Below are 56,901 nucleotides of genomic sequence, written 5' to 3' on the forward strand. Positions count from 1 at the left end.
TGAGCAATTTCGCTCCTGTAGCCTCACATTTTGCGCTTATTTCCGCGACCCGAGCAATTTCGCCCCTGTAGACTCGCATTTTGCGCTTATTTCCGCCACCCGAGCAATTTCGCCTCTGTAGACTCGCATTTTGCGCTTATTTCCGCCACCCGAGCAATTTCGCCCCTGTAGCCTCACATTTTGCGCTTATTTCCGCTACCCGAGCAATTTCGCCTCTGTAGACTCGCATTTTGCGCTTATTTCCGCTACCTGAGCAATTTCGCCTCTGTAGCCTCACATTTTGCGCTTATTTCCGCTACCCGAGCAATTTCGCCCCTGTAGCCTCACATTTTGCGCTTATTTCCGCTACCCGCCGCCCTGGCTTGCGGGGCACTCTACTCCGCGGATCCTGCCGTTGCTGCGGCTCCGGCTCCCCTGCCGTAGCTCTCGCATCCTTGCTCCCACGGCTCCGGCTCCCCTGCCGCGGCTCCCATATCCCTGCTCCCGCAGCTCCACCTTCGACGCCTCTGCTTCGCCCTATCACCTAGGTCGCGGACAGGATCAGCACGCTGCGTGCCGGCACCTTCGCCGTGCCTTGCAGCTGGCCGCCGCCGAGCAGCTCGTCGTAGACGACGTCGCCGAGCTCGACCGGTGCGGCCTCGGCGTTGTGATTGAGCACGAACAGCAGCTCCCGGCCGTCCTTGACGCGCCGCGACACCTCGACGCCCTCCGGCGTCGACAGCAACGGCCGCACACCCTTGTCGGCGCACAGCTGCCCGAGCAAGCCCTGCAGGAAGGCCGGTTCCGGGCTGGTAGCCACGTAGTACGCCCGGCCCTCGCCGTAGCGATTGGCCGTGAGCGCCGGCATGCCCTGATAGAAGTCGCTGCCGTACGTCGCCAGCACCTCGGCGCCTTCGCTGTGGATCAGGTCGCACAGAATGCCGCATTCGTAGCTGCCGTCCAGCGCGCCCAGCTCCTGCTTCATGACCATCTGATTGGTGTGTCCCGGCAGCAGCGCGTCGATCTCCTCCGCCCAGATGCCGAGCAGCTCGCGCAGCTCGCCCGGATACCCGCCGGTCTGCACCAGATCATGCTCGTCGACGATGCCGCTGAAGAAGGTCGTCAGGAACGTCCCGCCCGCGCTTACGAATGCCTTGAGCTTGTCCGCGTAGCCCGTCTTCACCATATACAGCACCGGCGCAATGACGATGTCGTAGCCGCTCAGATCGGCCTCGACGCTCACCATGTCGGTCTGTACGCCGAGCTGGAACAACGCGTCGTAATACTTGTGCACCTCATCGACATACTTGAGCGCGACGGTCGGTCCGCTCGACAGCTCCAGCCCCCAGCGATTCTCCCAGTCGTAGACAATCGCCACCTTGGCTTCGACGCGCGCGTCCAGCAGCGCATCGCCGAGCTGCTGCAGCTCACCGCCCAGCGCGGCGCATTCGCGGAAGACGCGCGTGTGCTCGTGGCCGACGTGTTCGATTACCGCACCGTGGTACTTCTCGCAGGCGCCGATCGAGCGCCGCAGCTGGAAGAACAGCACCGTGTCGGCGCCGCGCGCTACCGCCTGGTAGCTCCAGAGCCGCATGACGCCCGGACGCTTGAGCGAGTTGTACGGCTGCCAGTTCTGCTGGCTCGGCGTCTGCTCCATCAGCATGAACGGCTGGCCGTCCTTGAGTCCGCGCATCAGGTCATGCGTCATCGCGGTCATAGAGATCGGCGTGTCCATCGATGGATAATTGTCCCAGGAGACCACATCCAGATGCTTCGCCCACTTGAAGTAGTCCAGCTTGGGATACGTGCCCATCAGGTTCGTCGTCACCGGCAGATCCGGCGTATGTTTTTTAATCGCATCGTATTCCAGCTTGTAGCAGTCGAGCAGACTGTCCGACATGAAGCGCCGGTAATCGAGCGAGATACCCTGGAAGTTCGTGCGGTTGCCGTTCCATTCTTCGCTGATCGCGTTGGGCGGTACGATCTCCTCCCAATCGTAAAAGGTATGGCCCCAAAAGCGCGTATTCCACACCTGATTGACCCGCTCCAGCGTCCCGTAGCGCCCCTTCAGCCATCTGCGGAAGCCGTCCGCGCAACGCTCGCAGTAGCAATAGCCGCCGTATTCGTTGGAGACGTGCCAGATCAGCAGCGCCGGATGCTGCGCGTAGCGCTCCGCCAGCTTGTCCGCGATTCGTCCGGCATGCAGCCGGTAGGTGGGCGAGCTCGGGCACGAATTGTGACGACCGCCATAGGCGCGCTTGCGCCCTTCGTAATCGACGCGCAGCACGTCCGGATGACGCTTGGCCATCCAGGCCGGATGCGCCCCGGTCCCGGTCGCCAGACAGACATAGACACCGCTTGCATGGAGCCGGTCCATCATCGCGTCAAGCGCGCTGAAATCGTACGTATCCTCGTCGGGCTGAATAAGCGACCAGGCAAATACATTGATTGTCGCCACGTCGATGCCGGCCAGCTTGAACATCCGCATGTCCTCGTCCCAGATTGGCGCTTCCCATTGCTCCGGGTTGTAATCGCCGCCATACCAGATCTTCGGAAGTTTGTCGTTGATCATTGTCCACACATCCTTTAATATAACGATATGCCCATTATATCGCGAAGGAATTCCAGGGTATATATAATATTTACCGACCTATATATAATAATCTGGCACTCAGGAGGAGGAGGGGTCCGCATGGGGGACATCGGCGCCGGGCACCGGCGCATCACACCGCTGCCGCCCGGGACACAGCCGCTCCCGCTCTACGTGGACAGCATTGGCAACCACCCCGAGCAGGAGGCGATTCGGCGTCCGGAGGGTTTCCCCGGCTACCACTGGCTTGAGACATCGGGCGGCGAAGGCCGCATCGTGCTCGGAGGCGATATTCTGGCGCTGCCGCCACGCAGCGGCGTGCTCATCCTGCCGGGCGTGCCGCACCGCTACGAAGCCGCACTCGGTACCTGGGGGACCATGTATCTGACCTTTGGCGGACCGCTGGCTGCAGAGCTGCTGCGTTTACTGCGCATTGAGCGCTCGATGCGCTTCACCTGGCGAACGGCGCCGCCTTTCTCGCTGCTCGCCATGCTGGACGAGGTGGCTCGCAGCCGCGACCTGCTCGGTCAGGAGGCGTCGTCGCTAGCCTATCGCTTCCTGCTGCAGCTCGGCAGCTACGCCGCCGCGGATGCGCCCGGGCAGGGAGGCGGCGGGGGCGGAGATCCCGAGCGCTTGCGCCCGCTCATCGCCTGGATGGAGGAGCGGCTGGCCGACCCTGCCATCCGGCTGGAGGACTTGTGCGCGGCTGCGGGCCTGTCGGCGCGTCGGCTCGGCGATCTCTTCCGCGTCTCGCTGGGCCTCTCGCCATACTCGTATCTGCTGCACCTGCGCATCCGCCGGGCCAAGGCGCTGCTCGTCCGCGATTCGAACGCCACTGTGGCGGACATCGCCGCAGCCTGCGGCTTCCGCGACGCCAGCCATTTCATCGCCGTCTTTCGGCGGCATACGTCGATGACGCCGCTGCAATATCGCCGTCTGCAGCTTTAGGAGCGATCAGCGTGAGGCGGATCACGATCGTTGCGTTGCCGAGGCGAGTTCGGGCGCCTCGATGACGCCGAATGCGGTGCAGGGGAGCGCGCCCCCTTCTCGATGCCGTCTGCCATCTGCGGACATCGAGCAGGCGAGATGATTTTTTCATAGCTGGTGGTGTCCGTTAGACGGCGCTGCGATACTGCGGTGTCCGCTAGGCGGCCGCTGCGCTGCTATTCCTTGCTCCACTGGCGCGCCTGTTCCGCCGCCGGCTCCCCTTGAACCGGTCTGGTCCGCCGCCTCTAATTGTTACGTCTTTGGTCCCGAGGCACTCGTTTCGCCGCCGGCTTTTCTCGACCCGTAGCGTGCGTTACACCGCCTCTGTCCGGTTGCTTCCAGCATTCGAATGTCGCACGTCTACCCCTACTATGTGTCAGGAGCGTGAACCGTTATGAAATTAACCTACACCCAAGCCGCAGCCGAGTGGAACGAAGCCCTGCCGGTCGGCAACGGCAGTCTCGGCGCCATGATCATGGGCGGTATCGAGCGGGAAGTGCTCGCCCTCAACGAAGATACGCTATGGTCGGGACCGCCGGCCGACTGGAACAATCCCCAGGCCCGCGAGGTGCTCCCCCGCGTGCGGGCCTTGCTGCAGGAGCGGCGCTATGCCGAGGCCGATGCGCTGGCCAAGCAAATGCTCGGCGCCTACACCCAATCCTATCAGCCGCTCGGCGACCTCGTCGTCGATCTGCACATGGGCAGCGTCGCCACGGACTACGTCCGCTCCCTCGATCTGCTGAATGGCATGGGCGAGGTCTCATACCGGATCGGCACCAGCCGCATCACGCGCGAAGTGCTCTGCTCCTATCCCGATCAGGTACTCGCCCTGCGGCTCGTCTCCAGCACGCCCGGCCTGCTGCATCTGACAGCCAGGCTGCAGAGCTCGCATCCCTACGAGACGCGCCTCCGAGACGGCGTCTACACGATGGAAGCGCGCTGTCCCGACCGCGCCGCCCCGAGCTACTACCAGACCGACCGTCCGATGGCCTACAAGCCCGAATCGGACAGCGCCGCCATCCGCTTCGCGGCCGGCCTGCTGGCTGTCGCAGACGGTGAGGTCCGCAGCGACGCAGGCGGCGTGCGCGTGGCGGGCGCGACCGAGGTGACGCTGCTGCTCGGCGCAGCCAGCAGCTTCGACGCGGCGCGTCGACTCGCCCGCGCGCCTGGCCGCGAGCCGGCCGGGATCGTGCAGGAGCGGCTCGAGGCGGCGGCACGGCTGCCTTACACGCAGCTGCGCGCGCGGCATGTCGCCGATCATCGGCCGCTGATGGAGCGCGTCCGCTTCCGGCTGGACAGCGACGAGCTGCAGCGGGCTGCGGACGAAGCGCTGCCGACCGATCGGCGCATCGCGGAGCGCGGCGCGGCCGACGCCGGGCTGGTCGAGCTGCTCTTCCATTATGGCCGCTATCTGCTCATCGCCAGCTCGCGGCCCGGCACGCAGCCCGCCAATCTGCAGGGCATCTGGAACAAGGAGACGCGCGCGCCGTGGAGCAGCAACTATACGCTCAACATCAACGCGCAGATGAATTATTGGCACGCCGAGACCTGCGCGCTGGCGGAGTGCCACACTCCGCTCTTCGATCTGACCGAGGCGCTGACCCGCACCGGCGCCGTCACGGCCGAGCGGCATTACGGATGCGGCGGCTGGGTCGCGCATCAGAACACCGACATCTGGGGCCACTCCGCGCCGGTCGGCGATTTCGGGCACGGCGATCCGGTGTGGGCGCTCTGGCCGATGGGCGGCGTGTGGCTGTGCCGCCATCTGTGGGAGCACTACGCCTTTGGCGGCGATGCGGACTTCCTGCGCGAGCGGGCCTACCCGATCATGAAGGAGGCGGCGCGGTTTTGCCTTGACTACCTCACGGAGGACGCGGACGGATGGCTCATCACTTCGCCGTCGACCTCGCCCGAGCACAAGTTCCGCCACGGCGCGGACGGACTGTACGGCGTCGCCGAGGCGAGCGCCATGGACCTGCAGCTCATTCGCGAGCTGCTTGAGCATTGCGATCAGGCCTCCCGTGTCCTCGGCGCCGACGAGACGCTCCGCGTGCAATGGCAGATTACGCTGCGCCGGCTGCGGCCGCTGCGGATCGGCGACCGAGGACGCCTGCAGGAGTGGGGCGAGGATTATGCGGACGAGGATCCGCATCATCGCCACGTCTCCCATCTGTACGGCCTCTATCCCGGCAGCGAGCTGCTGCGGGATGAGACGCTCCGCGCCGCTGCGCGGCGTGCGCTCGAGATCCGGGGCGACGAGGGCACCGGCTGGAGCCTCGCCTGGAAGATCAGCCTCTGGGCCCGGCTCGGCGACGGGGGACGGGCTCATGCGCTGATCGAGCGGCTGCTGCGGCTCGTCGACGAGCGGCGCGGCGATCGGCACGGCGGCGTGTACGCCAATCTGTTCGACGCCCATCCGCCGTTCCAGATCGACGGCAACTTCGGAGCGACTGCCGGCATGGCCGAGATGCTGCTGCAATCGCATGACGGCGTGCTCACGCTGCTCCCCGCGCTGCCCCCGGCCTGGCCGGGCGGCGAGATCACCGGGCTCCGGGCCCGCGGCGGCTACGAGCTGCGCATCGTCTGGCGCGACGGCGCGCTGGCCGAGGCGGAGCTGTACGCTCCGCGCGGCGGCACGTGCCTGCTGCAGATGCCTGCCGGCGCGCTGGGCGCCTGGCAGGGCGCGCGCAGCATCGCCGTCGGCACGGCAGACGAGCCGCTCGCCTTGACCTGCGAGCCCGGCGCACGCTACCAGCTCCGTCCCGTCTAGCGCGAAGCGCTGTTGCGCCGGCCGGTGCGGAGCGACGCTTCCCTTCGGTGTGGTTCGGCACTTCTCTTCGGTGTGGTGCACGGCTTCCTTCGTTGTAACGCACTGCTTCCGTCGGTAAGGTGCACTGCTTCCCTTCGGCGTGGTACGCCGCTTCCTTCGGTGCAGCAGCGCAGCGCCGGTACGGTTCGGTACTGCGCTCCCCGACCGGCGCTCTCCCGGTGCGCCGCTAGCCGGCGCTTCCGGCATCACCGGGCTCGCGGAGCTTGGCTGCCGCGTTGCGCAGCAAGGACACTGCGAGCAATAAGAGCGGGAGCACGACCATGAAGAGGGTAGCGAAGGGCGTCCATACTTTGGTGATGAAGCTTTGGATATAGATGGTGTTGGGATAGCACATCAGGGACAGCACCACGAGGCCGACCGCCATCGGCACGACCAGCGGCTTCTCGTTGTGCAAGCCGAACAGGAAGGCAAAGCCGCGCGACGCCCCATGAAAGCAGATGACAATTTTAAAAAAAATGGTCAGCACCCAGATGAAGATCATGATCCCCTCCACCCGCTCCAGGAAGTGGCCGATGTTGATGTTCTTAGCTAATGTATAGGCCGGAAACAACTGGTTGGCCGTAATATCCGGCCCGACCACCGCCAGCGCGCCCAAGGTCGTCAGGATCAAAAAAAGGCCGCCGATAAACGTCCCCCACACAAACCCGCTGCGTCTGCCATGGCGTGGCACAAAGGCGTAAATCATCAACAGCACTACCATTTCCTGAAGACCGTAAAAATGCCAGCCGCCCTGCAAAATCGGAAGTATGCCTTTCTCAAAAACCGGCTCGAAATTGGTGAGCGTCATGCGTGAAAAAACCGGGAAGATCATAACGAGAAACAACCCTACAATCCACGGCAAAAAAATCTCGGCTGTATTGGTATAGGCCCGCAGCCCCAGCTTCACCGCGTAGCAGACGAAGCAAATAAACAACAGCTGCAGCACCTCGATCGGAGTCTGCGTCAGCGTCTGCGTCGTCAGGAAATATCCAAGGTCGCCGATCATAAGAGCGGACAGCAAATAAAAAAAGCCGACGAACGCAAGCCCGACCGCCCATCCCGCCCAGCGTCCGAGCACCGCGGCGCAATACGCCACCAGATGCCGCTCGCCCATCCGCTCGCCGATCGCGATATAGAGGCCGACCATCGCCAGATTCAGTGCCAGGCCCAGCAAGGCGGCAAGCCATGCGTCCTGCGCCGCATCCATCGCAAGCCCGGCCGGCGCAATCAGAATGGACGTTCCAATTGTAAACATTATCGTCAGTACGGTGAATCCGCGTACCGTAAGGCCGGTGTGCATGCTCTCATCCCTTTCCAAGGCGAACCGGCTGCCGCCGTCCTTTAACGGCGGCGCAAGTTTCGTTCCGAGAATATAGAGACCGTTTATAAGCGTGAAACTTATAAATTCTATATATTCAAGCGTTAGCCGATTCCGATCAGTCTGAATCCGTGCGTAATCCAATTCAGCGGATTAAACGTATGTTCGAACATGCATTGATACACGCCCAGAACGGCTACCGTTAACGTCAGGACGATCGTCAAGCCAAACGTCCTCCAGTGCCGTCTACGAAGTAGCGGAGGCAATTCGATCACGCCTACCCAGCCGATCATGCCGAGCAATCCCGCAATCAGCCACATGACACATCACTCCCGTGTTCGATAATCGATCGGCTGCAGCGTCGTGCCGATCCGGCGCAGTATTGCCGTGCCCCGCACGTCGATCCGGACGTTGCGAAAGGTCTCGTTCCAATCGTCGATGGACGCCCATTCACGCGGAAATTTGGAGTGCAGTTTTTTGCCGAGACCGTAGATGTCGCTGCCGAATCGCCTTTGAACGCCCGCAATCGAGCTTTTCAGCAGCGCGTCCAGCCGTTCGTTGCTGACTTTTTCCACCTGATACAAGGTATCCAGCTTGCTCAGATCCATCGCACATTCCATATCGGCAATGTCTTGCTCCAACCGGACGTCGATCAGAAAGACCGGTTCACCGTCGGTCAGCTTGACATCGATATTGGCATGCGAACGTTCGACGCGCAGCGTCACCGTCCCCTCCTCCGGGTTCGGACAGGGCTGAATGGCCGTCGTTTTTTTGACCCGATTGCGGACGTAATTCATAATTTTGGTATCCATCTCGGTCAGCCAGCCGACCATGCGGTCCCCGTGAAATACCGCCATTCCGTCATAGACCAGCTCGACCGGCGGATCGATGTACTGCCGGTTCGACATGCTGTCGCCGGCGGACTTATTTCCGACGACGCGAATGCCCGTCAATGTCGGGTTGCGTCCTTCGGTCGCCAGATCCTGCGTCAGTTCTAGCAGCGTGATCTTGCCGGTCGCCGCCCACACCTGATCCGAGGTTTCCAGCTTGGTATACAAGCTGTTGGCCGGGATGGATTCGATCGGACTCGTGATCTTGAGCACCTCGGCTGCCGTGCTGTTGCGCGCCACTGCAAAATAAAAATCGTTGCGCATCTCATTGTTGCGCGACAAGTAATCCAGCGGCTTGGCGATGCCCGCCCTGGCCACCTCTTCGCTCAAGATCACCATACGCAAATGCGCAAAATACAGCGGATACGGTGTCCGGGTTGTCATGCGTCCGAGCGCTTCCGGCAACGTCTTGCCCTCCTCCTCGAACAGCACCACCGTACTGCTAACCCCGGCTCCCTTCTGCGCGACCACCTGACCCGGGTTCACGACCTGCACCGCGATGCGATAGCCGTCCTCCGCCTTGTCGATCGCCATGCCGACCACCAGACTCAGCTCGCTCAGCTCATGGCGATTCCAGCATCCGCAGAGCAGCAGCGCGAGGAGCAGCGCGCCCAAGGCGCCAACCTTTCTCCAGCCTTGCATCGCCTACACCTTCTTTTCTCGTATGACATCCTGCGGCTTGAGGCTTTTGGGACGGCGGAACATGCGCGGGATCGGCACACGGTACAGCGTATCCTTCTGATCGGGACGGACAAACGGCGCCATCGGCGCCATATACGGAACGCCGAACGACTGCAGACTGGCCAGATGAAGCATGATGCCGATGAACCCGAGGAAGACGCCGTACAAGCCGAAGGAAGCGGCCAGCAGCATCAATGCGAAGCGAATCATTCGCACCGCAATGCCGATATTAAAGGCCGGCAACACGAAGTTCGAGATGGCGGTGATGGAGACGACAATGACCATCGCTGCGCTGACGAGACCCGCCTCGACCGCCGCCTGTCCGATGACCAGCGTGCCGACAATTGACATCGACTGCCCGATCGTCCGCGGCATCCGGACGCTCGCCTCGCGCAGGATCTCGAACGTCACCTCCATGATCGCCGCCTCGACAAAGGCGGGAAACGGCACGCCCTGGCGCTGGCTGGCCAAGCTGTAAAGCAGCGTCGTGGGCAGCATCTCCTGATGGAAGGTCGTGATCGCGATATAAAAGGACGGCGTGAGCAGCGCCAACAAAAAAGCGCCAAACCGGAGCATCCGGATCAGCGATGAAAAATCCGAGCGCTGGTAATAATCCTCGCTGGACTGAAAAAATTGCGTAAACAACGCCGGTACAATAAGCGCAAACGGCGTGCCATCCACCAGAATCGCAACCCTGCCCTCCAGCAAGTTCGCCACAATCGTATCCGGACGCTCCGTATTGTAAATCGTCGGGAAGGGCGTGATCTGTTCGTCCTGGATAAATTCCTCGATATAATTGCTCTCGAGTACGCCGTCGATGTCAATCGTACGCATGCGCCGCCGCACCTCGGACACGACCTGCTCGTCCGCGATCCCGGTCATATACACCACTGCAGTGTCCGTACGCGTGCGCTTGCCGAGCTTCAGCTTCTCCACTCTCATCTCCGGGCTGGCCAGCTTGCGCCGCAGCATGGAGAGGTTCCAGCTCAGCACCTCCGTGAATCCCTCTCTTGGTCCGCGAACGACCGACTGCACATTCGGCTCCTCCACGTTGCGGGCTTTGATGTCCTGCGTACCGACAGCTATCGCGAACGGGCAGTGATCCAGCAGCACGATGCTATGGCCGCTGAGCAACGCATCGAGCAGTTCCTCCCACGTATGGAGCCACATGACCTCTCCCTCGGAGACGACACGCTCGGCATAGTAAGCCAACAGTTCGCGGGGCGCTGCGAATCGACGCTCGCTCTGACCGAGCCGCAGCAGCGTATGAATCATCGGCTCCGGCTTGGTGAAGCCCTCGACGAACACGACTGCCCCCTCGTAGAGCATCTCCCCTTCGGACTGATCCAGCGTGACACGGCGAATCGCAATGTCGCTGCTCTCACCAGTCGCAGCCGTGAGCTGCTGCAGGACAGGCTTGAGCCGATCTCCCAGAGGACCGTTCGCCGCTTCGCCGTTATTCTCAAGCGTCATATTATTCTCACCACCTGCATGCTGTCATCGATCCTATGCCAGTAGCTTCCGTGCTTTCGGCCATTTTTATGCAGCATGCGGCTTTTTTTCTAAAGCATGTATCCATTCCCTCGAGGAGCATCTTGCACCCGCTCAGCGCACCAGTTCCTCGGCGCCCTCCTCATGGCCGACGATGATGCGCGAGGCCATGCCGACGAACAGCCCGTTGTCGACGACGCCGGGGATGGCGTTGAGCCGCAGCTCGAGCTCGGCGGGCTGCGCGATACCGTCCGCGAAGCGGCAATCGGCGATATAATGGCCGTTGTCGGTCCGGTAAAGCTGCCCCTCCTGCTCGCGCAGCGCCGCGTCGCAGCCGAGCGCGCCCAGTCGGCGTAGCGTCTGCACGTGTCCGAAGGGCGTCACCTCGACCGGCAGCGGGAAGGCGCCGAGGCGTGTCACAAGCTTGCTCGCGTCAACAATGACAATGAATTGCGCACTCGCCGAGGCGACGATTTTTTCGCGCAGCAGCGCACCGCCGCCGCCCTTGATCAAGCACCACTGCGGATCGACCTCATCCGCTCCGTCGATGGTCAGATCGAGCCGCTCCAGCTCCTCCAGCGACACCAACGGGATGCCCCATTGCATCGCCATCTGCGCCGATCGCTCCGAGGTCGCTGTCGCCCGGATCCGCAGCCCGCCTGCCACCCGGTCGGCCAGGGCCCGGATCGCCAGCGTCGCCGTCGAGCCCGTCCCGAGGCCGACCGCCATCCCGTCCTTTACGAGCTGAGCCGCGCGTTCGGCAGCCATTCGTTTTGCTTGCATGTACGTCCTCTCCTTCTTCTTGAATAATAACAGGCATAATAAATAAATCCCCGCCCCGCCTTGCGGCGGAGACGGGGAAGACCATACGATCAAGCTTGGATCGCTTCCATCCAGGCCCGGGCAATCAGAGCGTGGCCGGCCGGAGACGGATGGACGCCGTCCGGCGCCCAGTAGGCCGATTCGGCCCGCATCGACGCCTGGGCGAACAAGCCGTCAAGCGGCACCAGCAGCGCGCCGAATTCGCGGGCCAGCTCGCGCACGACGTTGATCTTGGGGTCGAGATCCTCGCGCCATTGCTTGCGATCCGCAGGATGCGGCAGCACGAACGGCTCCAACAGGATCAGCTTGGCGTCCAGGCCTTGGGTCGTGCGCGTCAGCAGCTCGCGGTAGCCCTGCTCGAATTGCTCGGTCGAGGTCGGATCGTCGCGATCGTAACGGCGCCACGTATCGTTGATGCCGATGTAGATCGAGACCCAGGTCGGCTTCAGATCGAGGCAGTCCTCCTGCCACCGGCCCAGCAGATCGGGCACGCGGTGGCCGCTGATGCCGCGATTGACAAATTGCAGATTCAGCTCCGGATACGCCGCACCCAGTTGGGCCGCGACGAGATGCGCGTAGCCGTGTCCCAGATCGCGCAGGTTGTCCCGGCTGCGGCCGGCGTCGGTAATGCTGTCTCCCTGGAACAGGACGACCTCGTTTTTTTGCATGCGCATGATTAATCGTTCCTCCCGATTAGAATGGCTAATATCGCTTGTTAGAATGGCTTACAGCTTGTCTGCGCCGGTGCTCTGGAACAGCTCGATGATCTCGCCGTCCGGCCCCTTGAAGAAGGAGATCCGCACGGGGATGCCGCCCAGCACGGCATCCTTGGGCTCGACCGTCACTTCCATGCCGGCGGCGCGGGCGCGCTCGGTGGCCGCATCGACATCGTCGGAGCGCAGCGCCAGATGCAGGAATGCGCCCTCGGGCTTCTGGCCTTGCGCCCCGCCTGCGAATACCTCCAGATAGTTGCCGTCGCCGGTGTCGAGCATGATCGCCCGCTTGTCGCCCTCGCCCCAGCGCACGCGCTCGGTGAAGCCCAGCACCTCGGTATAGAACGTGATCGTCGCCTCAAAATCATAAACGCGAATCGCCACATGATGGAAGCCGCCGCCTCCGATTGTCTGATTGCTGCCCATTGCTCCTCACTCGCTTTCAAATACTGATTTTTGCATTCCATGTGCGGCCCGTCGCTACGGACCGGTGTGCAAGGCAGTGTCCGCTCGCCGTCGCCAAGGTCGGATCGACGAATGGCGCACGCGGTCTCAGACCTGCTCGTACGGCACGTCCAGCTCCCGGCCGGCGAGTGCCGACTTCTCCGTCGTCTCGATGATCGCAATCGTGCGCCGCGCCTGCTCCGGCTTGACGATCAGGTCGGCGCCGCGCATCAGATGATCGGCGATATTGGCGTAGTAGCGCTCCTGCTGGCTGGGCTGGCACGGCACCTTGGTCTCGATCTTGACGCCCTCCAACTCGGTGTACAGCGTCAGTTCGCCGTCGCCGAGCGTCTGATCGACGATTGCGCCCTTGGAGCCAAGCAGCCGAAAAGCCGGCCGTCCCGCATGGGCAATCGTCGAAATCTGCACATTGGCGACCGCCCCGCTGGCGAAGGAGATGATGCTGTCCATCTGATCCTCGTTGCTGATCTTGTCCCAGACGCGATTGTGAATATACCCGCGAACGCCGGTGACCGGACCGGGCATGATGCCGAGCAGGTAATCGACGTAATGCGCGCCCCAATCGTAGAACACCCCGCCCGACACTTCCTTGATCGAGCGCCACCAGGCCTTGGGCTCGCTGTAACCGCCGCTGAACATCTCGACGTGGAACACGTCGCCGATGATGCCCTTGGCGATCAGGTCCTTGACCGTCAAGTACCAGCCGTCCCAGCGACGATTGTGATAGACCGAGAGCATAAGGCCGCGCGCGCGTGCCAGCTGCACGAGACGCTCCGCATCGTCGGCGTGAATGCACATCGGCTTCTCCAGGATGCAATGCTTGCCGGCTTCGAGAATCTGCTCCGCCAGCTGGGCATGCGTATGGTGCGGCGTGATGACCGTGACCAGGTTGATCTCGTCATTGGCGAGCAGTTCCTCGACGCTGGTGTAGGTATCGATATTCGGAAAATCCTGCTTCGCCTGCTCCACGCGTTCCGGGTCGAGGTCGCACGCGGCGGCAAAGGCGATGCCGTGCTGCAGCATGTACTGCGCGTGACGGAGGCCCATATTGAATGCGCCTCCATATCCGATAACCGCGCCCTTGATCGGCTTGTCCATGTTCAGCTCCTCCTAAAAATTTGCTCGTTCTTGAAGGATAACACTTACCGATTTTAAACGTAAAGCGCGGCCTTGGCAACCGCCAAAACCGCGCTTTTTTTCATGAATAGCCGCAATAGCAGCCGTATTGCCGTGTGGACGCCTTGGCTAGGCCAGCTTGGGGAAGGAGCCGCCGCCCAAGGGCTCGCCCGCCTTGAAATCCTGGCCGTCGGTGCACACATGTTTTTTGCCGCTGTACGTCGTGCCGTCCGGCATATAGATGATCGCCAGCGCCCGTCGCGGCCGATCGGTGTGGTTGGCATGCGCGTAGTGGAACGTCATCCCGTCGTGGAAGGTGCAGCTGCCCGCCTTGAGCGGCACGACAACGGCGGTGTTGCGATCGACGTCCTTCGCGCCCTCGTCTGCGAAAATATCATGCGGCTTGGCCAGGTCGACATTGCGCAGATTTTTGATACGCTGCGATTTCGGCACGAACATCATGCAGCCGTTGTTCTCGTCGACGTCGTCGAGGGCGATCCAGATCGACATGCCGCCGGATTCGTTCATCGGCCAGTACGGCGCATCCTGGTGCCATGGCGTCGGCTTGGAGTCGCCCGGCATTTTGAACAGCGCATGGTCGTGAAACAGCCGCATGCCGCTGCTGCCGGTCAGTTGACGGGCTGCGTCGGCGAAGCGCCGGCTGAGCACGAAGCGCGCCATGCCGCCGTGATCGCGCCATACGTTGACACGCTGGTTAAGCACGTTGAAATACACGCCGCCGCTTTTGTCAGTCTGGACGGAATTGCGGCCGCTGGCTCCCATCGCTTCGTCCAGCGCCTCGCGCAGCTCGGCGAGTTCGTCCGGCTTCACCATATTGTCTACTTGCACGAATCCATTCTCACGGTAGTACGCAATTTGCTCGTCCGTAACGGCAATCGTTTGATCCAACATTTGCATTCACGCTCCCGATTCAGGTTAATGGTTTAGGGTTGCTGGTTGATCTTGCTCTTTATACTAAACCGTTTTCAGCGTATAATCTTGGAGGATCCGATAAAAAACACGGACGATCTGCCAAGGAGGGGACGCAAATGCTAAAAGGCCACGATTTTTTCAACGATCCGCAATTTCCGTTTGCCATCCAGCGCTATGTCATCGCCCGCGGCGAGCACATCCCCGCCCATGCGCACGACTTCGTCGAGCTCGCCTTCATTGAAAGCGGCGACGCCGTTCACGAAATGGCGGGCAACACGTACACCCTTGCACCGGGCGACGTCTTCGTCATCGAGCAGCAGACCGAGCACAGCTATACCAGTACCTCCGAGCGGGAGACTGTCGTCTACAACGTGCTGTTTGACGCCGAGTTCCTCAAAGAGGAGCTGCTGGCGCTCCAAAAAATGCCGTCCTTCGTCGCGTTCTTTTACCTCACGCCGTTCCTGCGCAAAAGCGCGGCCTTTGTCCCCTACAGCAAGCTGACCGAAGAACAGCATGTGCTGCTCCTCGGTCACTTGGAGACGATCCGTCACGAGCTGCAGGCCCGCCCGGAGGGGTATCAGCTGATTGTCAAAATGCGCTGGATCGAATGCCTTGTCCTGCTGGGACGCTATCACCAAGCGAACCGCAATCCGGGAGCGGCGGGCTTGACGGACCGGCAGCGAATCGAATCGATGCTGCATTACATCGGCCTCCATTTTCGCCAGCCGCTCTCGCTGGAGCAGCTGAGCCGCATCTGCGGGATGAGCGTCTCCTCCTTCACAGCCAAGTTCAAGGATGTCGCCGGCGCCAGCTTCCTCGATTACAAGCAGCGGCTGCAGATCGACTACGCCAAGCGCAGGCTGTCCGCAAGCGACGACAAAATTTTGGAGATCGCGCTCGAATCCGGCTTTAACGACACGAGCTTCTTCAACAAGGTGTTCCGCAAGCACACCGGCATGTCGCCGCGCGATTATCGCCGCAAAACGATGCAGCCTCCGACCGCCGGACCTCAGTAGCGTGACTTTCTCTCACTATGCTCGGCGATTGACCGGCGTCGGCGCCAACGTGCATCCAATAGCGTTACTTTCTACCTCTACTACTTGGTGCCAACGCCCCACAGGCCGCCGAGCATCGCAATGATGCCCGGCGGCCTGTGTCCGTCAGCTTGAGCGCGTTTCCAGACGTCCGACCGGTCTCCTTCGACTTGTCGCCGAGCGTCTGCTTAGACGCCTCTTCTTGCCCCTTAGCCAGCCCTCGGCGCCAGGTTCGCCGCTCAGCCTTGCTTCGTCAGCTTGGTCACCCGGCCGTTGACCGTCCACTCGGCGACGTAGATGTTGCCGCCAGGGTCCACGCACAGGCCGTGCGGCGAGCTGAAGCGGTTCGCACGGAAGGCGTCGGCGGGCAGATTGGGCCAACCCTCGCGCTTGTACAGCTGCTGATCCTCGCCCAGATGCGTGATCAGACGGTCGTTCGAATCAAAGATCGTCACGCGGCTGTGCAGATCGGGCACGTACATGTCTCCCTCGTGGAAGAAAAAGCTGCACGGCCAGTCCATATTCTCGTCGATGAAGCGCTTGTGCTCGCCCTCCAGCGTGAACACTTGAATGCGGTTGTTGCTGCGGTCGGCCACGTATACCTCAGGCTCGCCGCGCCGCGTGTCGATCGACACGCCATGCGGACAGCTCAGCTCGCCGACACCAGAGCCCTTGCCGCCAAAGCTGGATACATACGTCCCGTCCGCCTTGTAGCGATGCACGTAATTCTGCCCGTAGCCGTCGGCGACGTAGAAGTCTCCGCCCGGCGCCACTGCGACATCCGTGGGACGGTACTTGCGCTCGGCGTCATACAGATCAGGGCGATCCGGAACGCCCAGCTCGAGCAGCACCTCCCCGTCCAGCGTCGTCTTGACGACGAGTCCGCGATTGATGTCCGTCAGATAGAGCACCTCGCGCCCATCCTCGACGTGCAGCAGCATGCCGTGCGCGCCGCCGCCGCCGAATTCGTCCCCCCAGGCCGCAAGATAGTTGCCGTGCGCGTCGAACTTGACCACGCTTGGCCCGGTCATGCCTTCGCTCGGTCCCTTGGTGTGGAAGAGATACACGTTGTCCGCCGCATCCGTCACGATGCCGTGGCAATACCCCAGCTTGATATGCGCCGGCACCTTCGCCCATTCGGTATCCATCGTGTACGTGTATGGGCCATAGCCTACAGTTGTCGTCATATTCCCATGCGCTCCTTTGGTGTGCAGCGGCCCTGTCGCTGGGCCGAGGGCGGGGTGTCCCTGCCCGGCTGCTGTCTGAATTCGCCCGGTGTCAGACCGGTCGTGGCTTTGAAGTTGCGACTGAAGTGATGAATGCTCGAATATCCCATGCGCTCGGCGATCCGCTCCATCGACTCGCCGCCGAGCAACGCCTGCTTGGCCGACCGAATCCGCTCGCGGTTCAGATACGGCTTGGGCTTGATGCCGAAAGCCGCCGCGAATAGACGCGAAAAATGTCCCGGGTGATACCCGCATCGCTGCGCCAGCTCGGCCACGGACCAGGCCTTGTCCGGCTCGCCGGCCAGCGCTTGCAGCGCCGGGCGCAGCCGCTCGTCCGCGCTTGCGGGCGACGGCTTTTGTACGGTATGCACAAAGCGCACAAGGCGAACGATCAGATCCATCGTCAGCGCGCGCAGCAAGTAAGCGCTGCCAGCCTCGTCGGACAATCCGCTATATTCGTGGGCGATGCGCTGCAGCAAGCCTTCCACCGCAGGAATGGCGATGCAGAGCGGCAGCTCAAGCGCGTTGTCGCCGAGCCGCACCGCCTGCGGCTGCAGCCGATCCTCCAGCAAGCTTGCAGGCACGTCCCGCAAGCCGTACGCAGGATGGACCGGCTCCGGCGATTCCGCATGCCATGCGAAGTGAACGCTGTAGTATTCGGTCTGCTCGCACGCATAGAGCCGGTGCGGACATGCCGGACCGAGCAACGCCGACTGCCCGCGGCGCAGCGTCCATGCGCGCCCGCCGGCGCGCAGCTCGGCCGTGCCGTCGCGGACATAGAAGAGCTGGTTGTCCGGAATCGTGCGCGGCCCCCAGCTCTGCCCCGCGTACGCCGTCGCCTGCGACGCAAAATTCAAGGCCGGCGTCTGCCGCTCCAGGCCATGCTGCATGCCGTCGCTCCTCCCGTTGCTTGACTCGCTTCGTCGTCAGCCAGAACGCGCCTTTCGCTTAAAAATCAAAAACGTGTAAAAAAAAGGGCCGTTTTTTGCAAATACGACGCGCGTCGGATTCGGTAAGCTAAAAACGTTAATCCCGATTTTAACCCTTTTGATTGCGAGGTGCAATGAAAATGTTAACGAATGAACAAATCCGGCAGTTCGACCGGGACGGTTACCTCAAGGGGTCCGTCGTGCTGAGCGACGAAGAAGTAGAGGCGCTGCGCGAGGAGCTGCAGCTCGTCATGACGGGCCAGTCCGTGCGGCGCCCGGTGCTGAGCCGCAACCTGCTCGAGGCCAACGACGGCTTGTATGACGACATGAAGATGTCGGTCAACGAACGCGTCGTGCAGATCGTGAATATCTGGATGGCAAGCGAGAAATTCTACCGCCATGCCGCCCATCCCGTCATCTGCGAGGAGATCGCGCAGCTTGCACGCACGAGCGGTGTGCGTATCTGGCACGATCAGATCCAGTACAAGCCGCCCGTCTCCGGCGGGCCGACCGGCTGGCATCAGGACCATCCGCTCTGGCCGGTCGTGCAGCCGGCCGAGCTGGTCAGCGCCTGGGTCGCGCTCGACGATGCCATCATCGACAATGGCTGCATGTGGATGGTGCCCGGCAGTCATAAGTGGGGCGATCAGCAGCGGCACCTGGCAGCCGACGAGCACTTCCGCCCCGTGCACAAGCGCCCCGAGCTGCTGCCGCCGGAGGCGCGCGTCGAGGCCGTCCCGTTCGAAATCAAAAAAGGCCAGGTCGGGTATCATCATTGCCTGACCTGGCATGGCAGCCCGCACAATCGCTCTTCGCTCGATCGCCGGGCGATCGCCGTGCATTACATGCCGGACGGCTCGCGGTACGTCCCGACCGGCAGCCACCCGATGCAGGACTACATCGGCGTCTCGGCAGGAGAGCCGCTCACCGGCGACCACTTCCCGCTCGTCTATACCCGCTAGCTCGCTAAGCGAACGACCGTCTAGCAGATCTTCTCCTTCTGCCAGCGGATCGTTTCATCGTAGGGGACAATCTCGGGGTGGCGGTCCTGCCAGTAATACTGCAGCTCGCGCCGGGTCCAGCCCGCATAGATCTGCGGCCAGTCGCCGCCCATATGCGGCAGCAGCGATCCGGCGTCGATCGCTTCGTCCATGCGCTGGAAGCGCAGGTCTGCGGAGAGCCGTACGCGGTCCTTGACCCGGCCCGGCAGCGCCTTGTGCACCGTCAGGCTGTGAAAGGCGACAAAATCGCCCAGCTCGTAATCGCCGGCGGCCCATTCGTAGCCGAGTCCGCACAGGATCGATTCCAGCCCCCCGGCGCCGACCGCCTCCGTCACGCCGAGCAGTCCGGCCCGGTGGCTGCCCTCGAGAATGGTGAGCGAACCGAGCTCGCGCGGCGCATCGCCCAGCGGAATCCAGCACGTCCAGGTCGGCGCTGCGCCCTGAACGTGCAGGAAATCCTGATGCGACGGCGTCGCGACCAGCTCGCGATGCGGCAGCATGAGCCGCGCGATATTGCGCGGATGCGCGAAGATCTCGCCTTGCAGCAGACATTCGAACAGCTCGCGCAGACGCGGCTCGTGCGCCAGCGCGTGGAACGCCTCCAGCCGCTGCACTTGCTCGTACAGCTCCAGCGGCACGCCGACGCCGCTTTTGTGCAGCTGTTCCCCCTTCACCAGACGGTGAATTGCCTCGACGTCGGCTGCCCCTTCCATCAATGGACGATCCGCAGCCAGGTAACCCGCTTGCTGCAGCAGCTCCAGCATCCGGCGTCTGACCTCCAGTAGCCGATCCTTGGGCAGCAAGCCCTTGAAGAACAAATACCCGTCCCGCTCCGCCTGCGCTCTCAGCTGTGTCGGATTTTTCAGCAACGGCGTCGCGTCTTCAAACGTTTTGCTCGGTTGCTTCGCATCGGCTTCCTCCATTGCATGCCCCTGTCGTTCGGCCATACGTGATCCCTCCATTTACTTGTTCAGGATTTTAATTTATCTTTTATATAGCTACTATAATCCATATACATCAAGACGTATTTGGAATGAATGCGAGATATTTGTCATTTGTGAGCAAGAATTCATCAATATTCTAGTCGGATGCAAGGGCGAGGATCATTTCGTGAATAGGCCATTCAAGGGAGGGGAAGGACATGCAACTGGAGTGGACGGCGCTCGACCCGTGCGTCATCTTTGCGAATCGGCTCGCCTGCGCGCCGGGCTTTGCATTCGGCCCCCGTGTCATCCGCGAGCATCAACTGCTCTATGTCGCCGCCGGGCGAGGCACGGGCCGCATACAGTCGCGCAGCTATACGGTAGCTGCAGGCGACCTGTTCTACTACGGGCCCGATATCGTGCATGCCTTCGAGGCGGACCAGGCCGAGCCGTTCGTGCTCTATGGCCTGCACTTCGCGCTGCAGCGCGCGCCCGGACTGGAGGCGCCCCATGCCCCGCCTCCTGTGCGCGAGGCGGGGCCGCACGAGCAGGAGTCGCGGCCGAACCGGTTGCTGCTGGGCGGGGACGGCGGCCCGCTCTTCGAGCTGGCGGAGCATAGCCGGCCTGGCGCTGCCGCCGCGCTGCAGGCCCGCTTCGACCGGCTGGTCGACGGGTACGAGCGCCGCGAGGAGGGCCTGGCGCTGCTGAGCAGCCGCGCCCAGTTGGTCGCGCTGCTCGTCGTGCTGGCCGAGCAGGATCAGCAGCAGCGACACCGCGCCGCCGACGCCGGCCATGGCTATGCCGTGCGGCGGCTGCAGCGGCTGCTGGAGGAACGGGCCGCGCTGCCCTACGACCGCGAGTGGCTATCCGAGGCGACCGGCTATCATGCCGCGCATGCCGCCCGGCTGCTGCGCGCGCACACCGGACGCGCCCCGCATGATTACCACAACGCGCAAAAGCTGGCGCGGGCGCGCCAGCTTTTGCGGGAGAGCGAGCTGCCGATTACGGCGATTGCCGAGCAGCTCCACTATTCGTCGATTCATTATTTTTCCAAAGCGTTCAAGCTGGCCGTAGGCGTCTCGCCGCTCCGCTATCGCGAGCTGCGCCTCATGCTGTGAAGCGATGTCCCCGGGCGGGGCTCGATTCCGCCGGCTCTGCCGCATAGCTCGAGCTCGGCAAGCATGAGTGCCTGCGCCTGATCCGGACCGCCATTCGGCCCAAGGTCAACTCTCGGCACTGGCACTATAGGCCCGCTCAGAGATCGATCCAGCGCCGCTCCCGGTGGCTGCGTAGGATGGCATCCACCAGCTCCACGATCCGGTGCCCGTCGGCGAAGGTAGCGTGCGTCGTGCGGCGGCGCCGATCGGTCATATAGCCGTAGAAATCGGCGCACAGATTTTTGAGCCCGTCGGGCCAGCCTTCCTCATGCCCGCCCGGATAATGGGCCAACGCCGCCGGTCGCGGCGCGAGAATTTCGGGGTCCTTGACCCAGATCTCGCTCGCTTCGCCGCGCTTGCCGACCCAGAGCCGGTTCGGGAGTTCCTGATCCCAGGCAATCGCCGATTGCCGGGCCGCCACCTCGAAGAACAGACGGTTTTTGCGACCTGCAGACACCTGAGACACCGTGAATACGCCCTGTACGTCGTCCTCGAAATGCACCAGCACGCTGCCGTAATCCTCGCTCTCGATATCGACCTTCTCCGTCTTGCCGCCCTGCAGCGGATTGAAGGTCGCCGCCGAGACGAGGGGCTTGCGACGCACGGGATGCGCCGTCTTGAGATCGGCGCACACCGCGACGATCTTCTTGTCCAGCACATATTGCACCGTATCGCACCAGTGCGAGCCGATGTCCGCGATCGCACGCGAGACGCCGTTGACCTCCGGATCGAGCCGCCAGCTGTAATCCGAATCGAGCAGCAGCCAGTCCTGCAGATAGCCGCCGTGCACGTGGATCGGCTTGCCGCCCTGCCCCTTGCGCAGCAGCTCCTTGGCCTGGGCGACCATCGGATAATGCCGATAATTGAAGCAGACCGCACTCTGGACCTGTGCCCGCTCCGCCAGCCGGACCAGCTCGCCCGATTGCTCGGGATCCATCGCCAGCGGCTTTTCCGAGAGGAGATGCTTGCCCTGCTCCAAAGCCAGCTTGTTGATCTCGAAGTGCAAGGCATTGGGCGTACAGTTGTGTACCGCCTGAATCTTGGGGTCCGTTACTAGCGCCCGATAGTCGGGATAGGCGCTCGGGATGCCCAGCTCTTTGGCAAACGCCTCGCTCTTCTCCTTCGAACTGCCGGCCACGCCCGCTACAACGACGCCGGGCAGCCGGCGCAACGCTTCGACATGCGACGAAGCCGAAAACCCGGTTCCGACGACTCCTACCTGGATCATGCGCACCCGCTCCTTCTCGCTTCATAAGATGAGAAACAACCGATGCTATTCTATCACCAGAATCGCCGCTCCGGAATCAGCAAAAACGCCCGTCAAGGCGAAACGGCTGTCTCCGTCTTTTGGCGGCGATGCAAGTTACGTTCCGAGAATATAGAGACCGTTTATAAGCGTAAAACTTATAAATTCTATATATTCAATAAATGACCGGCGCTTCGCTTCGGTTGGCGCATGTTCGACCGGCAGCTCGATGCCTGTCATCCGGCTACACGCACGGCTCGCAGCTGCCTTCCAGGCCGCCCGGCGTGATCATGCTGTACCCGACGACCGCAATGCCCTTGCGCCGCAAAAAACGGGCCCCCAGGTTCAGCAGGACCCGATCGGATACGACCAGCACGACCCGGCGCCGGCCAATCTCGCCGTAATGCCGGCCCAAATATGCCAGCGGCAGCTGGATGGCGCCGCCGTCGGCGGGCATTCGCGCCGAGTCGCGATAGTCCCGCAAGTCGAGCAACACCGCTTCGTCAAGCTCCGGCGCAGCGGCCCGCAGATCAAGCTGCGGGATGCCACCCACCGGGACGTGCCGCTGATAGCTCCAGTAGATCAACAGACCGGCGGCGAGCGCCAGCCCCGTCCCCCACGCCCACAAATTCATTGCCGGGTTAACGGTACTGCCCGAGCCGATTCGTGTAGCTGATGCGCCGATCGGCCTCCGTCTCGGGCGCGGCCGGCGCGGCCATGCCGCGCAATCGGTCCGTGAGCTCGGCGAACCACGCCTCGTCGCGTGTCGCCAGCGCCAGATCGATCAGGCTCTTGCATGCCTGCGCATCCTCCAGCCCGCTCTCGGGGAGCGCTTTGTATTTACCTGCCCGCAGCGAAGCCGAATGTCCGATCGCCTCGTCGTGATCCGAATGCACGACTGCGACCTTGACGCCGCTGCCGTACACGAAGGATTCGACATAGCCATGCACCAGCTCGCCTTGACTTGTATGTCCTTGCACCCAATCGCCAATTTGTACGGTCATGGTTAAAGCACCACCTAACGGTTAAGGTTAATGACGAAACGTATTGCGCCGGTAAAGCAGCGCAGCCGCTTCGTTAAGGCTTTACAACTGTAACAACTACGAGTACACTTGTGAGATAAAAGAAGCCGCCTTGCTCTCCTGATCTTCCGGATTGCCAAATTGCGGTGCGTCGTGTCGCTTGACTTACTGTAATGATAATTGATACAGTTTATTTTGTCAACTATTCGGAGGTGTGTCATGAAAGTAGAAGTATGGTCCGATTTTGCCTGTCCCTTTTGTTACATTGGCAAGCGTCGTCTCGAGCAGGCGCTCGCCGATTCTCCCCATCGCGATCAGATCGAGGTAGAGTACCGCAGCTTCGAGCTCGACCCCGGCGCGGCGCGCGATGCCGGCATGAACGTCCACCAGATGCTCGCAGCCAAATACGGCATGCCGCTCGAGCAGGCGCAGACGATGAATCGTCAATTGTCCGGCCAGGCCGCGGCGGAAGGGCTGGACTTCCAGTTCGACCGGACGATCCTGACCAATACGTTCGACGCGCACCGGCTCGCCCAGTACGCCCGGACGCAGGGTCGGGCAGCCGAGCTGACCGAGCTGCTGCTCAAAGGCTACTTCACGGACGGATTGCACCTGGGCGATGCGGACACCCTGCTCGGCCTGGCCAAGGCGGTCGGACTGGATGAGCAGGAGGCCGCGGCCGTCCTCGCCGGCGATCGTTATGCCGACGAGGTGCGCAGCGACGAGCAGCGCGCCGCCCGGCTCGGCATCCGCGGCGTCCCGTTCTATCTGCTGGACGGCAAGCTGGCCGTATCCGGCGCCCAGCAGGCGGAGGCCTTCCGGCAGGCACTGGAGCAGGCATGGGCCGAGCATACGCCCCCGCCCGCACCGCTCCAGGCGCAAGCGGACGAAGCCTGCAGCGACGGCCTGTGCGCGCCGGTCACGACGAACAAGCCGCTCATCCACGACTAAGGCCGGCGCAGGACCGCGCCGGTATGGCCGGGCCGCTCCTGTTCCGAAGGCGTCGGGCGCGTCGCCGCAGGCCGATCGTGTTCGGGCCCAGCGGCCGGGCGCATCACCGCTGGGACGCTCCTGTCCGAGCCGATCATGTCTTCGCTGAGCCGTTCCTGCCCGGGGCCGAGCGTGTCGCCGCAGGTCGATCGTGCTCGGGGCCGGGCGAATTTGCTCAATCGGTCCCGACTCGCTGCGTCAGGCCGCTCTCGCAACCTCTGGCCATCCCTATCCATACTCAGTCCTGCGCCTTGTCTTCCACGAGTCCGCTGAGCTTGACTTGCCCCCAGGGCGCGAGCTTGACCGCTACCAGCAGGCTGTCCGCCCGCTCCTCCAGCGCCTTGCCCGTCCCTTCCGGTACATAGTAGCGCTCCAATCCGTATTCCAGCTGGAGCTGATCGCCCCAGATATAATCGAGCCGCGCCGGCAGCACGGCCTCGCCGGCTCCCGCGGAGGGACGCCCCCGGTAGACGCCGACTGCCTCGAAAACGCCGTCCCCTTCGCCGCGCTCGCGCAGCAGCACATACGCGCGTTCGTTCGTCTTCGGCGGCGTATCGCCGCGCCACATCGACTGCGGCAGCGTGCTGATCTCGTAGCTGAGCGTGACGTAGTCGCCGTAGAACAGGTCGCGCGGATCGACCGGCGCCGTCTCCAGACGGATCTCGGTCCCGTATCGCTCCACCGCCGCGTTCGACGCAGCCAGCAGCACCAAGGCGAGCAATTGAAGCCCGACTGCCGCCCAGACGATCCAACGTCTACCCTTGCTTCGTATCATCCGCGTGCCCTCCTTCCAGATAGCGGCTTCGGCGCCGTCCCAGGTACCAGCTCAGCGCGAGCAGCAGCAGGCCCCCGGTGACGAAGAATAGCGACTTGCTCATGAACGCCCATGCCAGGCGCGTATAAGCCAGCAGCACGGCGAACAGGAACAGTCCCGTGCCCAGATTGACCTGGAAGCGCCACTGCGCCGCGTATCCTCGCCACAGCACGACCAGCGAGAATCCGCACAGTGCCAGGACGTACAGCAGATCGGGAATGCCGGGTACAAAATACCAGGGCGCCAGCAGCAACGCGTCCCATAGCTCGGGCGCTCGGCCACCCCGCAGCTTGGCCGCGGCCGAGAGGGCGAGCAGCGCACAGACGGCGATAAGCATCGCCCAGGCCGCAGTCTGTCCGTCGCCGGACGCCGTGAACCGCAGAAGCGGCAGCTCGTCGGGAATCAAGACCATGAAGACGCCAAAAATGTAGGCCGCCGTGAGCGCGCTCCCCTGCAGCGGCAGCGCCAGAGCGCGATCGCCGAGCCAGTCAGCCGCCGCATACAGGGCGAGGACCGGCAGCAGCACCCACACGATGCGCACGTCCCAATAGCCGAGCGCCATCACCGCCTGCAGCAGCAGGCCGACGCCGAGCAGCCACGTCTGCCAGCTCCGGCGCCGGACGAAGGCGTATCCCCCCAGACCAACTATGAAGAGGAGCGCCGCCGACACGCTGAAGCGGTCGAGCGAAAGGATGGCGTACCAGCCGGCCACATGCAAGATGATAGCGGTTAACAAAAACAAAAAGCCGGATCGGTACAGCCACGTCATCAGCACCCCGGCCGCTCCCCAGAGCACGAACGAATACGTGTGGAACGTCACCATGTGATACGTCTGGACGATCAAAAAAATGGCTCCGCCGAACGCCATCAAACCAATGCCGGTCATCGCCAAGCCAAGCCTGCGGTCGCTGCGCCGGCTCAGCGCCTCCCCGGCCGCGTAGAAGCCCGCTACCGCGAGCAGCAGAATTGCCATACGCCAGATCGCGCCGATCTGCTGCCAATTAGCCGCTACGAACGTCAGGATGCCGATGCCGACCAGCAGACTGCCCAATAGCGGCAGCAGGCCGACGGCGCGTTTTTTCTCGTCGTAGAGCGCCAGCAGCTGTTCCGCCTGCACCTCAGTGACAATGCCTTTTTCGACCCACACTGGCGTTTCTTGCGCCAGCCACTTCCTTGACATGCCCATCACCCCCAAGCAAGATGTCCTTCTTCTAGTATACGCGCTTTTGCCGCCTAATGTTGCGCGGCGTCGATGCAGCAGGATCGCACCACTTTTCAGCAGCTTTGCTTCTTCGCAAGGCAGGCCTTGGCGCCGTATACTTGAACCATGCGATCACGAAGCGCCTGAAGAACGCTTGCAAAGAAACTGAGGAACGTTCACAAAGAAGCACCTGAGGAACACTCACAAATTGGAGGTTGGTAAAAATGGCTGAATCCCTGCATGTGCTGACCGAAGCGCAAAAAACGCAATTCGAGCAAGAGGGCTATCTGATCGTGAAGAGGTTGTTCGAGCAGACCGATGTAGAGCGCCTGCGGGCGACGTTCGAGGAGATTGGGCAACGGGTCGTGCCGCATCACTTCGAGCCGGATCTCAGCGCGAAGAATCAGGATCCGCTGCGCCGCTACCCGCGCGTCATGCACCCGCATCGCTTCGATGCGACCGCCAAGCAATATATGCTGCATCCGGCCGTGCTCGAGGTACTGCGCGATCTGTACGAGGAGGAGCCGCTGGCCGCGCAGAGCATGTATTATTACAAGCCGCCGGGCGCGCGCGGCCAGGCGCTGCATCAGGACAACTTTTACCTCAAGGTCGCGCCCGGCAACTGCATCGCCGCCTGGACTGCCATCGATGCGGCGGACGAGGATAACGGCACGCTGCTCGTCGTGCCGAAGACGCAGGATTACGACATCGTTTGCCCGGAGCTCTCCGATGCCTCCGAATCGTTTACGACCCACTTCGTCAAGCCGCCCAAGGATCGGGCCGCGGTGCCGGTAAGACTGGAATCCGGAGACGTGTTGTTCTTCAACGGCAATCTGATTCACGGCTCCTACCGCAATCGCACCAAGGACCGCTTCCGCCGCTCGTTCATCTGCCACTACGCCAACAGCTCGGCCGATCGCATCAGCGAGCACTATCATCCGCTGTATCACGCCGACGGCAGCGAAGCCGTGCGTGCGAGTAATTCGGACGGCGGCCCCTGCGGCATCGAGCACGAGCCGCTGTATCCGCACTGAGGGCGAACAGGGCTTGCGCTCGCTTCTCAGCGACGTAGACGAACGGTGGCGTGGCCGAATTGGCCACGCCACAACCTCGCATTTTACGCTTATTTCCGCCGTCGGAGCGAATTCCGCTCTGTAGCCTCACATTTTACGCTTATTTCCGCCGTCGGAGCCGATTCCGTCCTCTAGCCTCACATTTTACGCTTATTTCCGTCGCCGGAGCAAATTCCGTCCTGTAGCCTCACATTTTACGCTTATTTTCGCCGTCGGAGCCGATTCCCTCCTCTAGCCTCACATTTTGCGCTTATTTCCGTCGCCGGAGCAAATTCCGCTCTGCAGCCTCACATTTTGCGCTTATTTCCGCCGTCGGAGCAAATTCCGCTCTGCAGCCTCACATTTTGCGCTTATTTCCGCCATCGGAGCCGATTCCGTCCTGTAGCCTCACATTTTACGCTTATTTCCGCCGTCGGAGCCGATTCCGTCCTCTAGCCTCACATTTTGCGCTTATTTTCGCCGTCGGAGCGAATTCCGCTCTGTAGCCTCACATTTTACGCTTATTTCCGCCGTCGGAGCCGATTCCGTCCTGTAGCCTCACATTTTGCGCTTATTTCAGTCGAAATCGTAGCGCTGTTCTTCCCACGGGTTTCCATACATGTGATACCCGTTGCGCTCCCAGAAGCCCGGCTTGTCGTCGGCCATAAATTCGATGCCGCGCAGCCACTTGGCGCTTTTCCAGAAGTACAGATGCGGCACCACCATGCGGACAGGGTAGCCGTGCTCGGGCGTCAGGCGTTCGCCGTTGTGCTTGATCGCCAAAAAGCTCGTGTCGCGCAGGAAGTCCTCCACCGGCAGGTTGGTCGTCCAGCCGTGCTCGGCGTGCAGCATGACATAGCGGGCGCGCGGATCGATGACGAGGTCGCCCAGCACCTCGCGAACCGTCACCCCCTCCCAGACGTTGCCCAGCTTCGACCAGGTGGTCACGCAATGAATGTCATTGTCAAATGTCTGGCGCGGCAGCTCCATGAACGACTTGTAGGAAATTTCGCGCTCCTCATTAACCAGCCCGAACACACGCAGATTCCATTTGCTCATATCATTGTAGTACGGCACTTGGCCGTAATGCAGCACCGGAAAACCGTCCGTGACGGTCTGTCCGGGCGGTACGCGCGTTTGCATCGCAGCGTCCTCCTTCGCATTCTGGTTTGCGTCGAGCTTATCCTTTCTGAGCAGTCAAGTCAAGCCGGAAGATAGCGGCCGTTTATCCGCGATGGCAACAGGGTAAGTTAATGCCATACCGTACATGCTGCGGTCGTACGCTACAAGTTGCTCACCCGTACGACGCTGGCTGGGACGCTAGCTGGCCGGTGACACTGATGGAGTGGCCGACCGCCCATCACACTGCGGTCGCACGCGATAAGCTGCGCGCCTGCCTGCAACAATCTGTAGACGTACGAGAAAGTGCAGGTCCGTACGCCACTAGCTGGGGGCGCACACGCCGCGCAGTCACGAAAGGAGCAATCGCATGGAACGCAAAGAATTGGAAAAACGCATCAACGACGCAATGGACAAACAGGATGTCGGCATCATGGCCACTATGGAGGGCAATCAGCCCAAGGCACGTTACATGGCGCTCTTCCATAATGGCATGCACATCCACATGGCGACCAGTCGCAAAACGCATAAAGTCGAAGAGCTCGCGGGCAATCCGCATGTGAGCGTGCTGTGCGGCTACGAGGGAAAATGGCCGGCCGAGCTGCTCGACATCGAAGGCACCTGCGAGGTGACCAAGGACGAATCGCTGCGCACGCGCCTGTGGCACGACGATATGAAGCGCTGGTTCAGCGGACCGGACGCCCCCGACTATGTCGTGCTGGACGTGACGCCGACTCGCATCGGCTACACCGATCGCGACGGTGAATTGCACGTCTGGGAGCGCTAGCTGACCGCCATCGTGACGCATCAAGTGCCGTCTGACCGCCATCATGACGAGTCCAAACGAATCGTCTCTTCCTCAGCAGCGATGCAAGTAACGTCGCGAGGGCCGTTCGCTGGCAGCGACGAGGGGAACGTTTGGCGTAGGTTCCGCGTAGACAAGTAAAAACCGGATTCGATCTGCTCTGAAGCAGCCCGAATCCGGTTTTTTGCGAATCGCGTACACGCCACACGAACCGAGAGCGGAGCCATGTGACCTGTCCTCTTGTGCGGTACCCCGCAATCCGAGGACAGCCGGCTGAAACGGATCTCCCTTAAACGGACCGGGCTCTAATGGACATGGGAGCCGCTTAGCGACGTTTTTTGGCTTCTTGCTCCGTGTAACGGTCAGGAGGAAAGCTTAGCGGGAATAATTGGACATCTCACAAGTTCTAATGACCGCTAAGCGTCTCTGGTGTCCGTTAGAGTCGAACCCGCCTCTTATTCAGGCGCTAAGCGCCTCTGGTGTCCGTTAGAGCTGCCGCCCACAGACACACTGCGCACCGGCCTGCTGCACCACGCCTGTCAGACCCGTCGCTCTCCTTGCCCGTCCTGCTTCGCGCCCATCTAAGTCTCGTCGCTTCTCGGTGCCCGCCTCAGGACGTGAGCAACTCGGCCAGCGTGCGCACCATGACGCCGGTGCCGCCCTTGCCCTCCCAGCCGCGTTCCTTGGTCAGCCAAGCGGTGCCGGCGATGTCCAGATGCACCCACGGCTTCTCTTCGGCGAATACGCCGACGAACAGCCCGCCTGTGATTGTGCCGGCATAGCGGCCGCCGCTGTTCTTGAGATCGGCAGCGTCGCTGTCGATCAGCTGGCGGTACTGCGGATCGGACGGCAGCGGCCAGATGCGCTCGCCTGCCCGGTGCCCCGCTTGGACGACGGACTGGAGCAGCGTCTCGTCATTGGTGACGGCGCCGGTCATGACGTCGCCCAGCGCCACCGAGACCGCGCCGGTCAGGGTCGCCACGTCGATCAGCTTGGTCACGCCGCGATTGACGGCGACCGTCATCGCATCGGCCAGCACGACCCGACCCTCGGCGTCCGTGTTGACGATCTCGATCGTGCGGCCGCTCATCGTGCTGATCACGTCGCCCGGCTTGAGCGCGCGATCGGACGGCATATTCTCCGCCGTCGGCACGACCATGACGACGTTGACCCGGGGCCGCAGCTTGCCGATGATGCGCATCGCGCCCAATACTGCGGCTGCGCCGCCCATATCGGAGATCATCTCCTCCATGCCCGGAGCCCGCTTGAGCGAGATGCCGCCGGTATCGAAGGTGATGCCCTTGCCGATCAGCCCCCACACCTCATCGTCATCCGGCGCGCCCTGGTAGTGCAGCACGATCATGCGCGGCGGATTGATGCTGCCCTGGCCTACGCCGAGCAGGCCGCCCATCCCCTGCTCCGCCGCCGCCCATTCGTCGATGACCTCGAAGTCGATGTCCAGGTTGGCCGCCATGCGCTCCGCTTCCTCGGCGAGCTGCTCGGGCGTCAGCCGGTTGCCCGGCTGATTGACCAGCTCGCGCGCATAGCAGGTCGCCTCGGCGAACACCTGACCACGGTCGATGCCGGCCACCCAATCCGCCTGCAACTGCTGCGATTCCTGCTCGTTCAGGCCTGCCTCGGCAGTCCACTCCACGTGCCGCACGACATGCGTCGGCTTCGGCTCGCGACGCTCCGCCTGCCGCCGATGCTGACCCAGCAGGAAGCCCTCGGTCAGCACCTGCGCCGCCTGACCGGGCTCGCAGCCCGCCGCGCCGATGACGATGTCGCGAATCATACGGGCCTCTACGCTCTGCGCCTTGAGCCGGCTCGCCGTTCGCGCGACGACGGACGCTGCGCCGCGCAGCGCATCCGCAGCCGATGGCGCCGCCTGGACGCCGACGAACACGACGTGCGCCGCACTGATCAGCCCCAGGGTCGGGATTACTTGCGTCTCGAGCGGGCGCGCGCCGAACAGCCCCTGCTCCGCATAACGCAGCAGCGCCTCGTCGATCTGCGGGTGCACCCATTGCGGCGGCTCGCCGCCGGGCGTCGTCTTCAGATCCTCGGGACGGAGCAGCACGGCAATAAGCTCGCTTGCAGCCGCTTCGTCAGGCTGCCGGAACCGAAAGGTCAATTGGGTCTCCATCATCACGTCTCCTTACCTTGAGTTCACCATTCCTTTCGATTCTACTGGTTTAGGTCGCCAATGGCAAATAGATCTGAAATTCCGTGCCTTCCCCGATCGCGCTTTCGAGTTGAATGCGTCCGCCGTGATTGCGAATAATGCGATAACTGACCGACAGCCCGAGCCCGGTTCCCGTCGCCTTGGTTGTAAAGAAGGGATCGAACAGCCGATTCATCGTATTGCGGTCCATGCCCATGCCGTTGTCCCGAATGGAGATGACGGCATCCGCGCCGTCCCTGCGGGCGCTGAGCTCGATGAGACCGTCATTCGTGCCCAGCGATTCGGTGATCGCGTCCAGTCCGTTTTTGACGATATTCAGCAGCACCTGCTTCACCTGCTTCACATCGATGGCGATCAGGAGCGGCTCGTCGATCGGCCGATGACGGATGAAGCAGCCTCGCATCAGCGCTTCGCTCTCGGATAGCAGGACGACCTCCTTGAGCAGCGCGTCCACCGGCATACCTTGCTTCATCGGCGCCGTAGGCTTGGACGAATTGAGGAATTCGTGAATGATGTCGTTGGCCCGGTCGATCTCGGCCACGATAATGCGGGCGTACTCCTCCTTGCCGAGCTCCATCAACGGCGGCCGCAGCAATTGGATGAACCCCCGGATCGAGGTGAGGGGGTTGCGAATTTCGTGGGCGATCGCGGCTGCGATCTTGCCCAGCATCGCCAGCTTGTCGTTCTGATAGGCGGTCTGCTCGATCTGCTTGTACTCCGAGACATCCTTGATGCTGACCAGGTATTCGCCGTCCAGTTGATCCCCGTAGGTGACCGTCACCAGCAGATGCCGCCCCAGCGCATCCTGCAGCTCGTAATAGCGGCTGCGCCGGCGTACGATCTCCTTGACGAGGTGGAGAATCATCCGTCTCGTGCTTCGACTGAGCTGCGGATGCGTGACGATGCCTCGGATATCGCAGCCGATCAACGTTTTGCGCGGCACGTCGATCACCTTGGCCATCTGCAGATTGACAAAGGTCAAAATACCCTCGCTGTCAAACAGGGCAATCCCGCTGTCCATATGCTGGAGAACGTTTTCATATTTGTTTTTGACTTGCTGCGACCACTGGTACGATTCCTGCAGGCTGGCTTTCATCCGCTTGTACGCGTCCGATTGCGCCGGCGCCGTGCTGGATACGGCGACTGCCTGCGTCTCGAAGCGGCACGCGACCATCAGCTCGGTCAAAAAAACAAGCGAGCGGTTGTAGAGCTGGATCGCTTCCTCCGGCTCGACATTGGCCACCAGCGTATGAATCGCTTCTTCGTGCACCACCAGGATATCCTCGGGATGCGCATCGTGCAGCAGCTTGCCCAGTTCCCCCGCACGCTGCAGCGTGGCCGCATGGCCATTGCGCACATAAGCTGCGAGCGCGGGAAAATAACGACCGCGAAAAGCCTGCATCTCGATCCCTCCCGTGCAATACTTGCGCTGATTCGCAAGCTGTTGCCTTGCCTCAAGTGCCTTGTCTCATCCGTCCCTGCCTGTCGATATATCAATCATAGTAATAGAAACGAATCGGTGTCAATCAGAGATAATGTCGAAACGTGGGAGAGCGGCGCGGTTCGTACGGAATGCGCCGCTCCCTGCTTTCTTTTGTTCGCTGCCAAAAGCCCAAGCCCCTGACCGTCCCATGGCATGGCGCTTATTTGCCTTTCTCCGGCTTCGCTTCGGGCCTGCCCGGGGCTTATTCGTGCTTGCCTGGGGCGTCGCGCTTGCCCGAGGCCGAGTCGGCGCCGGACCGATCGCCGCCGCCCGGCTTGCGCAGACTCTCGTCCTTGTCGCGCGGCTTTAGTTCGTCCTTGCGATGGGACTCGTCCTCGCCACGGCGCTCCTGCCCGTCCGCACGGCCGGGTCCGCGCTTGTCGGTCTGCTCTTCCTTTTCCGCATGACGATAGCCCTGACCGTGCTTGGCTCCATGCTGATGATTGGTCCCGCGCGCCCCGTCATCGCGACCCTTCGCTCCCTGCTCGTCTTGGAACTCGTCTCCGCCCTGTTCGCCGCCTCGTCCGGGACGCGCCTTGCGCTCGTCTGAAGCTTGCCCGCTGTGCTCGTCCGACGCTCGACCGGGTGGCGTCCCGCCTGCATCTGCGTGGCCGCGATCCTCCCCTGCCGGCGCACCGCCGCTGCGAGCCGGTGCGCCGGACTCCGGCTTCTTATCCGTCCCGGGCTCCTGGTCTTGTCCGGTCCCGGACGCCGACTGCGCGCCCTTGTCTGCCGACTCGGCATCATCCGGACGAGACCGATCGTCGTCCGCGGAGTGACGCTGCTCCTGAGCCTCGCCGCTCCTGTTCTGGCCGCTCTTGTCTGGACCGCCGCCGGCTGAGTCCGGTTCATGCTCCTCCTCGCGTTCCTCGGTCTGCTCAGGCGGTCGCTCCGCCTCCTCTGCCATCATCATCTCCCGCTCGAGGTCTCGCTGTGCAGTACTTGGCGGCGTCTCGGCAGGCGAGCGGTCCGGCAAAGGCGGCCGCTCCTCCAGCAGCCGTTCCAGCAGCTCGCGATCCGCCGCCCCGGCATGACCGTCCAGTCCTCCCTCGGCGAGCAGCCGCTGGACGCCTCCGCCGGCCTCCGCCGCCGCGCCGAGCGACGCATCCCGCAGCGTCTCGAGCTCCAGCTCCAGCCCCTCGCTCGCCGCCAGCAGGTAGACCGACAGCTTGCCGGGGGTGAGGGCCAGACGGCTCGCCTCCGCGCGCACCTCCGGCGGGGCGCGCAGCACCGCGACCCGCAGAGACTGCCCGGAAGCGGTCCATGCCGTCGACACGGACCGCTTAGCCTGCTCGAGCAGCGCCTGCTCGAGTCGATCGGTCACCCCGGCGGCGGGCACGCTCGTCAGCAGCAGATCGACTGTGCCGGGCGGCAGCTCCGAGCGCTCGCGTATGCGCTGCATCACCTCGCCCAGCACCCGCTCCAGCGGCGCGGCGCGATAGTGCAGACCCGCAATCACGGCGTCGCCGTCCGTATTCCATGCCTTCAGCTCGCGCACTCTTCCCTGCTGGTCGATGCCTAACTCGACGCTCGGGTTGACATCAAGAGTCAAGTAGAGCGCCACCTCCTGAGCCGGCATGAGCCAGCGCGGCAGCATCGCCAGCAGCACGACCGCCGCTACGAGCGCCGCCGCCCAGCGCAACCGTCGCGGACCGCGCCGCAGCGCCGAGGACAGCTCGAGCTCTTCGCCTACGCTGACAGCGAAGCGGCCGTTGACCCGTCGGAATTGCCCCTCCGAAGTCAGCACGATGACATGATCCACAGCCGTCTCCATCACGATCCCGCGCTTCATCGTCCCCCCCCTTCCCGTCGCTGTGCCGCTTCCGTGCGAGCGTGCGGTATATGCAAGTAGCTCTGCATGAAAGGATAGTCGCCGCGGTAGACCAGCGTCAGCGCAATCAAATACTTACGGTGCCGCTCCAGCGTTTTGCGCGATACCGCGCTTTTGTGCAGCAGCGCCTTGATCGGCAGCTGTTTTTTGTCGTGCAGGCTGCGGTACAGACTGTCGTCTGCCGCCAGCTCGGCGGCAACGCCGAGCAGCATCCGCCGCGAATCGGCATGCTTGGGCGAGACCGCGGCCAGCTCGGAGAGCGTGATGCCGTAGCTCGCCAATTGCACGCCGAATTCGCCGATTTCGTGACGGCGCTCTTCGGCCTCTCGTCCGGCGCGGTAATGACGCAGCGCTTCGCCGACCTCCACCGGATGCGGAGGCTCCTCCTCCGTGTCCGCTTGCATCGTACAGTAAGGCAGCACGTTGGCATGACGCTGCTCCTTGCGGACATGATCGATCAGCCGTCTGCGGATGACCGTCTCGGCGAAGCCGAGAAAGCCTCTGCCCGCTCCCGGTGCAAATTGCTGGATCGCCTCGTGAAAAGCGCTGAGCGCCACGCTGAACTCGTCGTCGCGCGTTCGATCGATGTAGCGTTTGCTGAACCCGCTCGTCACGCGCGCGACAAACGGCCGATAGGCAGCAATAAAGCGCTCTTGAAGCGCAGTGTCCCCGCCCTGAATGCGAACGACGATCGCTTCGGGAGCTTCGCGCCCAGTCGCTCTAGCGGGCTTTTCTGCCCGGATTCTGCCGAGCCATCGTTGAAACAACACCAAGCGCCTCACCTCAGATGACTGAATTGAACAAGTCGAAACGGCTCACGACGGCACAAGCCGTGCCCTCATATGCTTTCTTCATGTAAAGAAACCGCCTGTGCAGGCGGTTTCTGGAAGTTTAACGCACCGTTCCGTTGGAAGCGCGGCGTTTTTTCAGCTTGTTGCGCCGCAGATTGAGCACGCCCAGCCGCTGCTTGAGCTGCTTCTCCCATTCGGCGTCGCCGACGTTTTTGGCGAAGCCCAACAGATCAAGCGCGATGTCGATCTGGCTATGTACGACGTCCATCGGGTCCTCGCACTCGTGATTGACGCAATTCTCATGCAACTCCAGTTCTTCCTGCTCGACATAATCGCAAAAATCCACCTCGGCCGCTCCGTCGCCGTGCGCGTAATCGGCCAAAATTTCGTATTCGTTCTCCACCATATAATGCACGTCCACTCTGTGGCACACCGGACAAAACAAGATCGGAACATTGTGAATGTGGGTACGGAAATGCCGCAATGTTCCTTTCGTGCCGATCATGCTCGCTCCACAACAAAAGCTCATTTCGAACCCCTCCTGTACAGCCGTCGCAAACGCCGCAGCGCCGCCGCCGATCTTTATTTGTCACACTTTTACCCTGTGGTATGTTCGACGAATCATGGCTAAATACTATTTTCCATGCCCGGACCCAAATTCCTGCTTTCCGCGCCAAGAAGTTGGCGGGCTGAACCGAATACGTTCGTTTTACCTGCTTCGACTTTTCACGTATACTGGATTCCTATTGTATAGCATTGCGCTGCGCCAGCGCAAGCGAGACCCAAGGTCGATTCGGACGGAGGCTAACCCATGAACGAAAAAATTCTGGTCGTCGAAGACGAGGCCAAAATTGCAGAGGCGATTGCTTACGCGCTGGGCAGGGAAGGCTATGTCGTCGAGGTCGCCGGCGACGGAGCCGAAGCGATCCGGCAGATCGCGCGGTTCCGGCCGGAGGCCATCATCCTCGACGTCATGCTGCCCGGCAAGGACGGCTACGATATTCTCAAGCAGCTCCAGGATAAGGCCCGGATCGGCGTCATCATGCTGACGGCCAAGGAGGACATCGTCAACAAAATACTCGGCTTGGAGCTGGGCGCGGACGATTATATGACCAAGCCCTTCGACATGCGCGAGCTGCTCGCACGGACGAAGTCGCTGCTGCGGCGAATGCAGGCCGCGCGCGCCGGGGAGGCCGAAGAGCGGGAAGAGGAGCTAACGCTTGGCGACATCGTCATGCAGCCGAGCCGGCAAGCGGCCTGGGCGGCGGGGCGCGAGCTGGAGCTGACGCCCAAGGAGTACGACCTGCTGGCGCTGCTGATCGGTCATCCGGAGCGGGTCTATACCCGAGAGCAACTGCTCGACCTCATCTGGGGCATCGAATATGCCGGCGGTACGCGCACCGTCGATATTCATATCCAGCGCCTGCGCAAAAAGCTCGGCGAGCCGCTCAGCGATTCGATCCAGACCGTGCACGGCGTCGGCTACAAAGCGCTCGGAGGACGCGCGCGATGAGAATCAGCATCAAGCTCAAATTCAGCGCCTTCCTCGCTGTCCTGCTGCTCTTGACCGTATTCATCTTGAGCGTGCTCGTCCTGCAAGGCATTCAGACCAACCAGCGCACACAGATGGAACGCTCGCTGGCGCAGCAGGCGCGGACGGCCAACCTGTTTTTCGTCCAGACGCTGCTGACCGAATCGATCAAGGTGCCCCGCACGTATCTGGCAGAAAACGGCGCCTCGCTGGCGTCGCAATTGAAGAATCTGAGCGGCCTGCGCGTCGCGCTCTACGATCAGGACGGCAATCGGATCAGCCCGCGCGAAGGCGGCCCGGCCGCCGATCCCGCACGCCTGCAGACCGCGCTGCGCTATGCCCTGGACAATCAGACGGCGTACCTGACCCGCGCCGATTCGCTCTACTACCTCGCGCCGCTGCGCAGCGGCGGCGCGCAGATCGGTGTCGTGCAGTTTCATTACCCGCTGGCGGATCACGCAGCGTTCGCGGACCAGATTCGACAGCTTTTTGTGTCGATCGGCGCCGTCGTATTCGTGCTGAGCTTCGTGCTTGCGTACTTCTACTTCGACGGCTTTGCCAATCGGATCATTCGGCTCAACGGCGCCGTCGATCGCATCCGCAGCGGGCGCTACGATACGGCGCTGCGCACGCGCAAGGACGAGATCGGCGAGCTCGCCGAGGGCATCCGGGCGATGAGCGAGCAGATCCGCCTCACGCTTCGCGCCAAGGACGAGGAGCGGGAGAAGCTCGCCCTCGCCGTCGACAAGCTCTCTCGTCTCGACGAGCAGCAAAAGCAGTTCATCGGCAACGTCACCCATGAATTCAAAACGCCGCTCACCTCCATCAAGTCCTATCTCGATCTGCTCGATATGTATCCCGACGACGAGCAGTTGCTCGGCAAAGCGATCGGCAACATTGCCGGCGAGACTCAGCGCCTGTACGAAATGGTGGAAAAGGTGCTGCAGCTGTCCGCCCTGGAAAAGTACGACTTCGAGTATCACAAGGAGCGCATTAACATTCGGGAAGCCGTGCTGGCGGTGCTAAACAGCCTGCGGGGCAAAATTGAAAAGTTCGGCATTCGGCTGGATACGGAGCTCGCGGACGCCGAGGTCGAGGCGGATCGCGACTGCCTGACCATTGTGCTCATGAATCTCATGGACAATGCCATCAAATACAATCGGCCGGGCGGACGGATTGCGGTGACCGGCACGCTGAAGGACGGAACGGCGGCGCTTGAGATTGCCGACAACGGCATCGGCATTCCGGAGGATGTCGCATCCCGCATTTTTGATCCGTTCTACACGGTGGACAAGAATCGGGCCCGCGAAAACGGCGGCGCAGGGCTGGGCCTCTCGCTCGCCAAGCGCTACACCGAATCGCAGGGCGGCACCATCGCGCTCGCACGTACCGGACCGGAGGGAACCGCCTTCACTGTCGCCTTCCCGGCGGCCAACCGCGCCGAGTCGGATGAAAATTAACGTTTTGGAGCGGTTTTGTTTACATTTTTGAGACAACTGGCCGCATTTTGGGTACATATGGGTGATATCGTAATGAGCAAGGAGGGGAACAACCATGAAAAAACACCCATTGCAAATGGCCGCTCTGTCCGCCGCGCTGCTGCTGACGCTGGGCGCTTGCGCTTCGAACAACGAGCCCGGCCGCGTAACCGACGAGGATCCGGAGGGCGATATCACGGTGATCGAAAATCAAGACGAGGAGGTCGGCGAGCCCGTCGTCTCGATCGAGAAGATCGACGAACTCGAACAGGTGCAAATTACCGACTGGCTGGACGACAACACCGCAATCGTGTCCAAGGCCAACACCGAGCTCGACAAAATGGAGCTCGCCGAGCTCGCCGATCAGTATCCAAGAAGCCTGTACTATTACCACGTGGACACCGACGAGTACGAGTTGATCCAGGCGGAGGAGAACGCCTTCCTGGGAAGCGCGGAGCTGTCGCCGGACAACACCCATCTGCTGTATACGATCAGTTCGCTCGGCGATCCCGTCTTCTCGGTGCTGAATCTGGAGACGATGGAAGGCTTCGATCTGACAGGCGATCCGATCGGCGGCGCGATGAGCGCGAGCTGGGCGGACAATGAGACGATCGTCGGCGCCTCCTACGCCGGCGGCGCGTATGTGGCGACCGTCTCGGGCGAGCTCGGCCCCATGGAGCACCTGGATGAAGGCGCGCTGTACCTCGTCCAGCAGTCGGGCGATCGCGTCTACTACAACACCAATAGCGAGCCCGGGCTTCAGGCGCTCGATACGCAGAGCGGCGAGTCGACGGCGCTGCCCTTCGACAATGCCGGCGGAATCTACCCGTCGCCCGACGGCAATCAGCTGCTGGTCGCCCAATACAACGACTCGAAGATGTCGCTGATCCTCAGCGACACGGCGGGCAGCGATCCCCGGACCATTGCCGAGGGCGCCAGCATCGCAGGCGTCTCCTGGTCGCCCGATCAGAGCATGGCGGCGTACATCCTTCAGGAGGAAGAAGGCAGCCAAGCAGGCAGAAGCCTGTACGTCTACGATCTGCTCAGTGACGATACGACGCAGATTGCAGTCAATCTGGAGCAGGCGTTTACCTCCTGGAGTCCGTCCAACGAAAAGCTCGCTTTTGTCGAATGGGGAGAGGAGTCCTACAGCAGCAGCATCGTCTACTTGAACTACGCGCTGCAGGGCGGCTCGGACGCCCAGACGCCTTGAACGTAAGCAACATCCAAGAGTCCGCTCATCGGCTGTCCCCATACTAGCGAAGCAAAAGACCTGCGCGCCATAAATGGCCCGCAGGTTATTTTTCTTGTCGCGACGTCGGAGGACCGCATCAGCCGTTTTGCCTTTATACCAGCGACCGCGCCTGCCACTTACCGCTCCTGTAGCGCCGCCAGAACAACAGCCCCCGCACGCCCCACTCGCCGTTCATCGCAATCCACACGCCGATGATGCCGATGCCCAGCACGACGCCCAGCACATAGCCGAGCCCGATCCGGAACAGCCACATCGACAGCATTGCGATCACCGAGGTATAGCGCGCGTCCCCGGCGGCGCGCAAGCCGGCAGGCAGGACGAAGCTGATGCCCCATAGCGGAATCTGGGCGAGCGCGTTGATCAGCACAATCCAGAACACGTCGCCGATAATCGCATCCGGCGGATTGAACAAGCGCACCATCGGATAAAACAACGGCAGCAGCACCAGCGCCATCACAGTAAAAAATAGCGCCGACAGCCACAGAAAGCCGCGAATAAACTTGCGCGCATCGTCAAAATGGCGAGCGCCGACGCATTGCCCCACCACCGTGACCAGCGTTAGCGACAACGCCATCGACGGCACTTGATAGAGCATCGCCAGGGAGCCGCTGATCGCATTGGCGGCGATCGCATAGGTTCCCATGCCGACGATGAACACCTGGGTCATCATTTTGCCGCCGTTGAAAAACACCTGCTCCGCCGCAAACGGGATGCCAACCGCCATCATTTTTTTGAACATCGACCAGGGGACGCGCACGAGCTCGCGCAAGCGAAGACGCAGCTCCGTGTCCATCCGCAGCACGACAACCAGCGCACAGATTGCCGCCGCATAGCGCGCGACATTGACTGCAATCGTCATGCCCGGCACGCCCATGTCGAGCCCGATCACGAGCAGCAGATTGAGCAGCACGTACAAGCCGTTCATAATGAGCGAGAGCGCCATCGACACGCGCGTCCGACCGACGCCGCGCATTGCGGCGTTGACGGCCTGAACGATGCCCAGACCCATGTAAGAGAGGCCGCTGCCGATCAGGTACGTGCTCGCGCTGCCCAGTACCTCAGGCGTCGCAGAGCCGAATAGCAGACCGAGCAGCGGGCCGTGCAGGAGCGCGACGAACAGACCGATCGCCAGCGAGAGCAGGGATACGGCCGCGATCGTTCCAGCCGCCGCAGTCGACACCATCGATGGATTTCCGCTTCCTTTATATTGCGCGACGACGACCGTGCCCCCGGTCGCCATCGCAATGAAGATCTGAATGAACAAAATATTCAGCGTATCCACCATGCTGACCGCACTGATCGCGTCCACGCCGGAGGAGCTGATCATCGCCGTATTGAGCAGGTTCAAGCCGACGATGAAGGTCTGGTCGATCAACACCGGAAAAAACAAGGCCATGATTCTGCGATAATCCATCGTCTCGCCGGTCAGGTGCTTCTCCAGCAAGAGGTGTGTCCGTGCGGATAGGCCGAGCCGTCCCAAAATCCTCATCACTTCTTTTCAAGTATCGTACAACGGTCACATGAAGGATGCGGCCTATGTCGGTCTAATTGTAGTTCCAGCGCCCAAATAACGCAATCCGGGCTACAGGCGATGGGGGGCGACGCGGCCCGCTCTGGACGCGCCTGCTCTTCCATCTGGCTGCAGGCGCAAAAAAGCTCCCCCGTTGTTGCTTTTGGGGGAGCTTGGAAGGCGCAGCCGGATCTTACTTCGCCACCAGATGCTGGTCGCCAGGCTTCCAGTTCATCGGGCACAGTCCGCCGGACTGAAGCGCCTGCAGCACGCGGAGCGTTTCTTCGACGCTGCGGCCTACGTCGTTGTGGTTGACGACCTGGTATTTCAGCTCGCCTTCCGGATCGATGATGAACAGACCGCGGAGCGCGACGCCTTCTTCTTCGATCAGCACGCCATACTCGCGCGCCACTTGCTTGGTGATGTCCGCAGCCAGCGGGAAGTTCAGCTCGCCGAGGCCGTTGTCATTGACCGGCGTGTTGAGCCAAGCGCGATGGCTGTGCTTGCTGTCGACGCTGACGCCGAGCACTTCCGTGTTCAGCTTCTTGAATTCGCCTGCCGCTTCGCTGAGCGCAGTGATTTCGGTCGGGCATACAAACGTAAAGTCCAGCGGATAGAAGAAAAGGACGAGCCATTTGCCCTTGTAATCGGTGAGCGAGGCGGAACCGAATTCCTTGCCATTGCCCAGTGCCGTCTCCATCGTAAAATCCGGTGCCGGCTTGCCTACCAAACGATCTGCCATTCCCAAACGACCTCCTTGGCGCATAAGCGCATAATTGAAATGTGTAGCTCGCCCATGCCCTCATGAACGAGCCCTCGAGTAAAATCCTATCACCAGATAAGAACAAAGTCAAGATTATATCAATTATTTTTTTATAATAATTATAATTATCATTCTCATTCAGAACGGAACTCGGACCGCGGCGTCCGAGTCCGGTCCGAATCTTACTTGCTGAGTGCAGCCACAATTCGCTCGCCCATCGCTTCCGTGCCAAGGGCCTTGCTCTTGTCGACGGCGATATCGCCCGTACGGTGGCCCGCATCAAGCACCGACTTGACGGCATTCTCGATCGCCTGAGCCGCCTCTTCGTAGCCGAACGTCAAGCGGTACATCAGCGCGACCGACAGGATCGTCGCGATCGGATTGGAGATGCCCTGGCCGGCAATATCCGGCGCCGAGCCGTGCACCGGCTCGTACAGGCCAAAGCTGCCCTCGCCCAGCGAAGCGGACGACAGCATGCCGATCGAGCCCGTCAGCATCGCGGCCTCGTCGCTGAGGATGTCGCCGAACATGTTCTCCGTCACGATGACGTCGAAGCTTGACGGGCGGCGCAGCAGCTGCATCGCGCAGTTGTCGACGAGCACATGCTCCAGCTCGACGTCCGGATACTCCGGTGCGATGCGGTTGACGACCTCGCGCCACAGGCGCGACGTCTCCAGGACGTTCGCCTTGTCCACGGAGGCCAGACGCTTGCTGCGCTTCTGCGCGATTTCGAACGCTTGGCGGACAATCCGCTCGACTTCGCTGACGTTGTATACGCAGGTATCGACGGCCTCTTGGCCGTGCTCGCCGTCGCGGCGGAACTTCTCGCCGAAATAGATGCCTCCGGTGAGCTCGCGCACGACGATCAGATCGGTGCCCTCGAGCACCTCGGGCTTGAGCGTCGAAGCGTCCATCAGGCAGTCGAATACCGTCGCCGGCCGAATGTTCGAGAACAGGCCCAGCGCTTTGCGGATGCCGAGCAAGCCCGTCTCCGGACGCAGCTCTTTGCTGTTGTTGTCCCATTTCGGTCCGCCGACTGCGCCGAGCAGCACGGCGTCGGCACGCTGGCAGATGTCGAGCGTTTCCTGCGGCAGCGGGGTTCCTTTTTCGTCGATGGCGATGCCGCCGAACAGACCGTGTTCAAATTCGAATTTCAGACCGAACAGCTCCTCGGTCTTCTTCATGACTTTGATCGCTTCGCCCACGACCTCTGGGCCGATGCCGTCACCGCCGAGCACGGCGATTTTTTTTACGTCCGTCATTATGGCATTACACTCCTTTGGCTAATAGCTGGATCATGCGGGATGGCAACAAGCATCCCGGACAAGCCGCGCAGGCCCGCAGCGACCGCCGGGCGCAAGGCTGGCGGTCCGGCGGTCGCTGCCGGTCGATCCGGGATCGGGATATTGCAGTATGAATCGTACGATTACTTCTTGATCCAGTGCATCAGCTCGCGCAGCTGGCTGCCGACCTGCTCGATCGGATGCTCGGCCTCGCGACGGCGCGTCGCGGTCAGCATCGCGCGGTTGGATTGATTCTCCAGGATAAAGTCGCGTGCGAAGCGGCCCGTCTGGATATCCTCGAGCACCCGCTTCATTTCTTTTTTCGTTTCTTCCGTCACGATGCGCGGTCCGGTGACATAATCGCCGTACTCGGCCGTGTTGCTGATCGAGTCGCGCATCGAAGCCAGGCCGCCCTCGTACATCAGGTCGACGATCAGCTTCAGCTCATGCAAGCACTCGAAGTACGCCATTTCCGGCGCGTAGCCCGCTTCCACAAGCGTTTCGAAACCGGCTTTGACCAGCGCGCTCGCGCCGCCGCACAGCACGGCTTGCTCGCCGAACAGATCCGTCTCGGTCTCCTCGCGGAACGAGGTCTCGATGACGCCCGCGCGCGTGCAGCCGATGCCTTTGGCATACGCCAGGCCGATCGCCTGCGCATTGCCCGTCGCATCCTGCTCGATGGCGATCAGTCCAGGCACGCCGAAGCCTTCGACGTAGGTGCGGCGCACCATGTGGCCGGGCGATTTCGGCGCGACGAGCAGGACGTCGGTTTCCTTGTCCGCTACAATTTGGCCGAAATGCACGTTGAAGCCGTGCGAGAACATCAGCGCCGCGCCCTTTTTCAGGTTCGGTGCGATTTCGTCGCGGTATACCGCGGCTTGCGTTTCGTCCGGCATCAGGATTTGGACGAGATCAGCTACCTTGACGGCTTCGCCGACAGACAGCACCTCGAAGCCGTCGTTTTTCGCCTTTTCGGCGGATTTGCCGGGACGCAGGCCGATGACGACCTTCAGACCGCTGTCGCGCAGGTTTTGCGCTTGCGCGTGCCCTTGGCTGCCATACCCGATAACCGCGATTGTTTTGCCCTGCAGTACGCTTTGGTCTGCATCTTTTTCATAGAACATTTTGACTGCCATGTGAATAAAAGCCTCCTTTAAATTTAAACCCTTTGAACGGGTGCCTGAGAGGAGAACAAACGTCTGAAGCGGCATTCTCCCGCCAGGCTCCCGTTCAAAACGGGCATGATGCGGCCGCCCCCCGCTCCCCGCGGGCCCGGGAGGGCGGCCATTCGTAGCTTGCCTTGCCTGCTTGTCCGATTCGCAGGGCCGCCAGGCCGCGCAGAACGGCGAGCTCGATGCAGCGCCGGTTAACGCGCGTTGCCCCGCGTCATCGCCGTCACGCCGGTGCGCGTCAGCTCGCGAATGCCGTACGGCTTGAGCAGCTCGACCATCGCGTCGATCTTCTCCGAATCGCCGACGACCTGCACGGTCAGCGAGCCGGTGCCAATGTCGACGATCGAGGCGCGGAACGTCTCGACGACGCCGAGAATCTCGGGGCGCATCGACGGCTCGGCGCCGACCTTGATCAGCGCCAGCTCGCGCGCCACCATCGGGTTAGCGCTCAGATCGACGACCTTGATGACGTCGATCAGCTTGTAGAGCTGCTTCGTCACCTGCTCGAGCATCTTCTCGTCGCCGGTCGTGACGATGACCATCCGCGACAGCCCGGCCTCCTCCGACGTCCCGACCGTGATGCTCTCGATGTTGAAGCCCCTCCGGCCGAACAGGCCGGAGACGCGCTGGAGCACACCGGGTTGGTTGTTGACGAGTACGGCGATTGTGTGCTTCATCAGATTACTCAAGATTACTCATCCCCCATCAGCATCGTATCGATCGTGTTGCCCTGCGTGACCATCGGATAGACGTTCTCGCCCTTGTGGACGACGAACTCCACGACAGCCGGTCCGGGATGCTGCAGCGCTTCCTCCCATACCTTGCGGGCGTCCTCCTTGCCGACGGCCCGGTAGCCCTTGACGCCGTAAGCTTCGGCCAGCTTGACGAAGTCCGGGCTGCCGGCCAGATCGATATGGCTGTAGCGGTTGTCGTAGATGATCTCCTGCCACTGCCGCACCATGCCGAGCACCTGATTGTTGATGATCGCGATCTTGACCGGGATGTTGTTGATCGCGCAGATCGCCAGCTCCTGCGCGCACATCTGCATGCCGCCGTCGCCGTTGATCGAGACGACCGTGCGCTCCGGGCACGCCAGCTGCGCGCCGATCGCCGACGGGAAGCCAAAGCCCATCGTGCCGAGACCGCCTGAGGTAACCCAGGAGCGCGGCTTGTTGAACTTGTAGTACTGCGCCGCCCACATCTGATGCTGGCCGACGTCGGTCGTGACGATCGCGTCGCCGCCGGTCGTGTCGTGGATCATCTCGATGACCCACTGCGGCTTCAGCTCGGTGTCGGAATCCTTGTAGCGCAGCGGATACTGGCTCTTCCATTCCTGCACCCGCGTGCGCCAGGCGTCGGCCTTGTCTGCCCGCACCGCTTGCTTGTTGGCGATCTGCAGCACGGTCTTGATGTCGCCGACGATTGGGATTTCGGTCGGCACGTTTTTGCCGATCTCGGCCGGATCGATGTCGATATGGACGACCTTGGCTTGCGGGGCGAAGCCGTCGAGCTTCATCGTCACCCGGTCGTCGAAGCGGGCGCCGATGTTGATCAGCAGATCCGCATTCTGAATCGCCTTGTTGGACGTATAGGTGCCGTGCATACCGGGCATGCCCAGCCACAGATCGCGACCGCTCGGATACGCGCCGAGGCCGAGCAGCGTCGTCGTGATCGGGATCTCCGTCTTGGTGACGAACTCCAGCAGCTCCTCGTGCCCGCCCGAGTAAACGACCCCGCCGCCGGCCAGGATGACCGGGCGCTCCGCCTCTGCGATCGCCTTGATCATCTTGTCGACCTGATGCCGGTTCGGCTGTACGGTCGGGTTGTAGCCGCGCAGATTCACCTCGTTCACAGGCTGGAAGAGCGCCTTCTGCGCCGATACGTCCTTCGGAATATCGATCAGCACCGGGCCCTTGCGCCCCGTGTTGGCAATATGGAACGCCTCGTGAATGGTCCGCGGCAGATCCTCTACGTTGCGCACGAGATAGCTGTGCTTGGTGATCGGCATCGTGATGCCCGTGATGTCCGCCTCCTGGAAGGCGTCCGTACCGATGAAGTTGGTCGCGACATTGCCGGTGATGACTACGAGCGGGACCGAATCCATATAAGCCGTCGCGATGCCCGTCACCAGGTTCGTCGCCCCCGGCCCGGAGGTCGCGATGCAGACGCCGACCTTGCCGCTTGCGCGGGCGTAGCCGTCGGCCGCATGGATCGCGCCCTGCTCGTGACGGGTCAGCAGGTGATTGAAGTCGGAGAAGCCGTGCATCGCATCGTATATGAACAACACCGCGCCGCCGGGATAGCCGAAGACGCAGTCCGCTCCCTCCAGTACGAGGCTGCGAAGCAGCATCTCCGAGCCGGTCACGACTTCGGGCTTCCTCAGTTTTTCCATGATTTCTTCTTTCGAGCGTAATGTTGCACCTTGTGCGCTCATCGTCTTCCTCCTCTCCAAGCCCGCCGCCAGCTCGCGCGGACTTGCATCTAATAGGTTTTGGCCATCAAAAAAGCCCTTCGCCCCTTAACACAACGCATTGTGTTGAGGGACGAAAGGCGAAGCTTCCGTGGTACCACCCAAGTTTGCCGTACATTTCGCAATATACAGCCTCAGCAGGTAAGAATCGCGTGCACGCGGAGACTCTTACCGTTGGCACTGTAACGTGTGCCGCGCGATTTTCCCTAATAGGCATCCGCCGGGGGGCGGGACTTTTCAGGAAAACAGCTCCGAGGTGAGCTCGTAGAAAAGGGATTTTGGCGACGGTCTCAGCTACTCCGTCCGCTCTCTGATGCAAAAGAGCCCTTAGCACTTCGTCCTCATCATTGCCGATATCGTATATCAATAAATCATTCAACGTTATCAACAATTATAGGCCTTCCAAAAGCATTCGTCAAGCATACAATAAATTAGCTCCGGCGGCGCCAGCTATGCCGCCGATCCGGCACACAAGGGGGGCTTGCTTGCCTATGACCTGTATTATACGCGCTTACGCACCGGCCGTCGACCGCGCGCAACTGATTCGCCTCATCCGCACTGAGCTCGTGCCGCTCTCCCACACGGTCTCGCCGCTGGACGCGCGCGAGCTGCGGCGGCTGCCGCAGCGGCTGCTCAGCGGCAGCACGCTGGTCGCCTGCCGCGGCCGGGGAAGCGCCGCGAGTGGGTTCGTCCATGCCGTAGCCGCCCGCGGCACGCTGCTGATCGACATGCTCGCCGTACACCCTCGTCACCGCGGCACCGGCTGGGGCCGCCGATTGATGGAGCGGGCCGAGGCGTACGGCATTCGCCGTCGCTGCTCGCTCGCACGCCTGTACGTCGACGAAGGCAATATGTCCGCGCTCCGCTTCTATACCCGGCTCGGCTACGCGTTGACGGGGTATGCGGCGGATTATCGCTGTCACGAGATGACCAAGCAGCTGCTGGGGCCGGCGATGCGGTCCTAATAGAAGCCGCCGGGATATCCGCCTCCGCCATAGCAGCAGTTGCCGCCATAACCACCGCCGTAGCCACCGCCGTAGCCACCGCCAAAACCGCCATATGGGCCGTATGCATAAGGCAGCGTGCCGATCGCCAGCAGGTCGAACAGCACCAGCGGCAGGATTGCCCGCGTGTGCACCGTTTTGCCCTTGGCTAGCGACTGCAGATGAAGGCGACCGCCGCTAACGCGGATCAGCTTGCCGGTTACGACCGTGCCGTCTTTTTTGCGCGCATAGATGGGCTTGCCGAGCAGCTTCACCGCTTGTTGCCGAGTCACATGAGTGCGCATGAATGAATCCTCCTTTTATGGTTGGTTCTCCAGTGTATGCAGCACTCGACCTTACGGCCTGTACGCCTGTACGTACGGTCAGTGGCCCGGCATCTACGAGACTGAACAGGTGCGGACGAGATTGCACCAAGGCGAAATCATATACTTTCTATAATTTCAAAAAAGCCCCCCCTTGCGGGAAGGCTTTCGATAAAATAAGGCGTGATTTTTCTAGGCGTTGATTTTTTGCTTGGCCACGCCAGCCAAGGAGTTGAACGCGCCCATGTCGTTTACGGCCAGATCGGCCAGCATTTTACGGTTCATTTCCACGCCGGCCAGCTTCAGGCCGTACATGAATTTGCTGTAGCTGAGGCCGTTTTGGCGCGCAGCCGCATTGATCCGCGTGATCCACAGCTTGCGGAAATCGCGTTTCCGCTGACGACGGTCGCGGTATGCGTAGAGCAGCGATTTCATGACCTGCTCTTTTGCCGTTTTAAACAAGCGATGCTTGGAGCCGTAATAACCCTTCGCGAGCTTCAAAATTCTTTTGCGACGACGGGCGCGGACGATGCCGCCTTTCACTCTTGCCATATGTTAAACCCTCCTGTAATTTGCGTAAAATGAAATGGTACAGTCCGCGCTTAGCGCAGTTGATCCAGACCTTGCTTCAGGCGGCTTGCGTCGCCGGCCGACATGAGCGGCTGGCCAGCCAAGACGCGCTTTTGGCGGCCCGACTTGTGCGACAGCAAATGATTGCGGTACGCTTTGTAGCGTTTAACCTTGCCGGTGCCGGTAATTTTGAAGCGGTCTTTCAAGCTGCTGTGCGTTTTAATCTTAGGCATGTGTATGGTCCTCCCTGCAATTCTTTTTAGTTGTTCGTTTTGGGGGCGAGAATCATGATCATGCTGCGCCCTTCCAGCTTGGGGTGCCGTTCGACCACGCACAGATCGGCCACTTCCTTGGACAAGCGGTCCAGGATGCGCTGCCCGATCGAGGCATGCGTGATTTCGCGGCCGCGAAAGCGGACCGAAGCCTTGACTTTATCGCCTTCGCCAAGGAATTTCACGACATTGCGGAACTTGACCTGATAGTCGTGCTCCTCAATGTTGGCGCGGAACCATACTTCCTTCAGATCGACGGTCTTCTGGTTCTTGCGCGCTTCTTTTTCTTTCTTTTGTTGCTCGTAGCGGAACTTGCCATAGTCCATGATCCGGCACACCGGTGGTTTGGCAGCCGGAGCGACATTAACCAGATCCATATTCAGATCAATCGCCATCTGCAGCGCCTCGCGTGTCGGCTTGATGCCGATTTGCTCGCCTTCCGCGCCAACCAGACGCACCTCTCTTGTCCGGATCTCGTCGTTAATTTGATGTTCCCTGCTAATAACCTTCCACCTCCATCATGTAATGACCCTGCTTATGATCGCAGACAACCGATGTCATGCACACAAAAAAATGCGGGCCGCATCGGACCCGCATTCCGTAAGTACTCACCGTGAACAAGCATACGCGCTTCTTGCGAAGCTGCTTGAATCGATCGATCGCGACCAGCCGGCATGCTGCCGGTCAGGTGAGAAGCGGGTGCTTCTGCTTTTGCTGTAACTATCCATTGACCTTATTAGTATACACGCGGCACTACGGCATGTCAACCGCATTTTGCGCGAATTTCGCTCGTTTGAACATTACCCTGCCTGCTTGCTCTGGACCTCTTCGAAGCGAATGACCCGCGTATGCTCGGTATGGCTCCACTGCTTGTTGTTCTGGGTGAAGAAGGCATACACCGTAATCGGCGCCCACGACAGCAGATACACCGGGAACAGCAGCAGGTACAGATAGCTCTTCGACTTGACCCGTTCGAGCATCATGACGAGCGGGAATTGAATGATCGAATACGCCACGTACGGCACCATCACCCAATACGGCATCAGCTCGTAGAGCGAATCGAACAGCGGTTCTCCGGGCAGTACCATGACGATCCACATCAGCACCGTGACGATCAGCCCGACCAAGAAGGTGTAGGCATTGAATACATAGAAGGCGGCGTCAAGCTTGACAAAGCTGCGCTCGCGGATCCCCCGCCACAGCAGCGGCAGGAAATACTTGCGCGCCACATCGAAGTGTCCCTGCGTCCAGCGCAGGCGCTGCCGCGCCGAAGCCTTGAAGGAGATCGGCTTCTCGTCGTAGACGCGCGCGTCGTAATTGATGCGCGGGTACACGCCTCGCATGATGCAATGGATCGTAAATTCCAGGTCCTCGACGAGGCTTTTGGCGCCCCATCCGATATCCTGCAGCAGCTTCGACTCGAAGCACATGCCCGTGCCGCCGAGGAAGTTCGCAAGCCCGGCATTGGCCCGCGACACCTGCCACATCCGGTTCGTGAACCAGTAGTTGATGCCGTTGGCGGCGCTCACCCACGAATCCTGCGGATTTTTGGTGTCCAGGTAGCCTTGAATGACGCGCACGCCGTTGCAGAGATCATTGTTCATCAGCTGCAAAAAGTCCGTGCTGACCAGATTGTCGGCGTCGAACATGACGACCGCGTCGTAAGCGCGCGGCTGCTTCCACAGCACGCCGAGCATCCATTCGATCGCGTAGCCCTTGCCGCGCTGCGCCGGGTTGGTGCGTACGCAGGCGTGGACCCCGTTGTAGCGGCGCACGACGTCGGCCGTGCCGTCGGAGCAATTGTCGCAGATGACGAAGATATCGAACAGCTTGCGAGGATACTTCATCATCAGCAGGTTCTCGATCAGCGCGCCGACCACCTGCTCCTCGTTGTGCGCGGCGACCAATACGGCAAATGACTTCTGCGGCTTGTGCCAGGCCCGACGGCGACGCACGCGCCAGCCGTAAAAACCGAGCACCATCTGATAGAGCCCGATTGCGAAAATAAATACTTGCATCGAAAAAATAATCGTATTGACCATGATTCGGTACTGCCCCCTTGAGACCCCAATTTTTAATCATGCTTTTTCTCTGTCTCTTTTTTTGTTTGTGTTGCGAAATGCGTTTGGCAGCAATCCTGATTTTGCGCGCTTTCTCTTCAATTGTCAAAATCGAATTTGGAACCATTTTCCTCCTGCCGACCGGAAATCGACGAAAAATCGCGTACAATCGCCGCGGCTTTGGCCGTCGCGCTTATTTTCGCCGCTTGGCTAGGCCTCCCGCCTGGCCGCATAGGGCGACCGCCCCGCTCATTGTATATAAACGAAACGAATCGGCAAAAGGTTCCTTTTGCCGATTAGCTTGCACATATGAGCCTATTCTAAACGTTATGCCCCTATTACCCGCAAATTAACAGTTCCAAACAAACCCCGTCCAAATTTTTGGACGGGGTTTAATCGCAAGGCGCGTCCGCTCCGCCTTGCCATTTCATGCTGCCAGGCTGCGTTTTTTCGCTTTCAGTCGCGCCGGATTGTGGTATGATGACTTATAGCCGTCAGACGGACAAGTCGCAGATGAAATTTTTTTAATCCACAAGCATACGGAAGACCGTCTTGCTGGAGGTGACCATGGAAAAACAACCTGGACCGACAAACCGAATCCGATTTTGGCTGCAAAGCAGCGAGCTGCGCCTGTTGCTATGGGCGAACCGCAGACCGCTGAATCCGGCCTTGAATAGGTGGCTGAGCCGCTGGCTCGGCACCGTGACCCATCTGGGCGGCGCCACGTTCACGCTGGCCACCGCGCTGCTGCTCGTCCTGCTCGCGCCTTATCCGTGGAATACGGCCGGCTGGCAGAGCTTGACCGCCATCGCGATCAGCCACATCCCTGTCTTTATCGTCAAGCACAAGTTCAAGCGGCTGCGCCCTTATCAGAAGCTCGAAAAAATCAACATCGGCAAGCGCATGCTCGGGGATCCGTCCTTTCCGTCCGGGCATACGACCGCCATCTTTGCCTGGATGCTGCCGCTGCTGACGGCCGAATCGGCTTATCTGCCGCTCATGCTCCCGGTTGCCATCGTGATCGGCGTATCGGTCGGATGGTCGCGCATGTATCTGGGTCTGCATTACCCTTCCGATGTCGCCGCCGGCGGCGCGCTCGGGGCGCTGACTGCCTCGCTCGTCTCGCTCTGGTGGTGGGGCGCCTCTTGATCCTCCCGTTGCTCCCGCTCCTCCTGCTCGGCGCGATGCGCCCGCAGCGCCTCCTCGCCGATCACCGCCTCGAGACGGTAGATCGGCTTGCCTTGCTCCACGAATTTGCTCTCATACTCGGTCAGCACGAGCTCCTCGCGCAGGGCGTCCCGATGCAGGTTAAGCGCGATATTGCGCAACTGCAGCCCCTCAGACGCGAAGCTGTTGAGCGAAAATTCAAACAACGTCTCCGAATCGGTCTTGAAATGAATCTCGCCCCTTGGGCTCAAGAGCCGGGTGTACTGCCGCAAAAAGCGCGGATGCGTCAACCTGCGCCGCGCATGCTTCGACTTGGGCCATGGATCGCTGAAATTGAGGTAAATGCGCTCCAGCTCCCCTTCGGCGAACATGGCCGCAATGTTCTCGATATTGCCGCGCACCAGCGCCAGGTTGGGCGGCTCCGTGACGCCGTCCGCCTCCCAGAGATCACGCGCTTTTTCGCTGGCGCGGCGGAGCAACTCGTCGTACATATCCACGCCGATATAATTGATATGCGGGTTGCGCTTGCTATGCTCGCTGATGAATTTGCCCTTGCCCATGCCGAGCTCGGCGTGAATCGGACGATCGTTCCCAAAAAATGCATGCCAGCGGCCTTTGTGCGGCGCCGCATCCAGCACGACCAGCTCCGGCTGCGCCTCCAGCGATTCCCGAATGCCTTTTCTTCCACGTAAACGCATAATTCCTCTTCCTCCAACGCTTCATAAAATTAAACGATCCTGACGACAATTGCGACGTTATTCGAGTTCCGCGCGCAACTGCACGATATGCTCCGGCCGTCCGCTGACGAGCAGCTTGTCCCCCATTAATAGATTGGTGTTGCCGTGCGGGATCAGATAGGAGTCGGAGCGGTAAATTCTTAGAATCAATACATTCTGCAGCATCGGCAGATCGCGCAGCAGGACATGGTCGTAGCTGCCGTTGCCAAGCACGATCTCGCCAGTGCTGTCGTTGTCGTGCGTGAACAGCTTGACCATGCTCGGCTGCTCAATCAGCGCGCGCAGCAGCGTCCGCGAGGCATGCAGCGTCGAGAAGACCGTGAACCCCTCGTGATGCAGCCGCTCGTACTTGGCCGGGTCCTCGGCCCGCACGACGATCCGCTCGCGCCCGCGCGAAAGCGCCTCGTGCGCCAGCGAGATGTTGGTCGCATCCTCCGCCGTGCCCAGCACGACGATATCCGACTCGAACAGGCCTTCTTCGTCCAGCACCTGCGTGTCCAGCGAGGCGACCAACTGCAGCGTATCGCCGGTCAGCAAAGGCTTGTCCTCCTCCTCCCGCGGGCGGCTGGCGGTATAGAGGCGGACGTCGTAGCCATGCTGCTTGAGATCGTTGACAATCGGCAGCGTCGTGTGATTGGCGCCGACGATGCCGATCGTCGTCGGCTTGCGCTCCAGCTTGGGGAAGACCTTGTTGAACAGTACCGGGAACACGACGCAGCTGATGACCGCGACGAGAATCAACGAGCCGTAGATGGAATCGTCAATGAGCCCCAGCTCCAATGCGATGGAGGCGGCAGCAATGACCAAGCTGAGCGTCGAGGAGAGCAAAAGCCCCGAGCCGAGCACCTGCGACCGGGCATACCAGCGCGAGAGCAGCAGCACCGGGAGCATTTTGGAGAGAAAAATAAACCCCAGGAGCACGGGAATGAACAGCAGCGTCTTCCAGTCCGACAGCAGGCTCCAAAGCTCCATCCGCACGCCGATCATCACGAAGAAGATCGGAATCAAAAACCCGTAGCCGAACGAGTCAAGCTGGTGCACAAATGTCTTGGACGGCCCAAGCAGCGACACAATCGCGCCCGCCAGAAATGCGCCCAATATATTCTCCACGCCCAGCCCCTCCGACATCACGACGAAAAGCAGCATCAGTGCGAACGCCGCCCGCATGCCGAGCTGAACGGTCGTGCCCTGATTGAACAGACGGATCATATTCGGAACGGCAAAGCGCTTGATCAGCAAATAAATGACGGCCACGACGACAAAAAAGAGCAGCAACAGCAGCATGCGGGACAAGCTGTGCGACTGGATGCTCGTGTAGACCGCCAGCAGAATCATCGTCACGAAATCCGAAATGACGGTGACAAGCAGCAGCGTCTGCCCAAGCTCCGTATCCAGCAGCTTCTTCTCCTTGAGCACCGGGACGACCACGCCGAGCGAGATAGTAGCGATAATGATTGTCATCAGATACGGATCCTCCGCCAAATGCATCTGGACCAGTCCGAGCGACAACACATAAGACAGCGCCAGAATGCCTGCAAACAGCAGGAGCGACACCGTCAGCGGCTTCGGCGCGTTGTTTTTGCCGCCGCTTTTTTTCGTAAACGCTTGGAAGTCGATTTCGAGGCCGCTCAAAAACATCAAATAGATGAATCCGAACAGCGACAGCAGCTCCAGCCAGGAGTCCTCGGTAATGAGATTGAAGCCGCTGTGACCCAGCGCCAGACCGGCAATAATCTCGGCCACCACCACGGGAAGGGCGCGAATCTTGAAATGGTGAAGCACAATGGGAATCAGGAACGCGACGATTACGACGATCATCAACGACATCAACGAACTGGAGCCGTGGTCCATGGCCTCTCTTTACCTCCTCGTACAAGGCGCATTTCGATGAAGCCCACTATAGCAGGAACCGGGACCCAGTTCAACAATAAAAATAAAAAAGCAGCCTGTCGGCTTGCGCCGCGGCTGCTGGTAAGATACATACTAGTTTAACATTTGATACGGAATCGGATCCTGCTTGCGCGTCTGCTCGATCCCATAGTTGACGCTGAGCGCTTCGTTCAGCTTGCGGCGCGCATCGACCTCGACGCGGTGATTGTTGTAGAACTTGATGCCTGCAAGCGCCATTACTTCCTTGACCGTCAATTCGACCGTAACCGTGCTGTCACCTTGCGGAATTTTGACCGTCGTATTCATGACTCATCACCTCGCAATTAAAGTAACCACTGCATTTCCAGTGGAGCCAAGAGCTGAAACGAGTGATAAAACGAAGCATCGATGTTGGAAATTCATTGATTTGGCTTGGTTTTAATATAACACATCATGTAAGGTGTGGCAAGAGAAAAATCACATTTTCTCAAATATTTTTTCCAGCTCCGCGACGGATTATTCCGACCGCTCGCTTGGCGCTTGGTCTCCTTTGCAGTACAATAAAGGAATGCACTGGTGCGGTGCGACGCACCGCACATCCGATCTGGAGGGAAGTCCATGACGCGATTGATCGAACCGGAGGCGTACGCAGCGCAATCGTCTCCGGTCATGTGGGATACGAAACGCTTCCATACCTGGAACTACGAAATGCGTCAAGCGTTCGGAGGCAAGGTGTTCAAGGTGATGCTCGACGCCGGCTTTACCTGTCCCAATCGCGACGGCTCCATCGCCGCGGGCGGCTGCACCTTCTGCAGCGCCCGCGGCTCGGGCGACTTCGCCGGCAGCCGGCGCGACGATCTGGTCACGCAATTCAACACCGTGCGCGACCGCCAGCACCGCAAATGGCCGCACGCGCAGTACATCGGTTATTTCCAGGCCTATACGAACACCTACGCCCCGCTGGAGACGCTGCGCGATTACTACGAGACCGTCCTGCGGCAGCCCGGCGTCGTCGGGCTCTCGATCGCGACGCGTCCCGACTGTCTGCCGGACGAGGTCGTCGACTATCTGGCCGAGCTGAACAGCCGCACCTATCTGTGGGTGGAGATGGGACTGCAGACCGTGCATGAATCGACCTCGCAGCTCATCAACCGCGCCCACGACACGCAGTGCTATCGCGATGCGGTCGCCCGTCTGCGGGCGCGCGGCATCCGGGTATGCGCTCATATCATCTACGGCCTGCCGCAGGAGACGCACGCGATGATGCTCGACACCGGGCGCGCGGTCGCCCGCATGGACGTGCAGGGCATCAAGATCCACCTGCTGCATCTGATGCGCAAGACGCCGATGGTCAAGCAATACGAAGCCGGTCTGCTGCGCTTCCTGGAAAGAGACGAGTATGTAGCGCTCGTCTGCGACACGCTCGAGCTGCTCCCGCCGGAGATGATTGTGCATCGTCTCACCGGCGATGCCCCGCGCGACCTGCTGCTCGGGCCGACGTGGAGCCTGCGCAAGTGGGACGTGCTCAATGCGATCGACGCCGAGCTCGTCCGTCGCGACACGTGGCAGGGCCGGCTGTGGGAGGACGGCTAGCATGGGCTTCCCCTCCGTCCTCGCCGCGGCGCGCGCCTGGGTCGCCCCGCGCCTGCAGCCGGGCGACGCGGCGATTGACGCCACGGCGGGCGGCGGCGTGGACACGTTGTTCCTCGCGGAGGCCGTCGGCGCGCGCGGCACCGTGTTCGCCTTCGACATTCAGCCCGGTGCGCTCGCGCTGACCGCGGCACGGCTGGAGCGGGCCTATGCAGGCCGCTCGGACAAGCCGGCAGTCCATCTGCTGCTGCAGAGTCACGACGCG

General features: G+C 61.4%; 53 protein-coding genes (1 of these 53 only partly in view). 15 read left to right on the forward strand and 38 right to left on the reverse strand.

Translation table 11 applies throughout. The features are described 5' to 3' along the window. Positions 1–523: 523 nt before the first annotated feature. Positions 524–2,551, reverse strand: coding sequence for a beta-galactosidase (locus tag IDH44_RS03220; protein ID WP_190914653.1), 2,028 nt, complete (start codon positions 2,549–2,551; stop codon positions 524–526). A gap of 120 nt (positions 2,552–2,671) precedes the next feature. Here IDH44_RS03220 and IDH44_RS03225 point away from each other — a divergent pair, with 120 nt between their 5' ends. Both IDH44_RS03225 and IDH44_RS03230 read left to right on the forward strand, forming a co-directional pair. Beyond that, the gene (locus IDH44_RS03225) at positions 2,672–3,517 is read left to right on the forward strand and encodes an AraC family transcriptional regulator (protein ID WP_190914655.1); all 846 of its coding nucleotides are present in this window, start codon (positions 2,672–2,674) and stop codon (positions 3,515–3,517) included. Between the two features lie 433 nt (positions 3,518–3,950). Next, the gene (locus tag IDH44_RS03230; RefSeq protein ID WP_190914657.1) at positions 3,951–6,326 is read left to right on the forward strand and encodes a glycoside hydrolase family 95 protein; all 2,376 of its coding nucleotides are present in this window, start codon (positions 3,951–3,953) and stop codon (positions 6,324–6,326) included. A 226-nt stretch (positions 6,327–6,552) separates the two neighbouring features. On the opposite strand, the gene IDH44_RS03235 is transcribed toward IDH44_RS03230, so the two are convergent. From IDH44_RS03235 to IDH44_RS03275, 9 genes are all read right to left on the reverse strand, one after another. Further along, positions 6,553–7,665 carry a GerAB/ArcD/ProY family transporter gene (locus IDH44_RS03235; RefSeq protein WP_190914659.1) on the reverse strand — a complete coding sequence of 371 codons (1,113 nt, stop codon included), beginning with the start codon at positions 7,663–7,665 and terminating at the stop codon, positions 6,553–6,555. Positions 7,666–7,787: 122 nt separating this feature from the next. Continuing rightward, entirely contained in the window at positions 7,788–8,003 is a 216-nt protein-coding gene (locus IDH44_RS03240) for a hypothetical protein (protein WP_190914661.1), read from the reverse strand. Between the two features lie 6 nt (positions 8,004–8,009). After that, the gene (locus IDH44_RS03245) at positions 8,010–9,215 is read right to left on the reverse strand and encodes a Ger(x)C family spore germination protein (protein ID WP_190914663.1); all 1,206 of its coding nucleotides are present in this window, start codon (positions 9,213–9,215) and stop codon (positions 8,010–8,012) included. A gap of 3 nt (positions 9,216–9,218) precedes the next feature. Next, a complete protein-coding gene (locus IDH44_RS03250; protein ID WP_190914665.1) occupies positions 9,219–10,727 on the reverse strand; it encodes a spore germination protein in 1,509 nt (502 codons plus the stop codon). Positions 10,728–10,859: 132 nt separating this feature from the next. Then, positions 10,860–11,528 carry a ribose-5-phosphate isomerase RpiA gene (gene rpiA, locus IDH44_RS03255; protein ID WP_190914666.1) on the reverse strand — a complete coding sequence of 223 codons (669 nt, stop codon included), beginning with the start codon at positions 11,526–11,528 and terminating at the stop codon, positions 10,860–10,862. Positions 11,529–11,617: 89 nt separating this feature from the next. Then, entirely contained in the window at positions 11,618–12,241 is a 624-nt protein-coding gene (locus IDH44_RS03260) for an SGNH/GDSL hydrolase family protein (protein ID WP_223869340.1), read from the reverse strand. A 51-nt stretch (positions 12,242–12,292) separates the two neighbouring features. After that, positions 12,293–12,706 carry a VOC family protein gene (locus tag IDH44_RS03265; RefSeq protein WP_190914668.1) on the reverse strand — a complete coding sequence of 138 codons (414 nt, stop codon included), beginning with the start codon at positions 12,704–12,706 and terminating at the stop codon, positions 12,293–12,295. A 126-nt stretch (positions 12,707–12,832) separates the two neighbouring features. After that, a complete protein-coding gene (locus IDH44_RS03270; protein WP_190914670.1) occupies positions 12,833–13,843 on the reverse strand; it encodes a Gfo/Idh/MocA family protein in 1,011 nt (336 codons plus the stop codon). Positions 13,844–13,990: 147 nt separating this feature from the next. Next, the gene (locus IDH44_RS03275) at positions 13,991–14,773 is read right to left on the reverse strand and encodes a phytanoyl-CoA dioxygenase family protein (protein WP_190914671.1); all 783 of its coding nucleotides are present in this window, start codon (positions 14,771–14,773) and stop codon (positions 13,991–13,993) included. 137 nt (positions 14,774–14,910) lie between these two features. Between IDH44_RS03275 and IDH44_RS03280 the strand changes: the two genes are divergently transcribed. Continuing rightward, entirely contained in the window at positions 14,911–15,810 is a 900-nt protein-coding gene (locus IDH44_RS03280; RefSeq protein WP_190914673.1) for an AraC family transcriptional regulator, read from the forward strand. A 257-nt stretch (positions 15,811–16,067) separates the two neighbouring features. On the opposite strand, the gene IDH44_RS03285 is transcribed toward IDH44_RS03280, so the two are convergent. Then, positions 16,068–17,015, reverse strand: coding sequence for an NHL repeat-containing protein (locus tag IDH44_RS03285; protein WP_190914675.1), 948 nt, complete (start codon positions 17,013–17,015; stop codon positions 16,068–16,070). Beyond that, positions 17,012–17,944 (reverse strand): AraC family transcriptional regulator, encoded by a 933-nt coding sequence (locus IDH44_RS03290; protein WP_190914677.1) that lies wholly within the window; start codon positions 17,942–17,944, stop codon positions 17,012–17,014. The genes IDH44_RS03285 and IDH44_RS03290 overlap by 4 nt, the downstream gene beginning before the upstream one ends. Before the next feature lie 179 nt (positions 17,945–18,123). On the opposite strand from IDH44_RS03290, the gene IDH44_RS03295 reads away from it, so the two are divergent. Beyond that, positions 18,124–18,945, forward strand: a complete 822-nt coding sequence (locus tag IDH44_RS03295) for a phytanoyl-CoA dioxygenase family protein (RefSeq protein WP_190914679.1) — start codon at positions 18,124–18,126, stop codon at positions 18,943–18,945. 20 nt (positions 18,946–18,965) lie between these two features. On the opposite strand, the gene IDH44_RS03300 is transcribed toward IDH44_RS03295, so the two are convergent. Continuing rightward, positions 18,966–19,931, reverse strand: a complete 966-nt coding sequence (locus IDH44_RS03300) for a phytanoyl-CoA dioxygenase family protein (RefSeq protein WP_190914680.1) — start codon at positions 19,929–19,931, stop codon at positions 18,966–18,968. A 194-nt stretch (positions 19,932–20,125) separates the two neighbouring features. Between IDH44_RS03300 and IDH44_RS03305 the strand changes: the two genes are divergently transcribed. Further along, positions 20,126–21,025, forward strand: a complete 900-nt coding sequence (locus IDH44_RS03305; protein WP_190914682.1) for an AraC family transcriptional regulator — start codon at positions 20,126–20,128, stop codon at positions 21,023–21,025. A gap of 136 nt (positions 21,026–21,161) precedes the next feature. Here IDH44_RS03305 and IDH44_RS03310 read toward each other — a convergent pair whose 3' ends face one another. The 3 genes from IDH44_RS03310 to IDH44_RS03320 form a co-directional block, all read right to left on the reverse strand. Beyond that, a complete protein-coding gene (locus tag IDH44_RS03310) occupies positions 21,162–22,298 on the reverse strand; it encodes a Gfo/Idh/MocA family protein (RefSeq protein ID WP_190914684.1) in 1,137 nt (378 codons plus the stop codon). Positions 22,299–22,554: 256 nt separating this feature from the next. After that, complete coding sequence (locus IDH44_RS03315) at positions 22,555–22,944, reverse strand: hypothetical protein (RefSeq protein ID WP_190914686.1); 390 nt, start codon at positions 22,942–22,944, stop codon at positions 22,555–22,557. A 7-nt stretch (positions 22,945–22,951) separates the two neighbouring features. Beyond that, positions 22,952–23,314 carry an IDEAL domain-containing protein gene (locus IDH44_RS03320; RefSeq protein ID WP_190914688.1) on the reverse strand — a complete coding sequence of 121 codons (363 nt, stop codon included), beginning with the start codon at positions 23,312–23,314 and terminating at the stop codon, positions 22,952–22,954. Between the two features lie 237 nt (positions 23,315–23,551). Here IDH44_RS03320 and IDH44_RS03325 point away from each other — a divergent pair, with 237 nt between their 5' ends. Beyond that, positions 23,552–24,283, forward strand: a complete 732-nt coding sequence (locus IDH44_RS03325) for a DsbA family oxidoreductase (protein ID WP_190914690.1) — start codon at positions 23,552–23,554, stop codon at positions 24,281–24,283. Between the two features lie 277 nt (positions 24,284–24,560). Here the strand turns inward: IDH44_RS03325 and IDH44_RS03330 are convergent, their stop codons facing one another. Together IDH44_RS03330 and IDH44_RS03335 are read right to left on the reverse strand one after the other, a co-directional pair. After that, positions 24,561–25,097: a GDYXXLXY domain-containing protein gene (locus tag IDH44_RS03330; protein WP_190914692.1), complete on the reverse strand. Its 537-nt coding sequence runs from the start codon at positions 25,095–25,097 to the stop codon at positions 24,561–24,563. Continuing rightward, the gene (locus tag IDH44_RS03335; protein ID WP_190914694.1) at positions 25,078–26,316 is read right to left on the reverse strand and encodes a DUF2157 domain-containing protein; all 1,239 of its coding nucleotides are present in this window, start codon (positions 26,314–26,316) and stop codon (positions 25,078–25,080) included. The genes IDH44_RS03330 and IDH44_RS03335 overlap by 20 nt, the downstream gene beginning before the upstream one ends. Positions 26,317–26,561: 245 nt before the next feature. Between IDH44_RS03335 and IDH44_RS03340 the strand changes: the two genes are divergently transcribed. Continuing rightward, a complete protein-coding gene (locus IDH44_RS03340) occupies positions 26,562–27,371 on the forward strand; it encodes a phytanoyl-CoA dioxygenase family protein (protein ID WP_190914696.1) in 810 nt (269 codons plus the stop codon). Positions 27,372–27,965: 594 nt separating this feature from the next. Here the strand turns inward: IDH44_RS03340 and IDH44_RS03345 are convergent. Continuing rightward, the gene (locus IDH44_RS03345; protein ID WP_190914698.1) at positions 27,966–28,532 is read right to left on the reverse strand and encodes a sulfite oxidase-like oxidoreductase; all 567 of its coding nucleotides are present in this window, start codon (positions 28,530–28,532) and stop codon (positions 27,966–27,968) included. 346 nt (positions 28,533–28,878) lie between these two features. Between IDH44_RS03345 and IDH44_RS03350 the strand changes: the two genes are divergently transcribed. Beyond that, entirely contained in the window at positions 28,879–29,295 is a 417-nt protein-coding gene (locus tag IDH44_RS03350) for a pyridoxamine 5'-phosphate oxidase family protein (protein WP_190914700.1), read from the forward strand. Between the two features lie 628 nt (positions 29,296–29,923). Here IDH44_RS03350 and IDH44_RS03355 read toward each other — a convergent pair. The 5 genes from IDH44_RS03355 to IDH44_RS03375 form a co-directional block, all read right to left on the reverse strand. Further along, positions 29,924–31,459 (reverse strand): leucyl aminopeptidase, encoded by a 1,536-nt coding sequence (locus IDH44_RS03355; protein WP_190914702.1) that lies wholly within the window; start codon positions 31,457–31,459, stop codon positions 29,924–29,926. 49 nt (positions 31,460–31,508) lie between these two features. After that, positions 31,509–32,900, reverse strand: coding sequence for an ATP-binding protein (locus IDH44_RS03360; RefSeq protein WP_190914704.1), 1,392 nt, complete (start codon positions 32,898–32,900; stop codon positions 31,509–31,511). 283 nt (positions 32,901–33,183) lie between these two features. Continuing rightward, a complete protein-coding gene (locus IDH44_RS03365; RefSeq protein ID WP_190914705.1) occupies positions 33,184–34,773 on the reverse strand; it encodes an anti-sigma-I factor RsgI family protein in 1,590 nt (529 codons plus the stop codon). Next, positions 34,770–35,582, reverse strand: a complete 813-nt coding sequence (sigI, locus tag IDH44_RS03370; protein WP_317890098.1) for an RNA polymerase sigma factor SigI — start codon at positions 35,580–35,582, stop codon at positions 34,770–34,772. Before sigI ends, IDH44_RS03365 begins: the two co-directional genes overlap by 4 nt. A 121-nt stretch (positions 35,583–35,703) precedes the next feature. After that, entirely contained in the window at positions 35,704–36,132 is a 429-nt protein-coding gene (locus IDH44_RS03375; RefSeq protein ID WP_190914707.1) for a hypothetical protein, read from the reverse strand. A 282-nt stretch (positions 36,133–36,414) separates the two neighbouring features. Here IDH44_RS03375 and IDH44_RS03380 point away from each other — a divergent pair, with 282 nt between their 5' ends. From IDH44_RS03380 to IDH44_RS03390, 3 genes are all read left to right on the forward strand, one after another. After that, on the forward strand, positions 36,415–37,116 hold the full coding sequence (locus tag IDH44_RS03380; RefSeq protein ID WP_190914708.1) for a response regulator transcription factor: 702 nt from the start codon (positions 36,415–36,417) through the stop codon (positions 37,114–37,116). Continuing rightward, positions 37,113–38,594: a sensor histidine kinase gene (locus tag IDH44_RS03385; protein ID WP_190914709.1), complete on the forward strand. Its 1,482-nt coding sequence runs from the start codon at positions 37,113–37,115 to the stop codon at positions 38,592–38,594. Before IDH44_RS03380 ends, IDH44_RS03385 begins: the two co-directional genes overlap by 4 nt. A gap of 94 nt (positions 38,595–38,688) precedes the next feature. Then, the gene (locus IDH44_RS03390) at positions 38,689–39,825 is read left to right on the forward strand and encodes a TolB family protein (RefSeq protein WP_190914710.1); all 1,137 of its coding nucleotides are present in this window, start codon (positions 38,689–38,691) and stop codon (positions 39,823–39,825) included. 133 nt (positions 39,826–39,958) lie between these two features. Here IDH44_RS03390 and IDH44_RS03395 read toward each other — a convergent pair whose 3' ends face one another. From IDH44_RS03395 to ilvB, 6 genes are all read right to left on the reverse strand, one after another. Beyond that, complete coding sequence (locus IDH44_RS03395) at positions 39,959–41,356, reverse strand: MATE family efflux transporter (protein ID WP_190914711.1); 1,398 nt, start codon at positions 41,354–41,356, stop codon at positions 39,959–39,961. Between the two features lie 214 nt (positions 41,357–41,570). Continuing rightward, positions 41,571–42,119 (reverse strand): peroxiredoxin, encoded by a 549-nt coding sequence (locus IDH44_RS03400; protein ID WP_190914713.1) that lies wholly within the window; start codon positions 42,117–42,119, stop codon positions 41,571–41,573. A 203-nt stretch (positions 42,120–42,322) separates the two neighbouring features. Beyond that, the gene (gene leuB, locus IDH44_RS03405; protein WP_190914715.1) at positions 42,323–43,402 is read right to left on the reverse strand and encodes a 3-isopropylmalate dehydrogenase; all 1,080 of its coding nucleotides are present in this window, start codon (positions 43,400–43,402) and stop codon (positions 42,323–42,325) included. Positions 43,403–43,566: 164 nt separating this feature from the next. Beyond that, complete coding sequence (gene ilvC, locus IDH44_RS03410) at positions 43,567–44,559, reverse strand: ketol-acid reductoisomerase (RefSeq protein ID WP_190914717.1); 993 nt, start codon at positions 44,557–44,559, stop codon at positions 43,567–43,569. A gap of 230 nt (positions 44,560–44,789) precedes the next feature. Next, on the reverse strand, positions 44,790–45,272 hold the full coding sequence (gene ilvN, locus IDH44_RS03415) for an acetolactate synthase small subunit (RefSeq protein WP_190914764.1): 483 nt from the start codon (positions 45,270–45,272) through the stop codon (positions 44,790–44,792). A 14-nt stretch (positions 45,273–45,286) separates the two neighbouring features. Next, the gene (ilvB, locus tag IDH44_RS03420) at positions 45,287–47,029 is read right to left on the reverse strand and encodes a biosynthetic-type acetolactate synthase large subunit (protein WP_190914719.1); all 1,743 of its coding nucleotides are present in this window, start codon (positions 47,027–47,029) and stop codon (positions 45,287–45,289) included. Between the two features lie 527 nt (positions 47,030–47,556). Here ilvB and IDH44_RS03425 point away from each other — a divergent pair. Next, positions 47,557–48,030: a GNAT family N-acetyltransferase gene (locus tag IDH44_RS03425; protein WP_190914721.1), complete on the forward strand. Its 474-nt coding sequence runs from the start codon at positions 47,557–47,559 to the stop codon at positions 48,028–48,030. Here the strand turns inward: IDH44_RS03425 and IDH44_RS03430 are convergent. The 5 genes from IDH44_RS03430 to IDH44_RS03450 form a co-directional block, all read right to left on the reverse strand. Next, complete coding sequence (locus tag IDH44_RS03430) at positions 48,027–48,353, reverse strand: hypothetical protein (protein WP_190914723.1); 327 nt, start codon at positions 48,351–48,353, stop codon at positions 48,027–48,029. The two genes, IDH44_RS03425 and IDH44_RS03430, sit on opposite strands and share 4 nt — an antisense overlap. A 210-nt stretch (positions 48,354–48,563) precedes the next feature. Further along, positions 48,564–48,923, reverse strand: coding sequence for a 50S ribosomal protein L20 (gene rplT / locus IDH44_RS03435; RefSeq protein WP_190914724.1), 360 nt, complete (start codon positions 48,921–48,923; stop codon positions 48,564–48,566). Between the two features lie 50 nt (positions 48,924–48,973). Continuing rightward, positions 48,974–49,174, reverse strand: coding sequence for a 50S ribosomal protein L35 (gene rpmI, locus IDH44_RS03440; RefSeq protein ID WP_190914725.1), 201 nt, complete (start codon positions 49,172–49,174; stop codon positions 48,974–48,976). A 26-nt stretch (positions 49,175–49,200) separates the two neighbouring features. Then, positions 49,201–49,698 (reverse strand): translation initiation factor IF-3, encoded by a 498-nt coding sequence (infC, locus tag IDH44_RS03445; RefSeq protein ID WP_190914766.1) that lies wholly within the window; start codon positions 49,696–49,698, stop codon positions 49,201–49,203. A 315-nt stretch (positions 49,699–50,013) separates the two neighbouring features. Then, positions 50,014–51,255, reverse strand: a complete 1,242-nt coding sequence (locus IDH44_RS03450; protein WP_190914727.1) for a glycosyltransferase family 2 protein — start codon at positions 51,253–51,255, stop codon at positions 50,014–50,016. Positions 51,256–51,840: 585 nt separating this feature from the next. Here IDH44_RS03450 and IDH44_RS03455 point away from each other — a divergent pair. Continuing rightward, positions 51,841–52,422 carry a phosphatase PAP2 family protein gene (locus tag IDH44_RS03455; protein WP_190914729.1) on the forward strand — a complete coding sequence of 194 codons (582 nt, stop codon included), beginning with the start codon at positions 51,841–51,843 and terminating at the stop codon, positions 52,420–52,422. Here the strand turns inward: IDH44_RS03455 and trmB are convergent. The 3 genes from trmB to IDH44_RS03470 all read right to left on the reverse strand — a co-directional run bounded on the left by trmB (position 52,338) and on the right by IDH44_RS03470 (position 55,373). Beyond that, a complete protein-coding gene (gene trmB, locus IDH44_RS03460; RefSeq protein WP_190914731.1) occupies positions 52,338–53,138 on the reverse strand; it encodes a tRNA (guanosine(46)-N7)-methyltransferase TrmB in 801 nt (266 codons plus the stop codon). The two genes, IDH44_RS03455 and trmB, sit on opposite strands and share 85 nt — an antisense overlap. Before the next feature lie 57 nt (positions 53,139–53,195). Next, a complete protein-coding gene (locus IDH44_RS03465) occupies positions 53,196–55,028 on the reverse strand; it encodes a cation:proton antiporter domain-containing protein (RefSeq protein WP_223869342.1) in 1,833 nt (610 codons plus the stop codon). A 132-nt stretch (positions 55,029–55,160) separates the two neighbouring features. Further along, the gene (locus IDH44_RS03470) at positions 55,161–55,373 is read right to left on the reverse strand and encodes a hypothetical protein (protein ID WP_190914733.1); all 213 of its coding nucleotides are present in this window, start codon (positions 55,371–55,373) and stop codon (positions 55,161–55,163) included. 291 nt (positions 55,374–55,664) lie between these two features. Here IDH44_RS03470 and IDH44_RS03475 point away from each other — a divergent pair, with 291 nt between their 5' ends. Then, on the forward strand, positions 55,665–56,639 hold the full coding sequence (locus IDH44_RS03475) for a TIGR01212 family radical SAM protein (RefSeq protein WP_190914735.1): 975 nt from the start codon (positions 55,665–55,667) through the stop codon (positions 56,637–56,639). 1 nt (position 56,640) lies between these two features. Beyond that, a protein-coding gene (locus tag IDH44_RS03480; protein ID WP_190914737.1) for a tRNA (mnm(5)s(2)U34)-methyltransferase crosses the window boundary here: on the forward strand, positions 56,641–56,901 show its start. The gene runs 333 nt beyond the window's last position; only the first 261 of its 594 coding nucleotides appear in the window; its start codon is at positions 56,641–56,643; the stop codon falls past the right edge of the window.

Source organism: Paenibacillus sabuli, from assembly GCF_014705605.1.
Lineage (GTDB): Bacteria > Bacillota > Bacilli > Paenibacillales > Paenibacillaceae > Paenibacillus_D > Paenibacillus_D sabuli.

Bases quoted from the DNA above. Each gene is read 5' to 3' on its own strand.
- IDH44_RS03225 (WP_190914655.1), top strand. From the start codon at position 2,672: ATGGGGGACATCGGCGCCGGGCACCGGCGCATCACACCGCTGCCGCCC.
- IDH44_RS03335 (WP_190914694.1), bottom strand. From the start codon at position 26,316: ATGTCAAGGAAGTGGCTGGCGCAAGAAACGCCAGTGTGGGTCGAAAAA.
- IDH44_RS03345 (WP_190914698.1), bottom strand. From the start codon at position 28,532: ATGCAAACGCGCGTACCGCCCGGACAGACCGTCACGGACGGTTTTCCG.
- IDH44_RS03250 (WP_190914665.1), bottom strand. From the start codon at position 10,727: ATGACGCTTGAGAATAACGGCGAAGCGGCGAACGGTCCTCTGGGAGAT.
- IDH44_RS03425 (WP_190914721.1), top strand. From the start codon at position 47,557: ATGACCTGTATTATACGCGCTTACGCACCGGCCGTCGACCGCGCGCAA.
- ilvC (WP_190914717.1), bottom strand. From the start codon at position 44,559: ATGGCAGTCAAAATGTTCTATGAAAAAGATGCAGACCAAAGCGTACTG.
- IDH44_RS03430 (WP_190914723.1), bottom strand. From the start codon at position 48,353: ATGCGCACTCATGTGACTCGGCAACAAGCGGTGAAGCTGCTCGGCAAG.
- IDH44_RS03365 (WP_190914705.1), bottom strand. From the start codon at position 34,773: ATGAAGCGCGGGATCGTGATGGAGACGGCTGTGGATCATGTCATCGTG.
- IDH44_RS03330 (WP_190914692.1), bottom strand. From the start codon at position 25,097: ATGATACGAAGCAAGGGTAGACGTTGGATCGTCTGGGCGGCAGTCGGG.
- IDH44_RS03360 (WP_190914704.1), bottom strand. From the start codon at position 32,900: ATGCAGGCTTTTCGCGGTCGTTATTTTCCCGCGCTCGCAGCTTATGTG.
- IDH44_RS03220 (WP_190914653.1), bottom strand. From the start codon at position 2,551: ATGATCAACGACAAACTTCCGAAGATCTGGTATGGCGGCGATTACAAC.
- IDH44_RS03465 (WP_223869342.1), bottom strand. From the start codon at position 55,028: ATGGACCACGGCTCCAGTTCGTTGATGTCGTTGATGATCGTCGTAATC.
- IDH44_RS03235 (WP_190914659.1), bottom strand. From the start codon at position 7,665: ATGCACACCGGCCTTACGGTACGCGGATTCACCGTACTGACGATAATG.
- IDH44_RS03275 (WP_190914671.1), bottom strand. From the start codon at position 14,773: ATGTTGGATCAAACGATTGCCGTTACGGACGAGCAAATTGCGTACTAC.
- IDH44_RS03230 (WP_190914657.1), top strand. From the start codon at position 3,951: ATGAAATTAACCTACACCCAAGCCGCAGCCGAGTGGAACGAAGCCCTG.
- IDH44_RS03475 (WP_190914735.1), top strand. From the start codon at position 55,665: ATGACGCGATTGATCGAACCGGAGGCGTACGCAGCGCAATCGTCTCCG.
- IDH44_RS03320 (WP_190914688.1), bottom strand. From the start codon at position 23,314: ATGACCGTACAAATTGGCGATTGGGTGCAAGGACATACAAGTCAAGGC.
- rplT (WP_190914724.1), bottom strand. From the start codon at position 48,923: ATGGCAAGAGTGAAAGGCGGCATCGTCCGCGCCCGTCGTCGCAAAAGA.
- IDH44_RS03455 (WP_190914729.1), top strand. From the start codon at position 51,841: ATGGAAAAACAACCTGGACCGACAAACCGAATCCGATTTTGGCTGCAA.
- IDH44_RS03260 (WP_223869340.1), bottom strand. From the start codon at position 12,241: ATGCGCATGCAAAAAAACGAGGTCGTCCTGTTCCAGGGAGACAGCATT.
- rpmI (WP_190914725.1), bottom strand. From the start codon at position 49,174: ATGCCTAAGATTAAAACGCACAGCAGCTTGAAAGACCGCTTCAAAATT.
- leuB (WP_190914715.1), bottom strand. From the start codon at position 43,402: ATGACGGACGTAAAAAAAATCGCCGTGCTCGGCGGTGACGGCATCGGC.
- ilvB (WP_190914719.1), bottom strand. From the start codon at position 47,029: ATGAGCGCACAAGGTGCAACATTACGCTCGAAAGAAGAAATCATGGAA.
- IDH44_RS03390 (WP_190914710.1), top strand. From the start codon at position 38,689: ATGAAAAAACACCCATTGCAAATGGCCGCTCTGTCCGCCGCGCTGCTG.
- IDH44_RS03450 (WP_190914727.1), bottom strand. From the start codon at position 51,255: ATGGTCAATACGATTATTTTTTCGATGCAAGTATTTATTTTCGCAATC.
- IDH44_RS03270 (WP_190914670.1), bottom strand. From the start codon at position 13,843: ATGGACAAGCCGATCAAGGGCGCGGTTATCGGATATGGAGGCGCATTC.
- IDH44_RS03315 (WP_190914686.1), bottom strand. From the start codon at position 22,944: ATGAATTTGTGGGCGTGGGGGACGGGGCTGGCGCTCGCCGCCGGTCTG.
- IDH44_RS03240 (WP_190914661.1), bottom strand. From the start codon at position 8,003: ATGTGGCTGATTGCGGGATTGCTCGGCATGATCGGCTGGGTAGGCGTG.
- IDH44_RS03470 (WP_190914733.1), bottom strand. From the start codon at position 55,373: ATGAATACGACGGTCAAAATTCCGCAAGGTGACAGCACGGTTACGGTC.
- IDH44_RS03400 (WP_190914713.1), bottom strand. From the start codon at position 42,119: ATGGCAGATCGTTTGGTAGGCAAGCCGGCACCGGATTTTACGATGGAG.
- rpiA (WP_190914666.1), bottom strand. From the start codon at position 11,528: ATGCAAGCAAAACGAATGGCTGCCGAACGCGCGGCTCAGCTCGTAAAG.
- IDH44_RS03295 (WP_190914679.1), top strand. From the start codon at position 18,124: ATGTTAACGAATGAACAAATCCGGCAGTTCGACCGGGACGGTTACCTC.
- IDH44_RS03355 (WP_190914702.1), bottom strand. From the start codon at position 31,459: ATGGAGACCCAATTGACCTTTCGGTTCCGGCAGCCTGACGAAGCGGCT.
- IDH44_RS03300 (WP_190914680.1), bottom strand. From the start codon at position 19,931: ATGGCCGAACGACAGGGGCATGCAATGGAGGAAGCCGATGCGAAGCAA.
- ilvN (WP_190914764.1), bottom strand. From the start codon at position 45,272: ATGAAGCACACAATCGCCGTACTCGTCAACAACCAACCCGGTGTGCTC.
- IDH44_RS03380 (WP_190914708.1), top strand. From the start codon at position 36,415: ATGAACGAAAAAATTCTGGTCGTCGAAGACGAGGCCAAAATTGCAGAG.
- IDH44_RS03375 (WP_190914707.1), bottom strand. From the start codon at position 36,132: ATGAGCTTTTGTTGTGGAGCGAGCATGATCGGCACGAAAGGAACATTG.
- IDH44_RS03385 (WP_190914709.1), top strand. From the start codon at position 37,113: ATGAGAATCAGCATCAAGCTCAAATTCAGCGCCTTCCTCGCTGTCCTG.
- IDH44_RS03340 (WP_190914696.1), top strand. From the start codon at position 26,562: ATGGCTGAATCCCTGCATGTGCTGACCGAAGCGCAAAAAACGCAATTC.
- IDH44_RS03265 (WP_190914668.1), bottom strand. From the start codon at position 12,706: ATGGGCAGCAATCAGACAATCGGAGGCGGCGGCTTCCATCATGTGGCG.
- IDH44_RS03290 (WP_190914677.1), bottom strand. From the start codon at position 17,944: ATGCAGCATGGCCTGGAGCGGCAGACGCCGGCCTTGAATTTTGCGTCG.
- IDH44_RS03350 (WP_190914700.1), top strand. From the start codon at position 28,879: ATGGAACGCAAAGAATTGGAAAAACGCATCAACGACGCAATGGACAAA.
- IDH44_RS03305 (WP_190914682.1), top strand. From the start codon at position 20,126: ATGCAACTGGAGTGGACGGCGCTCGACCCGTGCGTCATCTTTGCGAAT.
- IDH44_RS03395 (WP_190914711.1), bottom strand. From the start codon at position 41,356: ATGAGGATTTTGGGACGGCTCGGCCTATCCGCACGGACACACCTCTTG.
- trmB (WP_190914731.1), bottom strand. From the start codon at position 53,138: ATGCGTTTACGTGGAAGAAAAGGCATTCGGGAATCGCTGGAGGCGCAG.
- IDH44_RS03285 (WP_190914675.1), bottom strand. From the start codon at position 17,015: ATGACGACAACTGTAGGCTATGGCCCATACACGTACACGATGGATACC.
- IDH44_RS03280 (WP_190914673.1), top strand. From the start codon at position 14,911: ATGCTAAAAGGCCACGATTTTTTCAACGATCCGCAATTTCCGTTTGCC.
- IDH44_RS03245 (WP_190914663.1), bottom strand. From the start codon at position 9,215: ATGCAAGGCTGGAGAAAGGTTGGCGCCTTGGGCGCGCTGCTCCTCGCG.
- IDH44_RS03325 (WP_190914690.1), top strand. From the start codon at position 23,552: ATGAAAGTAGAAGTATGGTCCGATTTTGCCTGTCCCTTTTGTTACATT.